This window comes from Auraticoccus cholistanensis (assembly GCF_009742705.1).
GTDB lineage: Bacteria > Actinomycetota > Actinomycetes > Propionibacteriales > Propionibacteriaceae > Auraticoccus > Auraticoccus cholistanensis.
On sequence record NZ_WPCU01000007.1, the window covers coordinates 170,765 to 226,750 of the forward strand.

Annotated in this window: 55 protein-coding genes and 1 pseudogene (2 of these 56 only partly in view); 36 read left to right on the plus strand and 20 right to left on the minus strand. The window is 74.5% G+C overall.

Translation table 11 applies throughout. The features are described from left to right. Together GC722_RS11735 and GC722_RS11740 are read left to right on the plus strand one after the other, a co-directional pair. Window positions 1-2,155, plus strand: the 3' portion of a protein-coding gene (locus GC722_RS11735) for a glycoside hydrolase family 2 protein (RefSeq protein ID WP_156610315.1). It extends 317 nt beyond the left edge of the window; 2,155 of the gene's 2,472 nt are visible here — the last part of the coding sequence; its start codon lies off the left edge, out of view; it ends in the stop codon at window positions 2,153-2,155. A gap of 83 nt (window positions 2,156-2,238) precedes the next feature. Continuing rightward, entirely contained in the window at window positions 2,239-2,718 is a 480-nt protein-coding gene (locus GC722_RS11740) for a DUF4383 domain-containing protein (RefSeq protein WP_156610317.1), read from the plus strand. Between the two features lie 7 nt (window positions 2,719-2,725). Here the strand turns inward: GC722_RS11740 and GC722_RS11745 are convergent, their stop codons facing one another. Then, on the minus strand, window positions 2,726-3,679 hold the full coding sequence (locus GC722_RS11745) for an aminoglycoside phosphotransferase family protein (RefSeq protein WP_156610319.1): 954 nt from the start codon (window positions 3,677-3,679) through the stop codon (window positions 2,726-2,728). A gap of 97 nt (window positions 3,680-3,776) precedes the next feature. Between GC722_RS11745 and GC722_RS11750 the strand changes: the two genes are divergently transcribed. Together GC722_RS11750 and GC722_RS11755 are read left to right on the plus strand one after the other, a co-directional pair. Then, a complete protein-coding gene (locus GC722_RS11750; protein ID WP_156610322.1) occupies window positions 3,777-5,534 on the plus strand; it encodes an IlvD/Edd family dehydratase in 1,758 nt (585 codons plus the stop codon). Window positions 5,535-5,605: 71 nt separating this feature from the next. Continuing rightward, window positions 5,606-6,127 carry a hypothetical protein gene (locus GC722_RS11755; protein WP_156610324.1) on the plus strand — a complete coding sequence of 174 codons (522 nt, stop codon included), beginning with the start codon at window positions 5,606-5,608 and terminating at the stop codon, window positions 6,125-6,127. 9 nt (window positions 6,128-6,136) lie between these two features. On the opposite strand, the gene GC722_RS11760 is transcribed toward GC722_RS11755, so the two are convergent. The 6 genes from GC722_RS11760 to GC722_RS11785 form a co-directional block, all read right to left on the minus strand. After that, the gene (locus GC722_RS11760; RefSeq protein ID WP_156610326.1) at window positions 6,137-6,475 is read right to left on the minus strand and encodes a YnfA family protein; all 339 of its coding nucleotides are present in this window, start codon (window positions 6,473-6,475) and stop codon (window positions 6,137-6,139) included. A gap of 109 nt (window positions 6,476-6,584) precedes the next feature. Then, window positions 6,585-7,142 carry a dihydrofolate reductase family protein gene (locus GC722_RS11765; RefSeq protein WP_156610328.1) on the minus strand — a complete coding sequence of 186 codons (558 nt, stop codon included), beginning with the start codon at window positions 7,140-7,142 and terminating at the stop codon, window positions 6,585-6,587. 115 nt (window positions 7,143-7,257) lie between these two features. After that, entirely contained in the window at window positions 7,258-7,815 is a 558-nt protein-coding gene (locus GC722_RS11770) for an NUDIX hydrolase (RefSeq protein WP_197430066.1), read from the minus strand. 131 nt (window positions 7,816-7,946) lie between these two features. Further along, window positions 7,947-8,918, minus strand: a complete 972-nt coding sequence (locus GC722_RS11775; RefSeq protein WP_156610333.1) for an LLM class flavin-dependent oxidoreductase — start codon at window positions 8,916-8,918, stop codon at window positions 7,947-7,949. Between the two features lie 31 nt (window positions 8,919-8,949). Beyond that, window positions 8,950-10,077 (minus strand): glucose-1-phosphate adenylyltransferase family protein, encoded by a 1,128-nt coding sequence (locus tag GC722_RS11780; protein ID WP_156610335.1) that lies wholly within the window; start codon window positions 10,075-10,077, stop codon window positions 8,950-8,952. Window positions 10,078-10,130: 53 nt separating this feature from the next. Further along, window positions 10,131-11,483, minus strand: coding sequence for an L-fuconate dehydratase (locus tag GC722_RS11785; RefSeq protein ID WP_156610337.1), 1,353 nt, complete (start codon window positions 11,481-11,483; stop codon window positions 10,131-10,133). Between the two features lie 253 nt (window positions 11,484-11,736). On the opposite strand from GC722_RS11785, the gene treS reads away from it, so the two are divergent. Then, entirely contained in the window at window positions 11,737-14,046 is a 2,310-nt protein-coding gene (gene treS, locus GC722_RS11790) for a maltose alpha-D-glucosyltransferase (RefSeq protein ID WP_331714734.1), read from the plus strand. Next, window positions 14,039-14,251: a hypothetical protein gene (locus GC722_RS11795; RefSeq protein ID WP_156610339.1), complete on the plus strand. Its 213-nt coding sequence runs from the start codon at window positions 14,039-14,041 to the stop codon at window positions 14,249-14,251. The genes treS and GC722_RS11795 overlap by 8 nt, the downstream gene beginning before the upstream one ends. Here GC722_RS11795 and GC722_RS11800 read toward each other — a convergent pair. Further along, complete coding sequence (locus GC722_RS11800; protein ID WP_156610341.1) at window positions 14,248-14,835, minus strand: TIGR03086 family metal-binding protein; 588 nt, start codon at window positions 14,833-14,835, stop codon at window positions 14,248-14,250. The genes GC722_RS11795 and GC722_RS11800 overlap by 4 nt on opposite strands. A 51-nt stretch (window positions 14,836-14,886) precedes the next feature. Here GC722_RS11800 and GC722_RS19295 point away from each other — a divergent pair, with 51 nt between their 5' ends. Continuing rightward, on the plus strand, window positions 14,887-15,723 hold the full coding sequence (locus tag GC722_RS19295; protein WP_331714735.1) for a helix-turn-helix domain-containing protein: 837 nt from the start codon (window positions 14,887-14,889) through the stop codon (window positions 15,721-15,723). A gap of 18 nt (window positions 15,724-15,741) precedes the next feature. On the opposite strand, the gene GC722_RS11810 is transcribed toward GC722_RS19295, so the two are convergent. Then, complete coding sequence (locus tag GC722_RS11810) at window positions 15,742-16,980, minus strand: LCP family protein (protein ID WP_231747763.1); 1,239 nt, start codon at window positions 16,978-16,980, stop codon at window positions 15,742-15,744. Window positions 16,981-17,213: 233 nt separating this feature from the next. Here GC722_RS11810 and GC722_RS11815 point away from each other — a divergent pair, with 233 nt between their 5' ends. Together GC722_RS11815 and GC722_RS11820 are read left to right on the plus strand one after the other, a co-directional pair. Further along, complete coding sequence (locus GC722_RS11815) at window positions 17,214-18,761, plus strand: LCP family glycopolymer transferase (RefSeq protein WP_156610343.1); 1,548 nt, start codon at window positions 17,214-17,216, stop codon at window positions 18,759-18,761. A 31-nt stretch (window positions 18,762-18,792) separates the two neighbouring features. After that, window positions 18,793-19,812, plus strand: coding sequence for a glycosyltransferase family 2 protein (locus tag GC722_RS11820; RefSeq protein WP_331714736.1), 1,020 nt, complete (start codon window positions 18,793-18,795; stop codon window positions 19,810-19,812). Window positions 19,813-19,977: 165 nt separating this feature from the next. On the opposite strand, the gene GC722_RS11825 is transcribed toward GC722_RS11820, so the two are convergent. Further along, window positions 19,978-21,615, minus strand: a complete 1,638-nt coding sequence (locus GC722_RS11825) for an alkaline phosphatase D family protein (RefSeq protein ID WP_156610345.1) — start codon at window positions 21,613-21,615, stop codon at window positions 19,978-19,980. A 128-nt stretch (window positions 21,616-21,743) separates the two neighbouring features. Next, entirely contained in the window at window positions 21,744-22,442 is a 699-nt protein-coding gene (locus GC722_RS11830; protein WP_156610348.1) for a TIGR03089 family protein, read from the minus strand. A 103-nt stretch (window positions 22,443-22,545) separates the two neighbouring features. Here GC722_RS11830 and GC722_RS11835 point away from each other — a divergent pair, with 103 nt between their 5' ends. The 4 genes from GC722_RS11835 to GC722_RS11850 all read left to right on the plus strand — a co-directional run bounded on the left by GC722_RS11835 (window position 22,546) and on the right by GC722_RS11850 (window position 25,434). Further along, window positions 22,546-23,619 (plus strand): mannose-1-phosphate guanylyltransferase, encoded by a 1,074-nt coding sequence (locus GC722_RS11835; protein ID WP_156610350.1) that lies wholly within the window; start codon window positions 22,546-22,548, stop codon window positions 23,617-23,619. Between the two features lie 124 nt (window positions 23,620-23,743). Then, entirely contained in the window at window positions 23,744-24,256 is a 513-nt protein-coding gene (locus GC722_RS11840) for a hypothetical protein (protein ID WP_156610352.1), read from the plus strand. Window positions 24,257-24,495: 239 nt separating this feature from the next. Continuing rightward, the gene (locus GC722_RS11845; RefSeq protein WP_156610354.1) at window positions 24,496-24,705 is read left to right on the plus strand and encodes a hypothetical protein; all 210 of its coding nucleotides are present in this window, start codon (window positions 24,496-24,498) and stop codon (window positions 24,703-24,705) included. 66 nt (window positions 24,706-24,771) lie between these two features. Beyond that, entirely contained in the window at window positions 24,772-25,434 is a 663-nt protein-coding gene (locus GC722_RS11850; protein ID WP_156610355.1) for a hypothetical protein, read from the plus strand. 21 nt (window positions 25,435-25,455) lie between these two features. On the opposite strand, the gene GC722_RS11855 is transcribed toward GC722_RS11850, so the two are convergent. Beyond that, window positions 25,456-26,619, minus strand: a complete 1,164-nt coding sequence (locus GC722_RS11855) for a spore photoproduct lyase family protein (protein WP_331714737.1) — start codon at window positions 26,617-26,619, stop codon at window positions 25,456-25,458. Between the two features lie 122 nt (window positions 26,620-26,741). Between GC722_RS11855 and GC722_RS11860 the strand changes: the two genes are divergently transcribed. The 4 genes and pseudogenes from GC722_RS11860 to GC722_RS19500 all read left to right on the plus strand — a co-directional run bounded on the left by GC722_RS11860 (window position 26,742) and on the right by GC722_RS19500 (window position 29,086). Next, window positions 26,742-27,212 carry an NfeD family protein gene (locus GC722_RS11860; protein WP_331714738.1) on the plus strand — a complete coding sequence of 157 codons (471 nt, stop codon included), beginning with the start codon at window positions 26,742-26,744 and terminating at the stop codon, window positions 27,210-27,212. Further along, window positions 27,209-28,396: an SPFH domain-containing protein gene (locus GC722_RS11865; RefSeq protein ID WP_156610600.1), complete on the plus strand. Its 1,188-nt coding sequence runs from the start codon at window positions 27,209-27,211 to the stop codon at window positions 28,394-28,396. The genes GC722_RS11860 and GC722_RS11865 overlap by 4 nt, the downstream gene beginning before the upstream one ends. A gap of 52 nt (window positions 28,397-28,448) precedes the next feature. Continuing rightward, window positions 28,449-28,823: pseudogene (locus GC722_RS19495) on the plus strand (HAD family hydrolase); the annotation flags it as partial. Between the two features lie 20 nt (window positions 28,824-28,843). Continuing rightward, window positions 28,844-29,086 (plus strand): HAD family hydrolase, encoded by a 243-nt coding sequence (locus GC722_RS19500; protein ID WP_408609312.1) that lies wholly within the window; start codon window positions 28,844-28,846, stop codon window positions 29,084-29,086. A 7-nt stretch (window positions 29,087-29,093) separates the two neighbouring features. On the opposite strand, the gene cofE is transcribed toward GC722_RS19500, so the two are convergent. Both cofE and cofD read right to left on the minus strand, forming a co-directional pair. Beyond that, on the minus strand, window positions 29,094-30,017 hold the full coding sequence (gene cofE, locus GC722_RS11875) for a coenzyme F420-0:L-glutamate ligase (RefSeq protein ID WP_197430071.1): 924 nt from the start codon (window positions 30,015-30,017) through the stop codon (window positions 29,094-29,096). Then, on the minus strand, window positions 30,014-31,012 hold the full coding sequence (gene cofD / locus GC722_RS11880; protein ID WP_331714739.1) for a 2-phospho-L-lactate transferase: 999 nt from the start codon (window positions 31,010-31,012) through the stop codon (window positions 30,014-30,016). The genes cofE and cofD overlap by 4 nt, the downstream gene beginning before the upstream one ends. 65 nt (window positions 31,013-31,077) lie before the next feature. On the opposite strand from cofD, the gene GC722_RS11885 reads away from it, so the two are divergent. From GC722_RS11885 to GC722_RS11900, 4 genes are all read left to right on the plus strand, one after another. Then, entirely contained in the window at window positions 31,078-31,623 is a 546-nt protein-coding gene (locus tag GC722_RS11885) for a hypothetical protein (RefSeq protein ID WP_156610359.1), read from the plus strand. Window positions 31,624-31,765: 142 nt separating this feature from the next. Further along, window positions 31,766-32,026 carry a WhiB family transcriptional regulator gene (locus GC722_RS11890; protein ID WP_156610360.1) on the plus strand — a complete coding sequence of 87 codons (261 nt, stop codon included), beginning with the start codon at window positions 31,766-31,768 and terminating at the stop codon, window positions 32,024-32,026. Window positions 32,027-32,119: 93 nt separating this feature from the next. After that, window positions 32,120-35,173, plus strand: a complete 3,054-nt coding sequence (locus GC722_RS11895; RefSeq protein WP_197430073.1) for a glycosyltransferase — start codon at window positions 32,120-32,122, stop codon at window positions 35,171-35,173. Then, window positions 35,170-36,525, plus strand: a complete 1,356-nt coding sequence (locus GC722_RS11900; RefSeq protein ID WP_156610364.1) for a DUF5719 family protein — start codon at window positions 35,170-35,172, stop codon at window positions 36,523-36,525. The genes GC722_RS11895 and GC722_RS11900 overlap by 4 nt, the downstream gene beginning before the upstream one ends. 18 nt (window positions 36,526-36,543) lie before the next feature. On the opposite strand, the gene GC722_RS11905 is transcribed toward GC722_RS11900, so the two are convergent. Continuing rightward, complete coding sequence (locus tag GC722_RS11905; protein ID WP_156610366.1) at window positions 36,544-36,984, minus strand: metallopeptidase family protein; 441 nt, start codon at window positions 36,982-36,984, stop codon at window positions 36,544-36,546. A 77-nt stretch (window positions 36,985-37,061) separates the two neighbouring features. On the opposite strand from GC722_RS11905, the gene GC722_RS11910 reads away from it, so the two are divergent. The 8 genes from GC722_RS11910 to GC722_RS11945 all read left to right on the plus strand — a co-directional run bounded on the left by GC722_RS11910 (window position 37,062) and on the right by GC722_RS11945 (window position 44,772). Then, window positions 37,062-37,433: a DUF3499 domain-containing protein gene (locus GC722_RS11910; RefSeq protein ID WP_156610368.1), complete on the plus strand. Its 372-nt coding sequence runs from the start codon at window positions 37,062-37,064 to the stop codon at window positions 37,431-37,433. Window positions 37,434-37,439: 6 nt separating this feature from the next. Then, entirely contained in the window at window positions 37,440-38,822 is a 1,383-nt protein-coding gene (gene manB, locus GC722_RS11915) for a phosphohexomutase domain-containing protein (RefSeq protein ID WP_331714740.1), read from the plus strand. After that, window positions 38,819-39,055 (plus strand): Trm112 family protein, encoded by a 237-nt coding sequence (locus GC722_RS11920; RefSeq protein WP_456298114.1) that lies wholly within the window; start codon window positions 38,819-38,821, stop codon window positions 39,053-39,055. Before manB ends, GC722_RS11920 begins: the two co-directional genes overlap by 4 nt. A gap of 15 nt (window positions 39,056-39,070) precedes the next feature. Beyond that, entirely contained in the window at window positions 39,071-40,093 is a 1,023-nt protein-coding gene (locus GC722_RS11925; protein WP_331714741.1) for a hypothetical protein, read from the plus strand. A 62-nt stretch (window positions 40,094-40,155) separates the two neighbouring features. Beyond that, entirely contained in the window at window positions 40,156-41,106 is a 951-nt protein-coding gene (locus GC722_RS11930) for a cation diffusion facilitator family transporter (protein WP_331714742.1), read from the plus strand. Window positions 41,107-41,466: 360 nt separating this feature from the next. Further along, window positions 41,467-42,963: an adenosylhomocysteinase gene (gene ahcY, locus GC722_RS11935; RefSeq protein ID WP_156610370.1), complete on the plus strand. Its 1,497-nt coding sequence runs from the start codon at window positions 41,467-41,469 to the stop codon at window positions 42,961-42,963. Window positions 42,964-43,066: 103 nt separating this feature from the next. Further along, window positions 43,067-43,486: a YciI family protein gene (locus GC722_RS11940; protein WP_156610371.1), complete on the plus strand. Its 420-nt coding sequence runs from the start codon at window positions 43,067-43,069 to the stop codon at window positions 43,484-43,486. Next, on the plus strand, window positions 43,483-44,772 hold the full coding sequence (locus GC722_RS11945) for an RNA polymerase sigma factor (protein WP_331714743.1): 1,290 nt from the start codon (window positions 43,483-43,485) through the stop codon (window positions 44,770-44,772). The genes GC722_RS11940 and GC722_RS11945 overlap by 4 nt, the downstream gene beginning before the upstream one ends. Window positions 44,773-44,779: 7 nt before the next feature. On the opposite strand, the gene GC722_RS11950 is transcribed toward GC722_RS11945, so the two are convergent. After that, complete coding sequence (locus tag GC722_RS11950) at window positions 44,780-45,562, minus strand: RDD family protein (RefSeq protein WP_156610374.1); 783 nt, start codon at window positions 45,560-45,562, stop codon at window positions 44,780-44,782. Window positions 45,563-45,643: 81 nt separating this feature from the next. Here GC722_RS11950 and GC722_RS11955 point away from each other — a divergent pair, with 81 nt between their 5' ends. After that, window positions 45,644-46,648 carry a stage II sporulation protein M gene (locus GC722_RS11955; RefSeq protein ID WP_156610375.1) on the plus strand — a complete coding sequence of 335 codons (1,005 nt, stop codon included), beginning with the start codon at window positions 45,644-45,646 and terminating at the stop codon, window positions 46,646-46,648. 4 nt (window positions 46,649-46,652) lie between these two features. Here the strand turns inward: GC722_RS11955 and GC722_RS11960 are convergent, their stop codons facing one another. Next, window positions 46,653-46,925, minus strand: coding sequence for a DUF3039 domain-containing protein (locus tag GC722_RS11960; RefSeq protein ID WP_156610377.1), 273 nt, complete (start codon window positions 46,923-46,925; stop codon window positions 46,653-46,655). Between the two features lie 42 nt (window positions 46,926-46,967). On the opposite strand from GC722_RS11960, the gene map reads away from it, so the two are divergent. The 3 genes from map to GC722_RS11975 all read left to right on the plus strand — a co-directional run bounded on the left by map (window position 46,968) and on the right by GC722_RS11975 (window position 50,551). Then, window positions 46,968-47,738 carry a type I methionyl aminopeptidase gene (gene map / locus GC722_RS11965; RefSeq protein ID WP_156610380.1) on the plus strand — a complete coding sequence of 257 codons (771 nt, stop codon included), beginning with the start codon at window positions 46,968-46,970 and terminating at the stop codon, window positions 47,736-47,738. 35 nt (window positions 47,739-47,773) lie between these two features. Continuing rightward, window positions 47,774-49,222, plus strand: a complete 1,449-nt coding sequence (locus GC722_RS11970; protein WP_156610382.1) for an MFS transporter — start codon at window positions 47,774-47,776, stop codon at window positions 49,220-49,222. Window positions 49,223-49,333: 111 nt separating this feature from the next. After that, complete coding sequence (locus tag GC722_RS11975; protein ID WP_197430075.1) at window positions 49,334-50,551, plus strand: DUF1593 domain-containing protein; 1,218 nt, start codon at window positions 49,334-49,336, stop codon at window positions 50,549-50,551. A 92-nt stretch (window positions 50,552-50,643) separates the two neighbouring features. On the opposite strand, the gene GC722_RS11980 is transcribed toward GC722_RS11975, so the two are convergent. Continuing rightward, window positions 50,644-51,039 carry an AMIN-like domain-containing (lipo)protein gene (locus GC722_RS11980; protein WP_197430077.1) on the minus strand — a complete coding sequence of 132 codons (396 nt, stop codon included), beginning with the start codon at window positions 51,037-51,039 and terminating at the stop codon, window positions 50,644-50,646. A 294-nt stretch (window positions 51,040-51,333) separates the two neighbouring features. On the opposite strand from GC722_RS11980, the gene GC722_RS11985 reads away from it, so the two are divergent. Beyond that, complete coding sequence (locus GC722_RS11985) at window positions 51,334-53,115, plus strand: DEAD/DEAH box helicase (protein WP_456298115.1); 1,782 nt, start codon at window positions 51,334-51,336, stop codon at window positions 53,113-53,115. Window positions 53,116-53,124: 9 nt separating this feature from the next. Here GC722_RS11985 and GC722_RS11990 read toward each other — a convergent pair whose 3' ends face one another. Then, window positions 53,125-54,285: a serine/threonine-protein kinase gene (locus GC722_RS11990; protein WP_156610384.1), complete on the minus strand. Its 1,161-nt coding sequence runs from the start codon at window positions 54,283-54,285 to the stop codon at window positions 53,125-53,127. Window positions 54,286-54,341: 56 nt separating this feature from the next. On the opposite strand from GC722_RS11990, the gene GC722_RS11995 reads away from it, so the two are divergent. Together GC722_RS11995 and GC722_RS12000 are read left to right on the plus strand one after the other, a co-directional pair. Continuing rightward, window positions 54,342-54,701, plus strand: coding sequence for an ArsR/SmtB family transcription factor (locus tag GC722_RS11995; RefSeq protein ID WP_156610386.1), 360 nt, complete (start codon window positions 54,342-54,344; stop codon window positions 54,699-54,701). Next, a complete protein-coding gene (locus tag GC722_RS12000; RefSeq protein ID WP_156610388.1) occupies window positions 54,698-55,186 on the plus strand; it encodes an SRPBCC domain-containing protein in 489 nt (162 codons plus the stop codon). Before GC722_RS11995 ends, GC722_RS12000 begins: the two co-directional genes overlap by 4 nt. 63 nt (window positions 55,187-55,249) lie before the next feature. On the opposite strand, the gene GC722_RS12005 is transcribed toward GC722_RS12000, so the two are convergent. Further along, window positions 55,250-55,986, minus strand: the 3' portion of a protein-coding gene (locus GC722_RS12005) for a maleylpyruvate isomerase family mycothiol-dependent enzyme (protein ID WP_156610390.1). It continues 58 nt past the right edge of the window; only the last 737 of its 795 coding nucleotides appear in the window; its start codon lies off the right edge, out of view; the stop codon is at window positions 55,250-55,252.

Genomic DNA, 55,986 nt, shown 5'->3' on the forward strand with positions numbered 1-55,986 from the left:
CCGGACGGCGAACCAGCACCGCAGCTACCGCATCGACGTGACCGGGCGCCTCTCGCCGGGGGAGAACGAGCTCGTCGTCACCTTCGCCTCCGCCTGGCGGCACGCGCAGGAGCTGGAGTCCGCGCTCGGCCCGCGCCCCAACGCCTACCCGACCCCCTTCAACTTCATCCGCAAGATGGCCGCCAACTTCGGCTGGGACTGGGGGCCGCAGCTGGTCACCGCCGGCATCTGGCGCGGTGTCCGGCTGGAGTCGTGGTCCGGGGCGCGGATCGCCTCGCTGCGCCCCACCGTCGGGGTGGACGGGGCCGACGGCACCGTCTCCCTGGAGCTGGCGCTGGAGGTGGGCGCGTCCTTCGCCGGCGGCACGGTGAGCGCCGAGGTGGCGGGGGTGCGGGTCGAGGTCCCCGCGTCGGCGTCCGGTGAGGTCGACACGGTCGTGCTGCGCGTCCCCGACGCCCCGCGGTGGTGGCCCCGCGGCTACGGCGACCAGCCGCTGCACGAGCTCGTCGTCGAGCTGGCCGACGCCACCGGCCAGGTGCTGCACAGCCGGGGACGCCGCATCGGGTTCCGCTCGGTCCGCCTCGACACCACCGAGGACGAGCACGGCACCGCCTTCACGGTCGTGGTCAACGACACGCCCGTGCTGGTCCGGGGTGCCAACTGGATCCCCGACGACTGCTTCCTGCCCCGGGTCACGCCGGAGCGCTACCGGCAACGGATCGAGCAGGCCGTGGCGGCCAACCTCAACCTGCTGCGGGTGTGGGGCGGCGGCATCTACGAGAGCGAGGCGTTCTACGACGTCTGCGACGAGCTGGGCGTGCTCACCTGGCAGGACTTCCTCTTCGCCTGCGCCGCCTACCCCGAGGACGAGCCGCTGGCCGGCGAGGTGGCCGCCGAGGCCCGCGAGAACGTCGAGCGGCTGATGTCGCACCCCAGCCTGGCGCTGCTCAACGGGGCGAACGAGAACATCTGGGGCTGGTACGACTGGGGCTGGCAGGAGGAGCTGGGGGACCGCAGCTGGGGGCTGGGCTACTACACCGAGCTGCTGCCGGCGGTGGTGGACGAGGTCGCGCCGCAGGTGCCGTACTGGCCGAACAGCCCCTACTCGGGCGACCCGGACCGCCACCCCAACGACCCCCGGCACGCCAACGTGCACATCTGGGACGTCTGGAACCGCCGCGACCACACCGGCTACGAGGACTGGACGCCCCGCTTCGTCTCCGAGTTCGGCTTCCAGGGCCCGCCCACCTGGGCCACGCTGACCCAGGCCGTCGAGGCCGAGCCCAGCTCGCCGGAGTCGCCGGCGATGCTGCTGCACCAGAAGGCCGTCGACGGCAACGCCAAGCTGTCGCGCTGGCTGCAGGGGCACCTGCCCGAACCCCGCGACATGGCGGAGTGGCACTACCTCACCCAGCTCAACCAGGCCCGGGCCATCACCACCGCCGTCGAGCGCTTCCGGTCGATGACCCCGCTGTGCACCGGCACCATCCTCTGGCAGCTCAACGACTGCTGGCCGGTCACCTCCTGGGCGATGGTGGACGGCTACGGACGCCTCAAGCCGCTGTGGCACGCGGTGCGTCGCGCCAGCGAGGACCGGATCCTGGTCTGGCGGGGCAGCGGCGCCGAGCGGCGCCTGGTGGCGGTGAACGACACCGCCACCTGGTGGACGGCGGAGGTGACGGTCACCCGGACGGGTCTGGGCGGCGAGGTGCTCGGCGAGCTGCGCGAGCAGCTGGAGGTGCCGCCGCGCCGCGCGGCCGAGCTGGCGCTGGCCCCGATGGTGGCGGAGGTGGCGGACCCCCGCACCGAGGTGCTGGTCGCCCGCGCCCCCGGAGCCGCGGCCGCGGTCGGCTACCACGTCCCCGACCCCGAGCTCGCCCTCGAGCCGGCCGACGTCCGGGTGCAGGCCTCCCCGTGGCGCGACGGCCAGGCCACGCTGACGTTGTCCTCGCCGCGGCTGGTCCGGTCGGTGGTGCTGCTGGTGGACCACCTGCACCCCGACGCCGCGGCCGGCGACGCCGCCTTCGACCTGCTGCCGGGTGAGGAGGTCCGGGTGGTGGTCCGGGCTCCGGAGCCCCTCGAGCTGGACGACCTGGCCGCCCGCGGGCTGGTCCGCACCGTCAACGACCTCGTGGTGGCGGCCCGCGGGGTGTGACCCCGGTCGCCGCGGTGCGGGCGGTACCGGTGGGTCAGGGGGCCGGTGGGTAAGGGGAGGGGCAGTCAACGCCAGGAGGTCACATGTCCAGCTCCGGTCCCGCCGACACCGCCAACATCGCCGGCACCCACCGCACCGTCTCCCGCGCCACCGCGGCCGTGTTCGGGTGCGTGTTCCTGCTGGTGGGCATCCTGGGCTTCGTCCCGGGCGTCACCTCGAACTACGACACGCTGTCCTTCGCCTCGCACCACTCCGAGGCCATGCTGCTCGGCGTCTTCCAGGTCTCGGTCCTGCACAACGTCGTCCACCTGCTGTTCGGGGTCGCCGGTCTGCTGATGTCGCGGAGCCACCGGTCGGCCCGCCGCTACCTGGTCTGGGGCGGTGCCGTGTACGCGGTGCTGTGGGTCTACGGCCTGCTGGTGCCGCACGACTCGGCGGCCAACTTCGTGCCGGTCAACGACGCCGACGACTGGCTGCACCTGGCGCTGGCCGTGCTGATGCTGGGGTCCGGCTTCGCGACCCGGCTGACCCGGGCCGAGGCGCGCGACTCCGACGCCGCCTGAGACCGGCTCAGAGGGTGTCGAGGATCCGGCGGAGCCCGCGGCGGGCGGCGTCCTCGTAGGTCGGGGTCAGCTCGGGACGCTGGTCACGGGCCCAGCGCACCAGGTCCAGGTGGCTCAGCACGCTGAGCCGCTCCAGCAGCGGACGAGCGGTGACCAGGTCGACGTCCACCCCCTCGGCGAAGTCGCAGAAGTCCGCCGGCGTGATGGCCCCGTCCACCGCCATCTGGTGGACGCGGTGCAGCTCGGTCCACGGTGCGGGACCCGTGGTGACGTTGCCCCAGTCGATCAGCACCGGCGCCTCGTCCGCGCCGCGGGAGACCAGGTTGCGGGGCGCCAGGTCGGCGTGGGCCAGCCCGAACCGGAACCGCTCGGCGCGCAGCGCCTTGAGCTCGGCCCGCAGCTGGGGCGCGTCCTCGGGCCGGTAGACCGTGCCCGCCAACGGGTCGTCATCGCCGAGCGCCTCGATGTTGTACTCCAGGTGCTGGCGCCAGGCGGCTGGCAGGTCGCGCCCGAAGCGGGAGAACAGGCTGTCCGGGGCGGTGGCGTCCACCGGCACCGTGGCGATGGTGGCGGCGTAGCGGCCCAGCCAGCACCAGGGCCGGCGGACGGGCTCGGCGGCGGCCTCGACGTGCTCGAGCACCAGGTAGGGCAGCTCGTCCAGCCGGCCGCAGGCGACCACGCCGGGGGAGGGGATCCCGACCGCGGCCGCGCGGGAGATCGCCCACGTCTCGGCGGGGAACTCGTCGGGACGACGACGGTCGGCGGGGAAGCGCACCACCCAGTCGGTGCCGTCCCCGACGACCCTCACCACCCGGTTGACCACCCCGGCCAGCACCGTGGTGCCGCGGACGTCCGCGCCGTGGAGCCGGGCGATGCGCATCGCCAGCGCGACCTCCCGGTCGTGGTCCGGCCCGGCGGGAGATGCACCGGCGGTGGTCGGCTGGACGATCTGCGCGTGCACGGCGACATCGCACCACACCCGGGCGCCGACGCCCAGCCGGGCCGGCGCAGACGGTAGCGTCAGGGGCGAGCGACCGACGAGAAAGAGCAGGTGGACGATGGAGCCCGACCTCCCCAGCCGCGACCCCCGTGACCGCGACCACCGCGAGCTGCGCAGCTCGGAGTGGTACACCGGTGACGTCCGCAACGCCTACATCCACCGCGCGTGGATGCGCCGCGGGGTGCCCTCCAGCGCGTTCCAGGGACGTCCGCAGATCGCGGTGGCCAACACCGCCTCCGACCTCACCCCCTGCAACGCCCACCTCGGCGAGGTGGCCCAGTCGGTCAAGAACGGCATCCTCGAGGCGGGCGGCATCCCGCTCGAGCTGCCCGTGGTGTCGCTGGGGGAGACCCAGGTCCGGCCCACCGCGATGCTGTGGCGCAACATGGCCGCGATGGCCACCGAGGAGATGCTGCGGGCCAACCCGGTCGACGGCGTCGTGCTGCTCGGCGGCTGCGACAAGACGATCCCCTCGCTGCTGATGGCCGCGGGCTCGGTCGACCTGCCCGCGGTGGTCGTCCCGGGCGGACCGATGCTGACCGGCACCTTCCGCGGCCAGCCGCTGGGCTGCGGCACCGACGTGTGGCGGCTCAGCGAGGAGGTCCGCGCCGGCACCCTCAGCGAGGACGACTTCCTGCGCTCGGAGTCGGCGATGATCCGCAGCAAGGGCCACTGCAACACGATGGGCACCGCCTCGACGATGGGGCTGGTGGCCGAGGCCCTGGGCGTGGTCGTGCCCGGGCTGGCCGGCACCCCGGCACCGGACAGCCGGCTGCTGGAGGGCGCCCACAACAGCGGGCTGCTGGCCGTGGAGCTGGTCCGCCAGGACCGCCGGCCCAGCACCTTCCTGACCAAGGCCTCCTTCCACAACGCGATCGTGGCGCTGGCGGCGATCGGCGGTTCGACGAACGCGGTGGTGCACCTGCTGGCCATCGCCGGCCGGCTCGGCATCGACCTCACCGTCGACGACTTCGAACGCATCGGCGCCGACGTGCCGCTGCTGGTCAACCTGCAGCCCGCGGGCCGCTACCTGATGGACGACCTGTACCGGGCCGGCGGGTTCCAGGCCGTGCTGCGCGAGGTCCGCGACCTGCTCGACCCCAGCGCGCTGACGGTCACCGGACGCCCGCTGGTGGAGCACCTCGAGGACGCCCGCATCTGGGACGCCGACGTCATCACCTCGCGCGAGACCCCGCTGCTGACGCACGCCGGCATCGCGGTGCTGCGCGGCAACCTCGCTCCGCGGGGCGCCATCATCAAGCCCGCCGCCGCCTCGCCGCACCTGCTGCAGCACCGCGGCCGCGCGGTGGTCTTCGACACCATCGAGGACTTCCGGGCGCGCATCGACGACCCCGACCTGGAGGTCGACGAGAACTCCGTGCTGGTGCTGCGGGGCTGCGGGCCGAAGGGCTACCCGGGCATGCCGGAGGTGTCGAACATGCCGCTGCCGCAGAAGCTGCTCGAGCGGGGCGTCCGCGACATGGTGCGCATCTGCGACGGCCGGATGAGCGGGACGGCCTACGGCACCGTGGTGCTGCACGTCACCCCCGAGGCTGCCGCCGGCGGGCCGCTCGCCCTCGTGCAGACCGGTGACTGGATCAGCCTGGACGTGACCGCCCGACGTCTCGACGTCGAGCTGAGCCCGGAGGAGCTGGCGTCGCGGACGCCGAACGAGGCCACGCTGGCCGGTTTCGCCGCGCCGACCCGCGGCTGGGAGAAGCTCTACGTCGACCACGTGATGCAGGCCGACACCGGGGTCGACCTGGACTTCCTGGTCGGCTCCTCGGGGTCGAAGGTCAGCCGCGAGTCCCACTGACCTCCGGGGCGGCTAACCTGCCACCGCCTCGGCGGGGCCGGGGTGTCGGAGCAGAGATCGGGGGCGGTGGGGTGGGTCAGCAGTCCTGGCCGGCGGTGCCACCTGGTGGTGGGCCGTGGTGGGGTGTCCTGCAGGGATGGGACGCCGAGCTGCAGCGTGCGGGACGGGTCGAGCTCCGGTCCACGACCGGCCTGCGGGCCGTCGCGGTCGTGGTGGCGGTGTTCGGCGGTCTGCTGTGCCTCTCGCCCGCCGTCGCCCTGCCGGTCGTCTTCGGTGGCTCGGCGCTGGTGTTCGCCACCGTGCCGCTGCTGCTGTGCACGGTGCTCTTCGCCGTGGTCGCCGTCCAGCAGATGCGGCTGATGCGACGCCACCTGGTGGTCACGGTCGAGGGCATCGAGGTCACCGGGCTGGCCACCGTGCCGTGGCGCGACGTGCTGGCGGCCAGGACCTACCTCGACGCGGTGCAGGTCTCCGTCGCGACGGGGACGGGAACCCGGTGGCTCAAGGTGGGCACGCTCCAGGCACCGGCCGCGCAGGTGGTCGCCTGGCTCGAGCTGGTGCGGCAGCGGATGCTGTCGGGCCAGCGCCGCTGACGGCCCGGACTAGGCCGCGGACCGCGGGGCGTACATGATCACGGCGACCCCGACGAGGCAGATGAGCGCCCCGACGACGTCCCAGCGGTCGGGTCGGAACCCGTCGACGGCCATCGCCCACAGCAGCGACCCCGCGATGAAGACGCCGCCGTAGGCGGCCAGGATCCGGCCGAACTCGGCCTCGGGCTGCCAGCTGGCCACCACGCCGTACAGACCCAGCGCGATGACGCCCGCGCCGATCCAGAGCCAGCCCCTGTGCTCGCGCAGGCCCTGCCACACCAGCCAGGCGCCACCGATCTCGAGGACCGCTGCGGCCACGAACAAGACGATCGAGCGGGCGACCGTCATCGCCGGCCCGCCTGGGCGAGGGCGGTCGTGGAGGGTCCGGAGGTCCCCGTGCTGCTCATGACCCGAACGCTAGCCCGCGCCGCCGGTGCCGTCGCGCACCGGCGGACGGTCAACGGGCTCGGTAGCGCGCGTAGAGGAGTCCGTTGCCGAAGGCGCGCTGCTCGACGAGCTCGAGGTCGAGGCGGACCCCGTCGGGGAAGAACCGCTTGCCGCCGCCGACCACGCTGGTGGTGATGAAGAGCCGGTACTCGTCCACCAGCCCGGCGGCGATGGCCTGGGCGGCCAGGTTCGGGCCGTCCACGGTGAGGTCGTGCTCGGACTCCGCCTTGAGCCTGCGCACCGCCTCGGGGTCGAACGTCGGCTCGATCCTGGTCCTCGCGCTGGACACCGACTGCAGCGTGGTGGAGTAGACGACCTTCTCCGCGGCCTGCCAGTCCCGGGCGTACTGCAGGATGTGCGGCGGCAGGTCCGGCTCGGTGTGGGCGGTCTCCCAGTAGACCATCGTCTCGTACATCCGTCGGCCGTAGAGGTAGGTGCCGACCGGGCGGAAGAGGTCGCCGATGAAGGTGTGCACCTCCTCGTCCTCTGCCCCTGCGCCGAGGTCGCCCTCGGCCGCCTCGGCGTAGCCGTCGAGCGAGGTGATCATCGAGTAGATGAGCTGTCCCATGGTGTCTCCTCCGGGCGGTGGGCGGCGGCTGCCGTTGCCGGTTGTGACTCCTGCCGAGGCGGCGACTCATCGCAGCGAGGGTGCGGCATGTGGACGTGCGCCGGTGGACGGGGCTTCAGGACCGGGGTGGCGGCACCAGCCCCATGGCGTGGGCGTGGCGGAGGACGTCGGCGTGCACCGGGTCGGTCGCCTCGAGGTAGGTCACGGCGTCCGTGACGGGGAGGGTCAGCACCTGCACCACCACCTCGCCGTGGTCGGGGTTGGTGGGGGCGCCGACGAGCCGCACCTCGGCCGTCGCGTAGGCCCACAGCGCCCGCGGGTGCGGCAGGTGCGGGCGGTAGGGCGAGCTGCGGTTGCTGTCGGCGACGTGGGCGGCGAACAGCCGCAGGTCGCCGGTCAGCTCCGCGCCGGCCTCCTCGCGGAGCTCACGGCGCGCCAGCTCCAGCAGCGACTCGTCCGGCTCGCGGGTGCCGCCGGGCAGGAACCGCCAGCCCCGCACGCTGCGGCACACGACGACCAAGCCCTCCGGGGTGGTCGCCACCAGGTGCAGCCGTGAGACCAGCTCGTCGGCGACGTCGGCCGTCGTGTAGCGGGTGCGGCAGTCCGCGTAGTCGACGTAGGCCTCCGCGTACAGGGCGGGGAAGCGCTCCCGCCAGACCTCGTCACCGACCACCGGACCCAGGCTAGTCCCGGGGTGCGCCGACGAATGTGTCACCAGATCCGGCGGTGTGCCTATGTAGGCGCAGCGTCGGATCTGGTGACAGATTCCTCGCGGCCTTCCGGCGCCGGGCCTCTGCCGAGCCGTCAGTCCAGGACGCGGGCCAGGGACGGCAGGTCGTCGGCGTCGGCGGGGATGAGGACGACGCTGTCGGCGCCGGCGTCGTGGATCTCGCCGATCCGGGCGCGGGCCTGTGCCGGGGTGCCGACCACGGCCAGCTGCGGGACCCACTCGGCCGGCAGCGAGGCGGCGAACTCCTCCTCGTCGGCGCAGCCGGCCCGGAACCGGGCCAGCTCGTCGGCGAAGGGCAGCGGGGTCAGGTGCGGCGCCCAGTCGGGCGAGCCGAACGGCGCCAGTGCCGGGCGGGCCAGCCGGACGGCCTCCTCGGGGTCGTCGTGCACCCGGGCCACGTCGTAGGCCACCACCCGGTGCGGGCCGGGTGCGGCGATCTGCTCCCGGGCCAGGCGGACGTACTCGGGCCCGGCCGGCTCGGCGAGCACCGTCCCGTCGGCGTGCCGCCCCGCCAGCGCCAGCGAGCGGGGCCCGCGGACACCCGCCAGCAGCGGTGGCACCACCGTCGGCACCGTCTCCAGCCGCACGTCCGACACCTGCACGTAGCGGCCGGTGCGGTCCACCCGCCTGCCCGCCAGCAGGTCGCGGACGGCGTCCAGCCACTCCTGCAGCAGGGTGAGCGGGCTGTCGGGCCAGATCCCCAGCTGCTGCATCCAGCTCGGTACGCCGTGGCCCACGCCGACGTCGACCCGGCCGGGGAAGAGCTCGGCCAGGCTGGCCACCTCCATGGCGGCGAAGGCGGGGTGCCGGGCGGCCGCCGGCAGGATCCCGATGCCGACCCGGATGCGCCCGGTGACGGCCAGGGCCGCGGCCGCCTGGGCCACCCCGCCCCGGAACCCGAGGTCCTCCACCACCCAGGCCTCGTCGAAGCCGAGCTGCTCGGCCTGCACCACGAACGGCAGCACCCGCTCCGCCGGCAGGTGCCGCGGCACCATCACCCCGACCGCCCGCCGGCGCGGCGCTCCCGACCCCGTCGTGCTCGTCATGGCCCGACCCTACCGACGCCCCGGCGCTCCCTCAGTCGCGGCGGTGACGCCCCTCGCGGTCGACCACCAGGATGTCGTCGGGCTCCCCGAGGCAGTCCTGCTCGACCACCGCCCCCGCGTCCACCACCGCGTGCCGCACGGTCACCCCCGGGCGCACCACCACGCCGTCCAGCAGCACGGAGTCCTCGACCAGGCAGCCCGGCTCGAGCCGGCAGCCCCGCCCGACGACGCTGTCCCGCACCCGCCCGCGGACCTCCGCCCCGCCGCCGAGCAGGCTGTGGCGGACCTCGGCGGGCTCCTCCAGCCGGACGGGCTGCGACCCGGTGGCCGAGGTGAGCACCGGCCAGCGCTCGTCGGCGAGGTCGATGCTGCGTCCGTCCAGCAGGTCCCGGTGCGCCTGGTGGTAGCCGGCGACCGTGCCCAGGTCGCGCCAGTAGCCGGGCAGCCGGTGCTCGACCACGAGGTGGTGCGCCAGCAGGTGCGGGACCAGGCTGTCGCCGTAGTCGGCCAGCTCCGCCCCGCTGGAGACCAGGGTCTCGATGGTCTCCAGCAGGACCGCGGTGTCGTAGAGGAAGACCTCCGCGGACACCACGTCGCTGGCGGGCTCCTCGGGCTTGTACGCGAACCCGGTGACGCGGCCGTCCTCGACCTCCACCACGCCGTGGCGGGAGGGGTCGTCGGCCTGGGTGGTGGTGACCATGGTCAGCGCCGCCCCGCGTCCCAGGTGGGTGTCCACCACGTCGCGGAAGTCGAGGGTGTAGAGGTGGTCGGCCGAGGCCACCAGCACCAGGTCGGGGGAGTGGTCGGCGATCAGCTCGGCCTGGCGGGCCAGCGCGTCGGCGTTGCCCTCGGCGAACCCCTCGCCGTCGGTGCCCTCGAACGGCGGCAGCACCAGCAGCCCGCCGCGGGTCCGGTCCAGGTCCCAGGGACGCCCGTTGGCCAGGTGGTCGTTGAGCGAGTGCGGCAGGTACTGCTCCACGATCCAGACGTCGCTGATGCCGGAGTGGCTGAGGTTGGACAGCACCACGTCGACCAGCCGGTGGCTGCCCGCCACCGGCAGCGCCGGCTTGGCCCGGTGCTCGGTGAGCGGGCCGAGCCGGCTGCCCCGGCCTCCGGCCAGCACCAGTGCCAGCACCCGGGGATGACGCGGCGTCGTCATGGCCCCGAGTGTAGAGCCGGGTGGTCCGGCGGCGACCCGTGCCGGGGGGAGGCTCAGCCGGCGGCGGTCCGGGCCGCCACCACCGCGTCGGCGTGGCGCTCGCGCCAGTAGGCACCCTCGGGGAAGCGGTAGTCCGCCACCGAGGAGGGGTGCATCTGGGTGGAGTAGCCGGGCGCGGTCGGCGGCACGTAGCCGGCGTCCTTGACGATGCAGGGGTCGGTGAAGTGCTCGTGCAGGTGGTCCACGTACTCGGCCACCCGGCCCTCGTGGGTGCCCGAGATGGCCACGAAGTCGAGCATGGAGACGTGCTGGACCATCTCGCACAGCCCGACGCCGCCGGCGTGCGGGCAGACCGGCACCCCGAACTTGGCCGCGAGCAGCAGCACCGCGACGATCTCGTTCAGCGAGCCCAGCCGTCCGGTGTCGACCTGGCAGTAGTCGATCGCCCCGGCCTGCAGGAACTGCTTGAACATCACCCGGTTGTGCCCGTGCTCGCCGGTGGCGACGCCGATCGGGGCGACCGCCTTGCGGATGGCGGCGTGGCCCAGCACGTCGTCGGGGCTGGTGGGCTCCTCGATCCAGGTCAGGTCGAACTCGGCCAGCGCCTGCACCCACTCGATCGCCTGGTCGACGTCCCACACCTGGTTGGCGTCGATCATCAGCTTGCGGTCGGGGCCGATGACGTCGCGGGCGATCTGGCAGCGGACCTTGTCGTGCTCGAGGTCGACGCCCACCTTGAGCTTGATGTGGGAGTACCCCTCGTCCACGGCCTCCTGGCAGAGACGGCGCAGCTTCTCGTCGCTGTAGCCCAGCCAGCCGGCCGAGGTGGTGTAGCAGGGGTACCCGGTGGCCTCGAGCTCGGCGATGCGGGCGGCCTTGCCGTCCTGCTGGCGCTCCAGCAGGGCGATCGCCTCCTCGCGGGTGAGGGCGTCGGAGAGGTAGCGCAGGTCGGCGACGTCGACCAGCTGCTCCGGGGTCATGTCGGCCAGCAGCCGCCACACGGGCTTGCCGGCGTGGCGTCCGGCGAGGTCCCAGACCGCGTTCATCACCGCGGCCAGCGACAGGTGGACGACACCCTTCTCGGGGCCGAGCCAGCGGATCTGGGAGTCCGAGACCAGGCCGCGGTAGACGCCGCCCAGGTCGCCGAGCACCTCCTCGAGGTCGCGGCCGACCAGCGTCTCGGCCTGCTGGCGGGCGGCGACGGCCACGATGTCGTTGCCGCGGCCGATGGTGAAGGTGAGGCCGTGCCCGGTCAGCGGGCTGCCGTCGGGAGCGGCGGTGTCGGTGGTCAGCGTGACGTAGACGGCGGAGTAGTCGGCGTCCTTGTTCATCGCGTCCGAGCCGTCGGCGCTCAGGGAGGTGGGGAAGCGGACGTCGTCGATGGTGACGCCGGTGATGGTGGGCATGCATCCTCCTGGAAGATTCATCGGGAGATTACGTCATGCGGGCCCCCGGTTGCGACGTCGCACGCCGGCTTCCCGCCGATTCGTCGGACGTCTTGCGTGTCGCGGCCTCCTCGGGGGCCGGCTCGCAGGGGCCCCCGGGCAGCCGTGGCCGGGATGTGGCCCGGGCCACCCGACGACGCTGCGCGGGCGCGGTCGGGAACGGGTACGGGGGGTGACAGGATGTGCCGCGTAGCGCTCGAAGCCGGGAGGTCGTGTGAGTACAGAAGCCGAGGTCGACGTCCCCGACGCCGAGGAGCAGCGGGGCGAGGTCGCCCCCATCCCCGCGCCGGGAGTCGCCGAACCGGGAGCGTCGGAGCACGAGGCCGGCGGCGGCGACATCAACTTCGACGAGCAGTTCTACCCGGCGCGACCGCGGGCGCTGCGTCCGCGCGCCCGGCGCAAGCTCACCTTCACCGGCGACCTGATGCCGCCGTTCGAGCCGGTCGGCACCAACAAGGCCTACGTCGAGTGGCTGGTCAACCAGTCCATGCTGGGCGACGCCACCATGCTGGCCCGCCAGCTGTCGGGGCAGTCGAGCATGTGGAACAACCCCTACGCCCACCCCAACCCGCGCCGGGCGCTCGACACCGCCTCGGTCTGGTTCACCGCCTACCCCCTCTCGCTCATCACCCGGCGCTCGCAGTCCTTCCTGTCCGCGCTGGGCTCGGACGACCTGTGGGAGGCCTTCGAGCAGATCGGGATCACCGCCGTGCACACCGGGCCGGTGAAGATGGCCGGCGGTCTCTCCGGGTGGGAGCCCACGCCGAGCATCGACGGCCACTTCGACCGGATCGCCATGGCCATGGACCCGCTGTTCGGCACCGAGGACGAGTTCCGCACCATGTGCGAGTCCGCGGCCCGCCACGGCGGCACGATCATCGACGACATCGTCCCCGGCCACACCGGCAAGGGCGCGGACTTCCGGCTCGCGGAGATGAACTACCGCGACTACCCCGGGATCTACCACATGATCGAGATCCCCGAGGACGACTGGCACCTGCTGCCCGACGTCCCCGAGGGGGAGGACTCGGTCAACCTGGACGCCGCCGCGGAGCGCAAGCTGCAGGAGGCCGGCTACATCATCGGCGAGCTGCAGCGGGTCATCTTCTACGAGCCCGGGGTGAAGGAGACGAACTGGAGCGCCACCCGCGCCGTCGTCGACACCAAGGGCATCCTGCGCCGCTGGGTGTACCTGCACTACTTCAAGGCCGGCCAGCCCTCGATCAACTGGCTCGACCCCACCTTCGCCGGCATCCGGCTGGTGATGGGGGACGCGCTGCACTCCCTGCTCGACCTGGGCTCCGGCGGTCTGCGGCTGGACGCCAACGGCTTCCTGGGCGTCGAGCGCTCCACCGAGGAGTCCCCGGCCTGGTCCGAGGGCCACCCGCTGTCGGAGACGGCGAACCAGCTGATCGGCTCGATGGTCCGCAAGGTGGGGGGCTTCACCTTCCAGGAGCTCAACCTGACCATGGACGACATCAAGGCGACCTCGTCCACCGGCCCCGACCTGTCCTACGACTTCGTCACCCGCCCGGCCTACCACCACGCGCTGGCCACCGGCGACACCGAGTTCCTGCGGCTGGTGCTGCGGGAGGGGCTGCGGATCGGCATCGACCAGGCCTCGCTGGTGCACGCCCTGCAGAACCACGACGAGCTCACCTACGAGCTGGTCCACTTCGCCACCACCCACCGCGACGACCGCTACACCCTGGGTGGGGTCGAGTACGCCGGCCACGAGCTCGCCGAGCACGTGCGCGAGACGCTGCGCCAGCACCTCACCGGCGATGCCGGGCCCTACAACGCGATCTTCACCCAGAACGGGATCGCCTGCACCAGCGCCTCGGTGATCACCGCCTCCCTGGGCATGACCGACCTGGACGCGCTCAGCGAGTCCGACGTGGAGCGGATCAGGTCGGCGCACCTGCTGATGGCCATGTACAACGCCTGGCAGCCCGGGGTGTTCGCCCTCTCCGGGTGGGACCTGTGCGGCACGCTGCCGCTGTCGCGGGAGCAGGTCCGTGCGCTGATCCGCACCGGCGACACCCGCTGGATCGAGCGCGGCGCGCACGACCTGATGGGCTGGAACCCCGAGGCCACCCAGTCGTCGTCGGGGATGCTGCGGGCCCCGACGCTGTACGGCTCGCTGCCGGACCAGCTGCAGGACCCGAGCTCCTTCGCCTCGCGGCTGGCCGCGCTGCTGGCGGTCCGCGAGGCCCACGGCATCGCCACCGGCGAGCTGCTGGACGTCCCCGACGTCTCCTCCGCGGCCATGCTGATCCTGGTGAACCGGCTGGCCATCGGCGCGGTGCAGGTGACGGTGCTGAACTTCAGCGAGGAGGACGTCCGGGGGACCGTGATGTCGTCCCACCTCCCGGTCGGCGGCCGGGTGGTCGACCTCTCCACCTCCGAGCAGGTGGCCGAGGTGGACGACCTGTGCAGCTTCCGGGTGGGGCTGGGCCCCTTCCAGGGGCTGGCGCTGATCATCAAGGAGGACGAGCACGAGGAGGAGGCCCACCGTGACTGACCCCGCAGCCGAGCACGACCGCGCCCGCGACGAGGAGCTGGTCGGCGAGCGCGCCGCCCTGCTGCCCGAGGAGGAGACGGCCGGCGGCAGCGTGGACGCCGAGCGTCAGGCGGAGGAGATCCTCGCCGACTCGCTGCGCCGCACCGACGACCCCGAGGGGACCCAGCAGACGTCGGTGCAGGGCCCGACCGGCGACCGCGACTAGCGGACCGGCTCGGGAGCGGTCCAGCGCGGGTCGCGACCCAGCCGGGCCAGCAGCCGGTCCTGCGGCGTGGCGTCGCCGGTGAGCTCCACCGGCGGCCGGCAGATGCCCTCGCCGTAGAGCGAGTCGCCCCAGCCGTCGGCCGTCGCCTCGAGGTCGGCGACCAGCTCGTCGGGCCACACCAGCTCCTGGCCGGTGGCGCGGGCGACGTCCCAGCCGTGCACCAGCAGGTCCCAGCCGTAGAAGTCGACCATCGTGTCGCCGATCGTGGTGGGGCCGAACCAGCCGTCGTAGCGGCGTGCCGCCACGCCCTCGCCGGCGAGCAGCGCCTCCACCGCGGCGCGGTGGGTCTGCCACGTCGCCGCCGGGTCCTGGTCCGGTGTCCGGGCCGGGAGGGGCAGGTCGTGGCGGGTCAGGAAGTCGCGCTGGGTCTCCACGACGTGGTCGACCACGTCGCGGACGGTCCAGCCGTCGCAGGGGGTCACGGCGTCCCAGCGTCCAGCCGCCCCCTGCAGCACGGCGGTGAAGCGGGCGGCCCGATCGGCGAAGCGGGCCAGCTGCGGGTTCTCGGTCGGTGCGTTCGTCATGGCGCCGAACCTAGGGCCGCGGCGGCGCCGCTTCTTGGAAGAATCCGACACGTGACCTCCTTCTCGGGGATCCACCGCGTCGACCCGGTGGACCGGGCCCACCTGACCGGCCTCAGCCGGCCCACACCGCCGATCGCCCGCTACGCCCCGACCCCGGCGCTGGCGCCGCTGGTGCAGCGGTACTGGATCCCCGTCTGGTCGCTGAGCGAGCCGTCGCGGCAGAGCACCCTGCAGCACCCCGCCTGCCTGGTGGTCATCAGCAACAGCTACGCCCGCTTCTACGGCGTCGCCCGCGGGCTCTCCACCGTGGTGCTCGAGGGTCGGGGGTGGGCGGCGGGCGTCATGCTCACCCCCGGCGCCGGGCGGCTGCTGCTCGGCCGCCCGGTGAGCGAGGTGACCGACCGCCACCTCGACCTCGACCGTCTCGACACCCTGAACGGCCCGGCGCTGACCGGGGCCGTGCGGGCGGCCATGGCGGTCGACCCCGCCGCGGAGTCCTCCCACCGGCGCGCCGTCGAGGCCTACGAGCGGACGCTGTCGGCCTTCCTCCCGCTCGACGCCGCGGGCGAGCGCATCAACGAGGTCATCGGGTGGCTCGCCGAGCACCCCGGCACCACCAGGGTGGCGGAGCTGGCCCGCGCCTTCGGGGCGAGCGAGCGGAGCCTGCAGCGGCTGGTGGAGGAGCGGGTGGGGCTGACCCCGAAGTGGCTGATCCAGCGGCGCCGGCTGCACGACGCGGTGGAGCGGCTGAAGGCCGGCACCACCTCGCTGGCCGACATCGCCGCCGAGCTGGGCTACACCGACCAGGCGCACTTCACCCGGGACTTCAGGACCGTGTCGGGCCAGACGCCGGGGCAGTTCCTCGCCGACCAGCCGACGCGGCGCTGAGGACGTCTGCCGAGCCGGCTAGCGGTCGGCGTACTGGGCCAGGGCCTCGGTGTCCCCGCGGGAGATGGCGTCGAACATGGCCGGGGCGTCGGTCTCGTGCCACAGCACGGCCGACCCGGCCGGGGTGGAGGCGTTCGGGTTGCCCACCGGCACGGTCAGGGTGACCCCGTCCCCGCCGGCGATGCGGCCCATGGCCAGCGCGAGCCGGCCGGCGTCGACCACCCCGGTGCCGGGGTCGGTGCTGAGGGCCTGCGAGGCGGCCATGTTGAGGCGCCAGTAGCGGACCGGGTTGACCACGGTCGCCGGGCTGACCGCCTTGTCGGCGATGGCGGCCATCACCTCGCGCTGACGCTCCACCCGGCCCAGGTCGCCCCGGGCGTCGGCCTTGCGCATCCGGGCGTAGCCCAGCGCCGTCGTGCCGTCCACCTGCTGGCAGCCGGCCTCGATGTCGAGGTGGGAGTCGGCGTCGCTGATGGCCTCCTCGGGGCAGATCTCCACCCCGCCGACCGCGTCGATGACCTGCACGAACCCGCCGAAGCCGACCTCGACGTAGCCGTCGACGCGCAGCCCGGTGCTCTGCTCGACCGTCTCGGTCAGCAGCGGCGCCCCGCCGAAGGCGTAGGCGGCGTTGATCTTGTTCGAGCCGTTGCCGGGGATCGGCACGTAGGAGTCGCGGGGGATCGACACCAGCGCCGGACGCCCGCTGGGCGGCAGGTACAGCAGCATCATCGTGTCGGTGCGCTGGCCCTCGACCGACCCGGTGCCCAGCTGGTCCTGCTGCTCCTCGCTCAGCCCCTCCCGCGAGTCCGAGCCCACCAGCAGGAACAGGCTGCCCGGCTGGCCGGCGGGACGCTCCCCGTCGGGGAAGGCGTCCACGTCGTCGCCCGCGCTCCAGGCGTAGACCGGGACGCCGACCAGCCACACCGCCAGCGCCAGCAGCAGCACCCCGAGCGTGGCGAAGAACCGGCGGACCGGGTGGCGGCGACGCCGGTGCGTGGCGGGCGGCCGCCCGCCCGGCGGCGGGGGCGGCGGCACCGGACGCACCGGGCCCGGGTCGCGACGGACCTGCTGCCGGGCCTCGGGGGCGGCCGCGGCCGGCTGGTGGTGGCCGCGGCCTCGGGCGGCGCCCTCGTCCTGCAGCCGCTGCAGCTCGGCCATCTCGGCCTCGGACATGGCGCGGGTCTCCTCCTGGCGCGCCGGGTCGGGGGTCGGTTCCCGCCGGTACAACCAGTCGAGGTCGTCGGAGTCACGAGGCATGCGGCCACGGTACCCAGCCACCGGCCGCGGCGGAGGAACCGTGGACCGGAGTACGGCGCGTCGTCCGACCCTGTCCGACCGCGGTGGTACAGGCTGGACCCCGATCTGGGTGGAACCCTTCCCCGCACACCGAGATTGAGAGGTTGCCCGTGTCCGCAGACGCCCCTGCCGCAGACACCCGTCCCCGGAACCGTCCTCCCCGCAGCCGAACCGGCGCGAGCCTGCTGGGGCCCGTGCTCGACCCCCAGCACCTGCGCGCCCGCGGCGCCTGGGCCTCGCTGCGGCGGGGCCTGGTGCTGCTGGGCATGACCGTGCTGCTGCCCGGGTCGGCGCAGCTGGTGGCCGGGAACCGCGGCGTCGGCATCGTGGCGCTGCGGGTGTGGGCGTCGCTGTGGGCGGGGCTGCTCGGCTTCGCCGCGCTGGCCGTGGTCAGCCGCGACGCCGCCCTGGCCGTGCTCAGCGCCGGGTTCACCTGGTCGCTGCTGCAGGCGGTGCTGCTGCTGCTCGGCCTGGCGTGGGTGCTGCTGCTGGTCGACGCCTGGCGGGTGGCCCGGCCGATCGACATGCACCGCCCCCACCGGCTCGGCTTCGCCGCCCTCAGCCTGGGGCTGTCCCTCAGCATCGGCAGCGGCGTGGTCGCCTCGGCGGGGGTGCTGGACAGCCAGGGCAGCCTGGTGGCCCACGTCTTCTCCGGCGGCGGGCGCAGCGAGCAGGTGGCGGGCCGCTACAACATCCTGCTGCTGGGCGCCGACGCCGGCGCCAGCCGGGTGGGGCTCCGCCCCGACAGCATCACCGTGGCCAGCGTCGACGCCGAGACCGGCCGCACGGTGCTGTTCAGCCTGCCCCGCAACATGGAGGACATCCCCTTCGCCGAGGGCTCGCCGATGCGCACGCTCTACCCGGACGGCTACACCTGCCCCGAGCACCAGTGCATGCTCAACAGCGTCTACACCGAGGCCAGCAGCCGTCCCGACCTGTACCCCGGCGTCAAGGACCCGGGCGCGCAGGCCACCAAGGAGGCGGTCGAGGGCATCACCGGGCTGCCGATCAACTACTACGCCATGGTCGACCTCAAGGGCTTCGAGGCGCTGGTGGACGCCGTCGGCGGCATCACGCTCGACATCGGCAAGCGGGTGCCCATCGGCGGTGGCACCACCAAGATCAAGGGCTACATCGAGCCGGGCCAGGACGTCACCCTCGACGGCTACCACGCGCTCTGGTTCGCCCGCTCGCGCGCCGAGTCCAGCGACTTCGAGCGCATGCAGCGGCAGAAGTGCGTGATGAGCGCCATGCTCAACCAGCTCGACCCGATGACGGTGTTCACCCAGTTCTCCGAGATCGCCGGGGCGGGGGAGCAGATCGTCACCACCGACGTCGGCGGCGGGCAGGTGAGCAGCCTGGTCGAGCTGGCCGACAAGGCCCGCCGGCTGCCCATCCAGAGCGTCTCCTTCACCCCGCCGCTGGTCTACCCCGGCAGCCCGGACTTCGCGCTGGTCCGCGCCACGGTCGCCCACCACGTCGAGGCCGCCGAGATGCTCGACCGCGGCGAGGAGCCGGGCCCGGCCCCGAAGCCGGCCGAGCAGCCCGGACCCACCGCGCAGGTTCCGCAGGCCCCCGCGGCGCAGACCCCCGCCGCGCCGGCGCAGGCCCCGGCCGAGCAGCCGACCCCCGCTCCCGAGCCGGCGGCCGAGCCCTCCACGGGAAGTGCCTCCAGCCCGTCGCCGGAGCCGGAGGACGACAACGCCGCCGACGACCTGACGGCCGTCTGCGGCACGGCGTGACCGACCGGGCGGCTCGTGAGAGGGTGCACCGGTGACCCAGGCTGAGCAGGACCAGCGGCAGTGGCCCGGGGTGAGCGTGGTGATGCCGGTCCGCAACGAGGAACGCCACCTCGAGGCGGCCGTCCGCCAGATCCTGGCCCAGGACTACCCGGGTGAGCTCGAGGTGGTGATGGCGGTGGGGCCGAGCCACGACCGCACCGAGCAGATCGCCGCCGAGCTGGCCGCCGCCGACGAGCGCGTGGTGGTGGTCCCCAACCCCGCCGGACGCACCCCGCACGCCCTCAACGCCGCCATCGCCCGCTCCCGCTTCGACGTCGTCGTGCGGGTGGACGGCCACGGCGAGCTGACCCCCGGCTACCTGACCACCGCGGTGGAGCTGCTGGAGCGCACCGGGGCGGCGAACGTGGGCGGCATCATGGACGCCCAGGGCGAGACCCCCTTCGAGCAGGCGGTCGCGGTGGCCTACACCAGCCGGCTCGGACTCGGCGGCTCGGCCTTCCACCTGCCGACCAGCCGCGAGCAGGAGGCCGAGACGGTCTTCCTCGGCTCCTTCCGCAAGTCGGTGCTGCTGGAGGTGGGCGGCTACGACGAGACGCTGCACCGGGCCCAGGACTGGGAGCTCAACCACCGGCTGCGCCGGGCCGGTCACACGGTGTGGTTCTCGCCGCGGATGCGGGTCACCTACCGGCCGCGCTCCACGCTGCGGGCGCTGGCCCGCCAGTTCTTCGAGACCGGGCGCTGGCGCCGTGAGGTCGTGCGCCGGCTGCCCGAGACGGCCAGCCTGCGCTACCTGGCCCCGCCGGTGGCCGTCACCGGCGTGGCCGGCGGTGCGCTGCTGGCCGCCGTCGCCGCCCTGGGCGGGCCGCGCTGGCTGCGGATCGGCCTGCTGGGACCGCTGGGCTACCTGGCGGTGGTGCTGGCCGGCGCCGCCTCGCTGCGCCGCGAGCTGCCGCCCGAGGTCAGGGTGCGGCTGCCGCTGGTGCTCGCCGTGATGCACATGGCCTGGGGAGCCGGTTTCCTGGTCGGCCTGCCCCGCGACCAGCGCCGCTGACCCACCCCCGCCCCTGCCTGCGTGTATGTCGTCGCGGTCACGTCCGGCGTGTCGCGGCGTGCCGCGGTGTCCGGACCGGACGGCGTACACGTCCTCAGGGGCGCCGACGTGCGCCGGCCCCGGCTCCGCGGAGGTGGTCCGAGGAGCCGGGGCCGGGCGGCGACGTCAGAGCTCGTCCTCCAGCGCCATCGTCTCGGCGACCTGGCGGGCGGGGGACTGGCGGACCACGTCGATGGGGTTGTCCTCGACCAGGTGCAGCGTGGGGTCGCGGTCCTCCACCACGAACCGGGCCCGGGTGAAGGCCTGGGCGCCGCGCTCGCGCACCTGCGGCAGGCAGCGGAAGCTGACGTCCATCGCGTCGGGGGTGATGACGGTCGAGACGTAGCCGCGCAGCGCGTTCTGGAACTTGATGTGGGGGTTCCAGGCCTGCCACGGGTAGCTGCCGATGGCCGAGTCGCTGCCGTCGCCACCGGAGGTGATCGAGGAGGTGACGAGCTCGGTGCCGACGCTGCGCCCGGTCGGGTCGTCGTAGTCGGCCTTGAGCTCGTTGGCCCAGTGGGTGTGCACGTCACCGGTGAGCACGACCGGGTTGCGGACGCCGGCCTCGATCCAGCCGTCGGTGATCCGCTGGCGTGAGGCGGTGTAGCCGTCCCAGCCGTCCATCGAGACCGTCTTGGACGGCCCCTGCTCGCGGTCGCGCTCGGCGAAGAACACCTGCTGGCCGAGCAGGTCCCAGCGGGCCCGGGAGCGGGAGAAGCCGTCGAGCAGCCACGCCTCCTGCGCCGTGCCGGTGATGGTGCGACGGGCGGAGCCGGCCTCGGTGCAGTCGGTGTCCCAGCCGTCGCCGCAGGCCTGGTTGGACCGGTACTGGCGGGTGTCCATCATGTGGAAGGTGGCCAGCTTCCCCCACTGCAGGCGCCGGTAGAGCTGCATGTCGTACCCCTTGGGGGCCGACGACCGGCGCAGCGGCATGTTCTCGTAGTAGGCCCGGAAGGCGGCCTCCCGGCGGGCCAGGAAGCCGGGCCGCTCGGCCTCGTTCTCGGGGATCGAGTCGGCCCAGTTGTTGTCCAGCTCGTGGTCGTCCCAGGTGACCAGCCACGGCGCCGCGGCGTGGGCGGCCTGCAGGTCGGGGTCGGTCTTGTACTGGGCGTGGCGCTGCCGGTAGCCGGCCAGCGTGGTGGTCTCGGGGCCCTCGTGGGTGCGGACGGTGCCGGAGGCGGCGCCCGCGTACTCGTACTGGTAGTCGCCCAGGTGCACGACCAGGTCGGGACGCTCGTCGGCGAGGCGCCGGTAGGCGGAGAAGTAGCCCTGCTCCCAGTGGGCGCAGGAGGCGAACGCCATGGTCAGCGAGGACGGCATGTCGTTGCGCGCCGGGGCGGTGCGGGTCCGGCCGGTGGGGGAGACGTGGCGGCCGAGGCGGAAGCGGTACCAGTACTGCCGGCCCGGACGCAGCCCCCGCGCCTCGACGTGGACCGCGTGCCCGTGCTGCGGGCGGGCGGTGGCCCGGCCGCGGGCGACGACCTTGGTGAAGCGGCGGTCCGAGGCCACCTCCCAGCGCAGCTCGTGGCTGGCCTGGGACATGCCGCCCCGGCCGTCGGCGGCCAGCGGGTCGGTGGCCAGCCGGGTCCACAGGATGACGCTCTCGGGCCACGGGTCGCCGGAGGCGACGCCGAGGGTGAACGGGTCGGTCTGGGGGACCGGCGAGGCGAGGGCGGCGGTCGGGGCGATCAGGGGCGTGGCGGCGGCAGCGGTGCCGACCAGCCCGGCGGTGAGCAGGGTCCTTCTGGAGGGGGTGAGTTCCATGGGCCCGACGTTGGTCGCCACGGGCTACGAGCCGCGCACACCCAGGTGACACCTCCGCGAACACCACACATCAGGTAGGGAGCCGTCGGGTCGAGCGGCACCGGGTAGGGCACCGGTGCCGGCGCTACTCAGCCGGGCACGACGACCCGCTCGTCGGCGACGACGCGGGCCAGCGCGGCCTCGTCCTCGCCCTCGACCACCACGGCCGAGCCGCCGCCCAGCAGCGGGGCGACCAGGGCGTCGCGCACCGTCGGCCAGGGCTCGCCGGGGCGGACCAGCCGTCGTCCGGGGTCGCCGGCCGTGGCGGCCAGCGCCGCCTGGTCCAGCTGCCGTCCCGGCTCCACCCAGGCGGGCAGGTCCGGGGTGGGCGGCACCCCCGCGTACTGGTCGGGCTGGCTGCGGACGTCCACCGCCCAGTCGACCCAGCCGGCCGGCAGCGGCTGGCTGAAGCCGAGCCCCAGCGGGTGCAGCGAGCAGGCCAGCACCGTCTGCGGCCACTCCGCCGGCTGCTCCAGCGCCTCGGGACCCACCACGACCACCCGGGCGTCCTCGGCGGGGGCCACGTGGCACCCGGTGCTCCACAGCGCCATCACCCACACCAGGCTCATCCAGTGCCCCGGGTGCTCGTCCAGCACGGGCAGCGCGACCGCGTCGCCGGCGTCGAGCTCCAGCTCCTCGACGCAGTAGCTGCTCGCCTTGGCCACCCAGTTGGCGAAGGTGGTGGCCGACAGCTCGGTCCGCGAGCCGGTGCCGAGGTCGTAGTGGGTGATGAGCGGGCTGCCCCCGTCACGGCGGACGCGCTGCCTCAGGTGCTCCTCGATCAGCATCACCCCAGCCTAGGACCGGGCGGCGTGCGGCCACCTCGTCGTGGTCGGCCCCGGTGCGCCGATGAGCCCGCGCGGCGGGCCGGGCGCTAGTACGGTGACCGCCATGCGCTCTGTGGTCATCATGGCCGGCGGGTCGGGCAAGCGGCTGTGGCCGCTGTCGCGCCGGGACACCCCGAAGCAGCTGCTGCCCCTGCTGGGGGAGCAGAGCCTGCTGCGGGTCGCCTTCGACCGGGTCCGCCAGGCCGTGCCCGACGAGCGCGTCTTCGTCTGCACCGGTGCTGAGTGGGTCGACGTGGTGGCCAAGGAGCTGCCGGAGCTGCCGGTGGCCAACATCCTCGGCGAGCCCAGCGGGCGCGACTCGCTCAACGCGGTGGCCTGGCCGGCCGCGGTGCTGGCCCACGAGGACCCCGACGCGGTGGTGGCCATGGTCACCGCCGACCACCTGATCGAGCCGGTGGACAGCTTCGTGGAGGCGCTGCTGGAGGCGTTCGCGGTGGCGGAGGCCGAGCCCGACGCGCTGGTCACCTTCGGTGTCCCGCCGACCAGCCCGCACACCGGGTACGGCTACCTGCACCGCGGCGAGCCGGTGCCCGGCCGCGAGGACGTGTTCACGGTCCGGGAGTTCAAGGAGAAGCCGGACGCCGAGACGGCGGCGGCCTACCTGGCCTCGGGGGAGTACTGGTGGAACTCGGGCATGTTCGTGTGGCGGGCCGCGACGCTGCTGCGACAGCTCGAGGTGCTGCAGCCCGACTGCCACCGCATCGTCACCACGCTGGCCCGCGAGCCCGGGCGGCTGGAGGAGCTCTACCCGCAGCTGCCCCGCACGTCGGTGGACTACGCGGTGATGGAGCCGGTGTCCCAGGGCCGAGCCAGCGGCCGCGTGCTGGTGGTGAAGCTGCCGATCAGCTGGCACGACGTCGGCGGCTACGCCTCGCTGCTCGACCGGCTCGAGCGCGACGCCTCCGGCAACGCCGTCCGCGGCCTCAGCGTGCAGGTGGACGGACGCAACAACCTGGTGATCAACGACCAGGCCGAGCACCTGGTGGCCACCATCGGCGTCAGCGACATGATCATCGTGGCCACCCGGGCCATCACGCTCGTCTGCCCGCTGGGGGAGTCGGAGCGGGTCAAGGAGCTGGTGGCGGCGGTGACCGACTCCGACGGCCGGTACGCCTGAGACGTGATCGGTGGTGGAGGCGGCTACGTCGGGCGACGTAGCGCCGGTGTCGTCGCGGGGCTGACGACCCGCGAGCCCGCGCTCGGCAGGCTGGGGTGACCGACCGCCCCCTGAGGAGCCACCGATGCCCGACCGCCGTCCACGCCGGCTCTCCCGCCCCGCCCACCGGGCCGTGCTGCTGGTGCACGTGGCCTCCGCCGGTTCCTGGCTCGGGCTCGACCTGGTCCTCGGCACCGCCGTGCTGACCCTGCTGTCGGGCCCGCCGACCGAGGCGACCGCCGCCGCGCTGGTGCTCGCCCGGCTGGTCGGCCCGCCGCTGCTGACGGTGGCGGTCACCACCCTGGCCAGCGGGCTGGTGCTCGGGCTGGGCACGCCGTGGGGTCTCGTGCGCCACGGCTGGGTGCTGGCCAAGCTGGTGATCACCGTGGTGCTGCTGGTGCTCGTCGTGGTGCTGCTGCTCCCCGCGCTGGGCGAGCTGTCCGCCGCGGCCGCCGCCAGCCTCGACAGCGGGGCCGCGCCCCCGGCGGTCGGCCAGCTGGTGTTCCCGCCGGTGGTCTCGACCACCGCCGTGCTGGGAGCGATGGCGCTGTCGGTGTTCAAGCCGTCGCGCCGCTCCCGGGCCCGCGTCCGCGGCTGAGCCGCTGGCAGGTGCCCGGCTCGGCGTGCGTCCCCAGTCGCACGGGAGCGCGCCGCACGGGAGCGTGCCGGACGGGAGCGTGTCGGAGGGGAGCTGAGGGGGTATCAGCAGGACGCTGGCACACCCTCCCGGCGACGGGTCGACGAGGTGAGCCGCCGGGCGCCCGAGGACGGGCGCGGACACCGGTGACGTCGTCGCCCTCCACCGGCGGGAACACGCACGCGAACTGGGAGGACGAGATGCAGACCACCATCGAACCGGACGACACCGAGACCGTCGGCCGTCCGAGCGCGGAGTCGGAGGCGCCCGACGGCGGCGACGACGCCCCCGCCACCGGCGAGGGCGTCGAGGGCGAGGGCAACCGCGACTGGGGCACCGGTGACGAGAGCGGGACCGATCCGGGCGCCCAGGAGCCCTCGGACGCCGACTCGGCCGGGCCCACCGACTAGACGTCTGCCGCCCGGGCCCGGCGCACCGCGCGCGGGTCCGGCGGCCCGGTCCACGAAGGAGTGCAGATGAGCAACGCCATGAACCAGCCCGCAGACCCCGACCGCGGCGCCGACCGCACGGCCGAGGAGACGGTGGTGCAGCCGCGCCACACCGACGAGGACCTGCACGGCGGCTCGATCCGCCGCAGCGTCGTGGCGCGGGAGCAGGAGGAGTTCGGCGGCATGAAGTTCGGCGCCTGCTTCTTCGGGTGGGTCACCGCCACCGGGACCGCGGTGCTGCTGACCGCCCTGCTGGCCGCCGTCGGCGCGGGTGTCGGACTCAGCCGGCAGGTCGAGACCGCCCAGGCCACCCAGGACCCGGCCACCGTCGGGCTGATCGGCGGCATCGTGCTGCTGGTCATCATCCTGGTGTCGTACTTCGCCGGCGGCTACGTCGCCGGGCGGATGGCCCGCTTCAACGGCGCCAAGCAGGGGCTCGGCGTCTGGTTGTGGGCGGTCATCATCGCCGTCGTGGTCGCCGTCCTCGGCTGGGTGGCCGGCAACCAGTTCGACGTGCTGGCCAACCTCAACGGCTTCCCGCGGATCCCCGTCAACGAGGGCGACCTGACCACCGGCGGCGTCATCACCGCGGTCCTGCTGGCGCTGGTGAGCCTGCTCGGTGCCGTGCTGGGCGGCCTCGCCGGGATGCGGTTCCACCGCAAGGTCGACCGGGCCGGTCTGGGACGCTGACCGGCCCGCGGCCCGGGCGGCCTAGAAGGCGTAGCGGATCCGCAGCCAGGGTGCGTGCTGCTCGACGATGCCCGTCAGCTCCCGGACCGCGCGGCTCTTCAGCCCCACCCGGTAGCGGACGTTGTCGGCGCCGTTCTGCGACCGCTTCGCCTCCTGGATCTCCGGACGCCACAGCACCTCCTCGGCCTTGGGGTGCCAGCCCAGGTTGACCTCGTGCAGCCCGGCGTTGTGGGTCAGGAAGATGACCTCGGCCGCGGCCTGCGCCTTCGCCGCCTCGCCCAGGCTGTCGGAGAGGTGGTCGAGCAGGTCCGTCCAGTCCTGCTGCCAGCCGTCGCGGATCACCACCGGCGAGAAGTTGAGGTGCACCTCGTAGCCGGCGGCCACGAAGTCGTCGACCGCGCTGATGCGCTCCTCGACCGGGGACGTGCGCAGGTCGAGCAGGCGGGCGTCCTGCTCGGGCATCAGCGAGAACCGGATGCGGGTGCGTCCCTGCGGGTCGAGCTCGAGCAGCTGGCGGTTGACGTGCTTGGTGGCGAAGGAGGCCTTGGCCGTGGGCCACTGGCGGAACGCGGCGACCAGGTCGGCCACGTTGTCGCTGATGGCGGCGTCGACCGAGCAGTCGCTGTTCTCGCCCAGGTCGTACACCCAGGCGTGCGGGTCGCACTGGTTGGGCGCCGGCTTCGGCCCCTGCTTGCGCACGTGGCGCCCGATGTGGGCGATGATCGCGTCGGTGTTGGTGAACACCGTGATGGGGTTGGCGTAGCCCTTGCGGCGGGGCACGTAGCAGTAGGCGCACGCCATCGCGCAGCCGTTGGACGTCGAGGGCGCGATCCAGTCCGCCGAGCGGCCGTTGGGGCGCGTCTGCAGCGACTTCTTGACCCCCAGCACGAGGTCCTCGGTCTTGACCCGGACCCAGCGGCTGATGTTGCCCTCGTTGCCGTGCAGCTGGGGGATCTGCCAGTGCGAGGCGACGTCGACCACCTCGGCGTCGGGGAAGCGGGCCAGCACCTGCTGGCCGCGCTCGGAGGCCGCGGCGGCGGGCTCGGCCCAGATGCGCCGCACCTGGAGCAGCTTCGGCACGCGCGCGCGGGCGGCCTCGTCGCTGCTGGCTGAGCTGCTGGCGGCGGAGCCGGTGGTGACGGGGGAGTCGGTGAGGAGGTCGGTGGAGAACAGGGAGGACTGCACCACTCATGTCTACCCGGTGCCTCTGACAGAACCAGGCCGGGCAGAACCAGACGTCCCCGCGACGGAGCCGGGCCGCTGCGGGCCCTGGGTACCGTGGAGGCACGACGAGGTGAGGAGGCGAGGTGGGGGACTGGCTGGCCGAGCACGCCTGGGCGATCTGGTTCAGCGCCGCGGTCCTGCTGGGGCTGGCCGAGCTGCTCTCGCTGGACCTCGTCCTGGTCATGCTCGCCGCCGGCGCGCTGGCGGGCGGGCTGGCCGCGCTCGCCCTGCCCGGTCTGTGGTGGCTGCACGTGCTGGTCGCCGCGGTGGTGGCCACCGCCACCCTCGGGCTGCTGCGTCCCACCCTGCTGGCCCGGGTCCGCAGCATGCCGGGCTACCGCTCGTCGGTGTCGGCGCTCGTCGGGCGTGCGGGCCGGGTGACCGAGCCGGTCGACGCGGTCTCGGGCGCGGTCAAGGTCGACGGGCAGATCTGGTCGGCACGGTCCTACGACGAGAGCATGCAGATCGGCGTGGGCACCGAGGTCGAGGTGTTCGAGCTGGACGGGACGGTGGTCGTGGTCTACCCGCGCCACCAGGCGATCGGAGAGAGCTGATGGGGTACGTCCTCGGGATCCTGGTGCTGGTGCTGCTGGCCGCGGTGCTGGTCATGTCGGTGCGGATCGTGCGCCAGCAACGGGTGGCGATCGTCGAGCGGCTGGGCAAGTTCCACCGTCAGCTCGACCCCGGTCCGCACCTGGTGATCCCGTTCATCGACCGGGTCACCGAGACCCTCGACATGCGCGAGCAGGTCGTGCCCTTCCCGCCGCAGGGGGTGATCACCGAGGACAACCTGATGGTCTCGATCGACTCGGTCATCTACTTCCAGGTGATCGACCCGGTGCGGGCGAACTACGAGGCCCAGGACTACACCGCGGCGATCGAGCAGCTGACCCAGACGACGCTGCGCAACATCATCGGCGGGCTCGACCTGGAGCAGACGCTGACCAGCCGCGAGGAGATCAACGGCAAGCTGCGGGTGGTCCTCGACGAGGCCACCGGCAAGTGGGGCATCAAGGTCAACCGCGTCGAGCTCCGCTCGATCGAGCCGCCGGCCACCATCCGCGACGCCATGGAGAAGGGCGCCCGGGCCGAGCGCGACAAGCGGGCCCAGATCCTGCTGGCCGAGGGCCAGCGCCAGTCCCAGATCCTGTCCGCCGGCGGTGACCGCGAGTCCGCCATCCTCCGCGCGCAGGGTGAGCGGGAGTCCCAGGTGCTGCGGGCCCAGGCCGAGCGACAGGCCCAGATGCTGCGCGCCGAGGGCGAGGCGCAGGCCATCACCACCGTCTTCAACGCCATCCACGCCGGACAGCCGGACCAGTCGCTGCTGGCCTACCAGTACCTGCAGATGCTGCCCGAGATCGCCAAGGGGGACGCCAACAAGGTGTGGGTGATCCCCAGCGAGGTGACGAAGGCGCTCGAGGGGCTGGGTGGTGCGCTCGGTGCCTCCGACGGCGACGCCGGCGAGCGGTTCCGTGCGGCCGTGGGCGACTTCCGGCCGCCGCCCAAGGTGGACGTGATGGCCGAGATCGCCCAGCAGAAGGCCCAGGACGAGGCCGAGAGCACCGCGACCGTGGAGAAGGCCGTGGCCGAGGCGAGGGCCCTGGAGCAGCAGCCGGTGCCCCGGCGCTCCTCCGCGGGCACCGGACCGGCCCAGGTCGGCACCGGCGAGGACGCGCGCGGCCCCGCGCACCCGTTCGCCGCGCCGGCCGACCGGCAGCAGCAGACGCCGCAGGACTGAGCCCGCCCCTGGCCGGTGCGCGGACCTCTACCGTGGTCGCGTGCCGCTGCTGATGGTCGACCTCGACAACACCCTCGTCGACCGGGACGGCGCCTTCCGCCGCTGGGCCGCCGCCTTCGTGACCGCCCACCGGGGGTCGCGCGACGACCTGACCTGGCTGGTGGCCGCGGACCGCGACGGCTACGAACCGCGCGAGCGGCTGGCCGCGAGGATCGGCGACCGGTTCCCGGGGGCCGACCCCGGCGAGGTCCTGCAGCAGCTCCACGCCGGGATGGTCGAGCAGATCCGGCTGGAGCCGTCCGTCCCCCGGGCGCTGGTCCTGGCACGCTCCGCCGGCTGGTCGTCGGTCGTGGTGACCAACGGCACGGTCGCCCAGCAGGAGCGGAAGCTGCGCCACACCGGCCTGGACGCCCTGGTCGACGGCTGGGTCGTCTCCGAGGGGCCGGGATCCGCAAGCCGGACCCGCGGATCTTCACCGCCGCGCTCGCGGTCGGCGGGCACGAGGCGGGCGAGGCCTGGATGGTCGGCGACTCGGCCGACCACGACGTCCGTGGAGCCCGGGCCGTCGGAGCGCGCAGCGTCTGGTTGCACCGGGGCCGGTGCTGGCCCGCCGACGCCCCGCCGCCCGACCACGTCGCCGGCAGCTTCGCGGCTGCGGTCGAGCACGTCGTGGCCGCCGGCGCCCGCTGACGCCGTGTCAGGACGCCCCGCCGGGCGGCGGCTGGTGCGCCGCGGCCCGCAGCACCCCCGCCAGCACGTCGGCCACCGCGGCCGGGACGCCGACCAGCACGGCCTCGGTGAGGGCCTCGCCCTCCAGCCCGACGAGCTCCTCGTACTCGCCCGGCCGTCCCAGGGCCGTCAGCACCGCGTGCAGCACCGACTCCCTCGTGCCCCGGGCGAACATGTCGCCGGGGCCGGTGCGGCTCAGCGAGCGGGCGCCCGCGGCAGCGTCCACGACCAGGTGGCCCAGCCCGCGCACCACCGCCACCGGGCGGCGTCCCAGCTTGGCCTTCACCAGGTCGGCGGCGGCGGCCAGCTCGTCGGCCACCGCCATCTGCGTGACCACCAGCTCGTTGCCCCAGGAGTCGGTCTGGCCGCCGTAGTCGAGGCTCACCCGCACCCCGGCCGCGCCCACCGCCAGGTCGGTCTGGCCGTGGCGCCAGGCCCGTCCGGAGGTGTCGGAGAGCACCACCCCGAGCCGCAGCCCGGTACGCCGCTGCAGCTCCGCGCGCAGCGCCGCAGCACTCGCGTCGGGGTCGGCCGGCAGCAGCAGCACCGTGCCGGGAGCGACGTTCGAGGCGTCGACGCCGGCCGCCGCCTGCACCAGCCCCTGCGCGTTCTGCACGATCCGGGTCGGGCCCCGACGGGCCACCGTCCGCACCGTCTCCTGGGCGACCGCGGCGTCGCGGTCGTCCCCGGGCAGCTGGCGGCCCTCGGCCTTGCTCACCACCTTCGACGTCAGCACCACGATGTCGCCGTCGCGCAGCGGGCCGTCGGGGTCGCCCGCGCAGGCGTCCATCACCAGCGAGGCCAGGTCGTCCCCGGGCACCACCTCACCGACGCCGCCGGGTGCGAACACCAGCAGCCGCTCGCTCCCGGCGGGTCCAGCCGGCTGGCTCACGAGGCCAGGGCCCGGTCGCCGTCGGGACCGCCGGCGACCCCGGCCCGGATGAACTCCGCGGTGAGCTCGGGGGTGGTCATCAGCAGCGGGTGGGCGAGAGCCGCCAGACCGCTGCCGCGGAGCCGGGCCAGCGAGGCGGCGTCGGCGCTGTCGACCACCCAGCGGTCCAGCACGCCGCCGGCCGAGCGGGCCCCGTAGTGCAGGCCCACCGCCGCGGCGTCCACCTCCACCCCGACCGCCGGCAGCAGCTTGTCGGCCATCCCCAGCACCGGGCGGCCGGAGAGGATCCCCGAGAAGCCGACCACCGGCGCGGGGGCCGACCGGACCGCCTCGCGGACCCCCGGGACGCCCAGGACGGGACCGATGGAGACGACGGGGTTGCTCGGCGCCAGCAGCACCAGGTCGGCGGCGGCCAGCGCGGCCAGCACCCCCTCCGCCGGGGTGGCCCGCTCGATGCCGACCTGCGCCACGCCGAGCACCGGCGGCTCGGCGTGCAGCCGCACCCAGAACTCCTGGAAGTGCACCACCCGCTCCCCGGACGGCGAGTGCGGGTCGGCGACCCGGACGTGGGTCTCCACCCGGTCGTCGGTCATCGGCAGCAGCTCCACCCGCGAGTCCGCTCCCAGCCAGCGCCTGGCCAGCACCCGCGTCACCTCCGACAGCGGGTGGCCGGCGGCCAGCATCTGGGTGCGCAGCAGGTGGGTGGCGATGTCGCGGTCGCCGAGGTTGAACCAGGTCGGCTCGGCCTGGTGCGCCCGCAGCTCCTCCATCACCCGCCAGCCCTCGTCGGCGAGCCCCCAGCCGCGGTCGGGGTCGATCGCGCCGGCGAGCGCGTAGGTCATGGTGTCCAGGTCGGGGCAGATCCGCAGCCCGTGCATGGTGATGTCGTCGGCGGTGTTGCCCACCACGGTCACCCGCGCCTGCGGGTAGGCCGCCAGCACCCCCCGCACGAACCTCGACCCGCCCACGCCACCGGCCAGCACCACGATCTGCACCCGGTCAGTCTGCCGCACTGCCGGTGGGGCGTGGTTGGCTGGACCCCGGACGAAGGAGGGGTGCCGTGAGCGGAGCGACCGGGCCGGCGGGGACGGCCCCGACGCCGCAGCCGCTGCTGCCGCGTCGGGCGCTGGCCGTGGTGGCCGTGCTCGCGTGGCTGGCGCTGGTGGTCCAGCTGGGTCTGCTCGGCTGGTCGCTGCTGGGAGGGCCGGGGGAGGGCGGGCGTCCGCCGGGCCTCGTGCCCGCCCTGGTCGCGGCCGCGGTGCCGACGCTGCTGGTGGCGCTGCTGGCCTCCGTGCTGGCCCGGGCCGCCCGTCCCACCGCCGGCGCCGTCCGCAGTGCCGCCGGGCAGGGGCCCGCGGCGGCGACGCCGGGCCGCGAGCTCGAGACGCCCGAGCCGCCGCAGACGGAGCAGCAGGCCCCGGTGTGGGCGCCGGACGAGGCCGCGGGCGCGGTCTGGACGACGGCGGAGGAGGCCGCCCGCGGTGCCGGCGCCTCCAGCTGGGGGAGCTCGCAGGACCCCGCGGGGTGGGCACCCGCGGACCGCCCGGAGCGCGGCCGGGACCCGGCCCGCGACCCCGGCCCCCGCGACGGGGGGCGGGAACAGTAGCCGAACGCCGAGCTCGTCCCGGGCGGCGACACGCCCGGGACAGCATCTGCCTGCCTCCGGCGCTTGACGGGGAGTGGATGACAAGCGTGTAATTCATTCCAAGTCCGGGTCGAGTGCGAGCCGGACGGGTCGAGGAGGAAGCATGCACGAGCTGTTGGAGGCGTTCGCCGACGACGACGAAGGGCTGCTGGGCTGGCAGGAGCGGGCACTCTGCGCCCAGACGGATCCGGAAGCCTTCTTCCCCGAGAAGGGCGGGTCCACCAGAGAGGCCAAGAAGGTCTGCCTCTCCTGCGAGGTGCGGGCCGAGTGCCTGGAGTACGCCCTGCAGCACGACGAGCGCTTCGGTATCTGGGGCGGTCTGAGCGAACGGGAACGGCGCAAGCTGAAGAAGCGAGCCGTATAGCATGAGGGCGCCCTCCGGGGCGCCTTCTGCTGTTTCTGACCCCGTTTCGCGGCGCACCGGGTCAGTCGTCCACGTGCCGCTGGGGTTGATCGCGTGGTGTCGGACCGGATCGAGCCAGGCGACCCCGCCGGAACCCTTCCCGAGCCGGAGCCGGTCGTCCCCCCGGGTCTGGAGGACACCACCGACGCCACCACCTCCGCCTTCGCCGCGGCCTGGGCCCGTCACGACGAGCCGGGCGAGGAGCCCGAGCCGGTCGACCTCTCCGGGGAGCACGTCACCGCCGTCCTGGTCGCCCACGACTCCGCCACCTGGCTGCCCAGCGCGCTGACCTCGCTGGCGACCCTGGACCCGCCCCCGGACCGGCTCGTGGTGGTCGACAACACCCCTGGCGGGCCGAGCGGGGAGCTGCTGCAGCAGGCCGTCCGCGACGGCGTGGTCGACCTGCTGGTCGACGGCGACCCCGGCCACGGGTTCGCCGACGCCGTCGCCGCCGGGCTGCAGGCCGCCGAGCGCGCCGCCCGCGCGCAGACGGCCACCGCGGCGCGCGCCGTCCCCCGGCGGGAGTGGATCTGGCTGCTGCACGACGACGTGGTCGCCACCCCCGAGGTGCTCGGCGAGCTGCTGCGACACGTGGTCGCCGCCGGCGACGTCGACATCACCGGCCCCACCCTGCTGCGCCCCTCGCGGGCCAACCAGCCCCGCCGGCTGTGGGACACCGGGATCAGCGTCTCCGGCACCGGCCGGGCGGTCGCCTCGGCCGAGACCGGGGAGGTGCTGCAGGGCCAGCTCGACCGCCCCGAGCGGGTGCTCGGGCTGTCCACCTGCGGGCTGCTGGTCCGCCGCGAGGTCTGGGACGCCCTGGGCGGGCTCGCGCCCGAGGTGCCTGTCTTCCGCGACGGCGTCGAGCTCGGCTGGCGCGCCACCCGTGCCGGCTTCACCGTCACCACCACCCCCACCGCGCTGCTGGTGCACCGCCGGGTCGGCCGGGCCGGGCTGCGTCCCGCCTCCGCCGCGACCGCCCACCCGGCGGCCGTCGACCGGTCGCTGGGGATGGCCACCGTCTGGGCCCACCGGCGCGGCGCGGCCGCAGCGCTCACCAGCGTCCGGCTGGTGTGGGGCTGCCTGCTGCGGATGGTGGGGTTCGTGCTGGGCAAGGCACCGGACCGGGCCGCCGACGAGTGGCGCGCGTTGCGCCACTTCCTGGGCTCCCGGCCCGCACGGCAGCGGCTCCGCCAGCGCGTCGAGCAGGCCCCCGTCGCCGGGGCCGGCGTGGACAGGGCCCAGCGGCTGCGGCCGCGGTGGTGGCACAGCCTCGCCGTGGGCGCGGAGTGGGCCGCCGGCGCCGTGTCGGACCGGTTCCGGGCGCTCTCGGGCCACCCCGACACCTCCCTCGACGAGCTGACCGGGGACGACTTCGCCGGCCGCGAGGACGCCGCCCCGCCGTGGTGGCGCACCCCGCTGCTGCTGCTGGTGGCGCTGGTGGCCGTGGCCGGCGTGTTCGGCCGCTGGGTGGTGCCCGGCGTCCTCACCTCCACCCAGCTGCTGCCCGGCCCCGCCGGGTTCGAGGCCAGCTGGTCGCGCTACCTCGACGGCCCCGAGGGTCTCGGCCCGCCCTGGCTGGGTCTGCTGGCCCTGCTCGCCACCCCCCTCGGCGGCCACGCCGACTGGGTCGTGGTCGTCCTGCTCGCCGGTGGCGTGGTGCTGGCCTGGGCCGCCGCCCGGGCCGCGCTGCGCAGCCTCGGCGTGGGAGGCGCGACCCTGCTCGGCTGCGCCACCGTGTGGGCGCTGCTGCCGACCGTCCTCGGCGCCGCCCAGCGCGGCTCGCTGCTCGCCGCCGGCTGGGCGGTGGCGCTGCCGCTGCTGGTGGTGGCCGGGCACCGCATGGTGCGACGGAGCGGGCTGGAGTCCACCCGTGGCGCGTTCGGCGTCGCCCTCTCGCTGCTGGTGCTGGCTGCGCTGCTGCCCGCCCTGCTGCTGCCCGCCGCGGTGCTCGCCGCCGTGCTCGCCTGGCGTCGCCTCCGGCTGCGCTGGCGGGCGCTGGTGGCGGTCGGAGCGCCGCTGCTGCTGCTCTCGCCCTGGCTGCCCGACCTGCTCGCCCGTCCGGGACGGGCGCTGACCGGTCCCGACCCGGTGCTGGCGCCGTCGGAGCCGGTGGCGGCCTGGCGGCTGCTGCTGGGTCAGACGCCCGGTGCCGCCTGGTCCGACGGCGGCCCGGTGCCGCTGCTGGTGTGCGGGTCGCTGTGCGGGCTGCTGTGGCTGCTGGCCCTGGTCGCGCTCGTCCGCCGCGGCACCGACCGGCCGGTGCTGGCCGGCTGGGCCGTCGCCCTGACGGCCCTCCTCGCCGCCGTGGTGGTGAGCCGCCTGGTGGTGGCCGTCCCGCCCTACGGCGACCCCGCCCGTCCCGAGGTGACCGGCTGGCTGCTGCTGGGGTTCGGGGGCCTGCTGGTGGCGGCGGCCCGCGGGCTGTCCGGGCTGCCGGCACCCGTGCTGCTGCGCCGGGCCGTCTCGGTGCTGTGCGTGCTGACGCTGCTGGGCGTCGGCACGCTGTGGTGGGTCTTCGACGGCCTGACCGGGCCGGTGCAGCGCCGCGACGCCGCCGTGCCCGCCTTCATCGCCACCGCGATGGAGCAGACGCCCGTCCGCACGCTGGCGGTCGAGCTGGGGCAGGGGGAGCCGCGCTGGAACCTGCTGTCCGGGGACGGCCCGCGGCTGGGGGACACCGAACGCGGCACCGGGGTCACCGCCGCCGAGCGCGACGAGCTGGCTCGCACCGTGGTGCGCCTCGTCGGCACCGGCGGCGACGAGCAGCTGAGCGCCCGGCTGGCCGAGCTGGGCGTCGGCTACCTGTGGGTCACCGGCGCCGACCCGGCGGCCGTCACCGCCATCGGCACCACCCCGGGGCTGCAGGTCGGCAGCGACGTCGAGGGGTCGCGGGTGTGGACGGTCACCGCCGCCCCGGTCCGCGCCCCGCAGCCGCCGGACGGCCCGCGGGCCGGTGTCACGGCGCTCGCGCTGCTGCAGCTGCTGGGTCTGCTGGCGGTGGTCGTGATGGCCGCCCCGGCGCTGTCGCGTGAGGACGAGGAGGAGCTGGTCGCCCGTCGCGGCCGCGACGCCGGCGCCCGTCCGGTCGAGGAGGAGAGGCGATGAGGCACGCTGCGCTGCGTCCGGCGCTGCTGGTGCTGGCGGCCCTGCTGGGGGTGCTGGTGGTCGTCGGGACCGGTGCCGTGCTGCCGGCCCGGACCGTCCCGGCCCCGGCCGCCGTCCCGGTGTCGGGCACCAGCCAGCTGGTCTGCCCGGTGCCGCAGGACCAGCGCGCCACGCTCTCCGCGGTGGCACCGGGAGCGCAGCCGTCCGAGCTGCAGGTGACCGGGCTCGACGGCGTCCCCGTGGCCGACCCGTCGACCGAGGACGGCGTGCTCCGCGCCGACCTGACCGGCACGAGCCTGCTGGTCGCCGCCGAGGAGGCGGCCGGTTCGGTCGCCGGCGTGGTGACCCGGAGCGCCGCCGACGGCAGCGACCCCGGTCTGAGCCAGCTGGGCTGCGCGCCCGCGGGCTCCGGCGCCTGGCTGGTGGGGCTGCGCAGCGGCGAGGACGAGCAGGCCGCCGTGGTGCTGACCAACCCCGACCAGCGGCAGGCCGTGGTCAACCTCACCCTGCACGACGAGGACGGCCAGCAGCCCGCGCAGGGCTCCCGGGACCTGGTGGTGCCCGCCCGCTCCACGCTGACCGTCGAGCTGGGGCCGCTGCTCACCGCCACCGGCGGCGTGGCCGTCCAGGTGCAGACCACCACCGGCCGGGTGGCCGCGGTCGGCCGGCAGCGGCTGTACCGCGACGACACCGCCCGCAGCTCGGAGTGGGTCGCCCCCGGCCGCGACCCCGCTGCCACGGTGGTGCTGCCCGGTGTCCCCGGCGGTGAGGGAGCGCGCCGGCTGGTGCTGTTCAACCCCGGCGAGCGACGCGCGCAGGTGTCGGTGGAGGCCCTGGGCTCCGGTGCCCCGTTCGTCCCCGCGGGCGTCGACGGCGAGGTGGACGTGCCCGCCCGCGGCACCGCCACCGTCGAGCTGGACGAGGGCTTCAGCACCGACGCCACCACCCTGCGGCTCCGTGGCAGCCAGCCGGTGGCCGCCTCGCTGCTGGCCGAGGACCCCGACGGCGACCTCGCCGTGGTGACGTCCACCGCCGCGCTCGAGGGCGCCGCGGTCGGCGTCGCCGAGGTCGAGGGGGCGCAGGGACGGCTGGTGCTGGCCAACCCCGGCGGTGAGCCGGCCCGGGCCCGGGTGCTGCCGCTCGCCGGTGCGGGCGGTCAGGAGGTCGAGGTCGCCGGCGGGTCCACCGTGGTGGTCACCGGCGGCGGGCTGGGACGCGTGGAGGTGCTGGCCGGGGAGCTCCACGGCGCCGTGGTGCTCGCCTCGGACGACGGGCTGTCCAGCGCGCCGCTGGTGGGCACCGGTGCGGTCCGGGCCGCGGTCGCCCCGGTGCAGGACCCGCACCTGTGGTGAGCAGCCCGGCGCGGGCGCTCAGTCGAGGTCGTCGTCCCCGTCGGGGTCGATCTCGTCGACGCTGAGCCCGGTGAGGGCCGACAGCTGCTCGACCAGCGTCCGGTGCACCAGGGCCCGCAGCAGCGTGGTGTCCTCGGCCCGCAGCTCGAGCGGACGGCGGTAGATCACCACCCGTCCCGGGGTGGTGTCGGTGGGCTCCAGGGCGGCCGCCAGCGGCACCCGGTCCCCGCTCCAGGCGCTGGCCAGCAGCGGGACGTCCTCGATCCCCACCTCGATGCCGGCCACGGCCTCGGGGCAGCGGCTGGCCACCCGGGCCAGCGCGTCGCGCACGGCGCGGTCGAACAGCTCGCTGCGCCGGGGGGTGCGCCGGAGCCGGACCGGGGCACCGGTGAACCGGTTGGGCAGCGCCATCGGACCCCGGATGCCGCGCTGGTGGCGGTCGCGACGACGGCTGGGCATGGTGTCAGCCTAGTGCGCGGGAGCAGTTCGGCGGGTTGGCCCGCGCGGTCCGCCGCTGGGCGGTACGGTCGACCACCATGAGGTCCAGGCGTTGCTCGCGCACCAGCTGCTCGGCCCCGGCGGTGGCCACCATGACCTACGTCTACGCCGACTCCACCGCGGTGCTGGGGCCGCTGGCGCTGCGGGCGGAGCCGGGCGCCTACGACCTGTGCGGCCGCCACGCGCAGGGGCTCAGCGTGCCGCTGGGCTGGGAGGTCATCCGGCTGGCCGTCGAGGAGGAGCCGCAGCACAGCGTCGACGACCTGCTCGCGCTGGCCGACGCCGTCCGCGAGGTGGGGCTGGCCGAGGCCGGCGAGGCTCCCCGGCGCGAGGAGCAGCAGCCGCCGACCGAGCTGGTGGAGCTGGCCCGCAAGCGGCACCTGACGGTGCTGACCGACCCCGACCGCTGAGGCGACGTGCTGAGCAGAGGCATCTTCAAGGCCAACGACATCCGCGGGCGGGTCGGACCCGGCGGCGACTGGGACGCCGACGGCGCCCGTGTGCTGGGCCGGGCCTGGGTGCAGGTGCTGGGGCTGCGTCCCGGTGACCGGCTCGTCCTCGGCCGCGACATGCGCACCAGCAGCCCCGAGCTGAGCCGGGCCTTCGCCGACGGCGCGCGGTCGGCCGGGGTGGGGGTGGTCGACGCCGGGCTGTGCAGCACCGACGGCCTCTGGTTCGCCTCCGGCTTCCTCGACCTGCCCGGGGTGATGTTCACCGCCAGCCACAACCCCGGCCACGACAACGGCGTGAAGTTCTGCCTGGCCGGTGCCCGCCCGGTCACCCCGGCGATGCTCACCGACCTGTCCGAGCTGGCGCTGGCCGCCGAGGAGCTGCCCGGGGAGCCGACCGGCGCCCTCGAGGAGCGCGACCTGCTGGGGGACTACACCGCCCACCTGCACTCGCTGGTCGACCTGTCGGCGCTGGCGGACGGCCCGCGGCTGACCGTGGTGGCCGACGCGGGCAACGGGATGGCCGGGCACACCCTGCCGAGCGTGCTCGGCGGGCTGCCGATCGAGCTGGTCGGGCTCTACACCGACCTCGACGGGACCTTCCCCAACCACCAGCCGAACCCGCTGGAGCCGGAGAACCTGGTCGACGCCCGGCGCGCGGTGGTGGAGCACGGCGCGGACCTGGCCCTGGTCTTCGACGGCGACGCCGACCGCTGCTTCATCATCGACGAGCGCGGCGAGGTGGTGGCCCCCTCGGCCATCACCGCGCTGATCGCGGCCCAGGAGCTCGCCCGCGAGCCCGGCGGGACGGTGGTGGTCAACACCATCACCAGCCGCAGCGTCGCCGAGGTGGTGGCCGAGGCCGGCGGCACCACCGTGGTGTCCCGGGTGGGCCACACCTACGTCAAGGCGGCGATGGCCGAGCACGAGGCGGTGTTCGGCGGCGAGCACTCCGCCCACTACTACTTCCGCGACTTCTGGCGGGCCGACACCGGCATGCTGGCCGCGCTGCACGTCCTGGCGCTGCGCGCCCGGGAGGGCCGGCCGGTCTCGGAGCTGGTGCGCCGCTTCGAGCGCTACGTCGCCTCCGGCGAGATCAACTCCACGGTGGTGGACGCCCCCGCGACGCTGGACCGGGTGGAGGAGGCCTTCACCGGGCGGGGCACCCCCGACCGGCTCGACGGGCTCACCGTCCGCGGTGACGGCTGGTGGTTCAACCTGCGGCCGAGCAACACCGAGCCGCTGCTTCGGCTGAACGTCGAGGCCGTGGTTGGATCGACCATGGCGGAGGTGCGCGACGAGGTGCTGGCCCTGGTCCGGGCCCCCGCGGAGGCGGCGTCCACCCGGTGACGGCCGCCGCCGTGTCCGCCGACGACGAGACGAAGGAGGGCGTGATGGCCGTCGACCTGGCTCCGGAGCTGCTGGAGATCCTGGCCTGTCCGAACTGCCACAGCAGCCTGGCCGTCGACCACGAGGCCGACGAGCTGGTCTGCACCAACACCGCCTGCGGGCTGGCGTACCCGGTGCGCGACCAGATCCCGGTGCTGCTGGTCGACGAGGCCCGCCGCCCGAGCGAGGGCTGAGCCGAGGAGGTCGCGGTGGAGTTCGACGACGCCCGGCTGGAGGACCGCGACGTCCTGCAGCAGGCCGACCCGCTGCTGCGCCGGCTCGCCGGTGCCGGGGCCCGGGTGCGGATCGAGGCCGAGTCCGCCCGCGAGCCCACCTCAAGGCTGCACGACCCGATCCGCCCGCGCGCCGTGGTGGCCGTGGGGAGCGAGGCCCGGCTGGTCCGCTCGCTGCTGGAGCCCGTCTGCCCGGTCCCGCTGATGGCCTGGCCCGGGCCCGCCCTGCCCGGCTGGGTGGGGGCGCTGGACCTGGTGGTGGTGCTGGCCTCCCACGGCGGCGAGCAGTCGCTGGTGCACGCCACGCACGAGGCCGTCCGCCGGGGCGCCCAGCTGCTGGTGGCCGCGCCGGCGCTGTCCCCGGTGGTCGAGTCGGCCGGGTCGCGCGCCAGCACGGTGCTGCACACGACGACCTCGGACCCGCTGGCGGCGGTGGTGGTGGTCGCGGCCGCGCTGCACGCCCTCCAGCTGGGCCCGCCCGTCGAGGCGGAGGCGGTGGCCACCGCGCTGGACCGGGTGGCCGAGGAGTGCTCGCCCTGGGTGGACCTGTCCTCGAACCCGGCCAAGGACCTGGCCCTCTCGCTGGCCGACACCCAGCCGCTGGTGTGGGGCGGCTCGGTGCTCGCCGCGCGGGCCAGCCGCCGGGTGGCCGAGGCCGTCCGGGCGGCCAGCGGACGTCCGGCGCTGGCGGCCGACGCCGAGGCGCTGATGCCTGTGGTGACCGCCGCCGAGCCCCGTGACCCCTTCGCCGACCCGTTCGACGGCCCGGCGACGGACCGTCGTCCCTGCCTGGTGGTGCTCGACGACGGGCGGACCGACGAGATCGTGGCGGTGGCCGGGCGCCAGCTCGTGGGCGCGGCCGAGATCGCCGACGTCCGCACCTGCCACCTCCGCCACGACGAGGGCGCGGACCTGCTGCGCTACGCGGTGCTGCTGCAGAAGGGGCTGTTCGCCGCGGCCTACCTGGCCATCGGGCTCGACCGCCTCGACTCGGCCTAGCCGCGGCGGGTCGGGTGGGGAGCCGGGTGCGACGGAGCCGCCGGGGCTGACAGGATGCACGGGTGAGCGCATCCGGTGGGACCAAGGCAGTCGTGGCGGCGCTGGTCGCCAACCTCTTCATCGCCGTCACCAAGTTCGCGGCCTGGGTGCTGACGGGGGCGTCGTCGATGCTGGCCGAGGCGATCCACTCCGTCGCCGACTCGGGCAACCAGGCCCTGCTGCTGGTGGGCGGGCGCCGGGCCAAGCGGGCGGCCACGCCGGAGCACCCCTTCGGTTTCGGCCGCGAGCGCTACGTCTTCGCCTTCGTCGTGGCCATCGTGCTGTTCAGCGTCGGCGGTCTGTTCGCGCTCTACGAGGCGTACCACAAGTACGAGGAGGTGCACGCCGGTCACCCCAACGAGCTGATCGAGGGCCGCTGGTGGTGGGTGCCGCTGGTGGTGCTGGTGGCCGCCATCGTCGCGGAGTCGTTCTCCTTCCGCACGGCCATCCGCGAGTCCCGGCACGCCAAGGGCAAGCAGTCGTGGGTCCGCTTCGTGCGCTCCGCCCGCTCCCCGGAGCTGCCGGTGATCCTGCTGGAGGACCTCGGCGCCCTGCTCGGTCTGGTCTTCGCGCTGATCGGGGTGGGGCTGACCCTGATCACCGGCAACGGCTACTTCGACGTGGCCGGCACCGCGATGATCGGACTGCTGCTGGTGGCCATCGCGGTGGTGCTGGCCGTCGAGACCAAGAGCCTGCTGCTGGGGGAGTCCGCCACCCCGGAGTCGATCCAGAAGATGCGCCGGGCGCTGGAGGGCACCGACGGCGTGGAGCGGGTCATCCACATGAAGACCCTGCACCTGGGACCGGAGGAGGTGCTGGTGGCGGCGAAGATCGCCGTCCCCGCCGCCGACCGCGCCGCCGAGGTGGCGCGCGTCATCAACGCCGCCGAGGCCCGCATCCGCGAGGCCGAGCCGATGGTCTCCGCCCTCTACCTCGAGCCCGACATCGACACCGCCCCCGCCTCCCGCCCCTGACCCCTCCGCCCTGACCCCGACCGCCCCGCCACCCTGCCCGGCTGTATGTCGTCGGGGTCTCGGCCGGCGTGTCGCGGCGTGTCGGGCTGTCCCGGCCCCACCGCGTACACGTTCTCAGGGCGCGGCGCCCCATCCAGCTCTCCGAGCCCCGGACCTGCCGCGGGACGTCGCGGCACCCCCGCCCGCCCGGGCTCCGGTGGTCGAACCTGGGAACGTGTACGTCGTCGCCGCCGGACAGCGCGACACGCCGCGGCACGCCGTCCGTGACCTGGACGACATACAGCGGGGCCGGGTTCGTGGGGGGCGCCTCGGGCGGTCGCGGGGACGGGGGAGGGTGCGGCGCCAAGTAGGCTCGTCCGCATGGACTTCCGCGTCGCCGACCTGAGCCTGGCCGACTTCGGCCGCACCGAGATCACCCTCGCCGAGCACGAGATGCCCGGGCTGATGGCGATGCGGGAGCGGTTCGGCGAGAGCAAGCCGCTGGCGGGCGCCCGTATCGCCGGCTCGCTGCACATGACGGTGCAGACCGCGGTGCTGATCGAGACGCTGACCGCGCTGGGGGCCGAGGTCCGCTGGGCCTCCTGCAACATCTTCTCCACCCAGGACCACGCCGCCGCCGCCGTGGTGGTCGGCGACGGCACGCCCGAGGACCCCCGGGGCGTCCCGGTGTTCGCCTGGAAGGGCGAGACGCTCCAGGAGTACTGGGAGTGCGCCGAGCAGGCTCTCACCTGGCCCGAGGGCGAGCAGCCCACGATGATCCTGGACGACGGCGGTGACGCCACCCTGCTGGTGCACAAGGCGGTCGAGGCGATCAAGACCGGCCAGGTCAGCGAGGCCGCCGAGACCGACCCCGAGGAGCTGCGGATCATCCTCGAGCTGCTCCGCAGGAACCTCGCCGAGGGCCGCACCGACTGGCTGGCGCTGGCCAGCTCGGTGGTCGGGGTCAGCGAGGAGACCACCACCGGCGTGATGCGGCTGTACGAGATGGCCCGCAACGACACGCTGCTGTTCCCGGCCATCAACGTCAACGACTCCGTCACCAAGAGCAAGTTCGACAACCGCTACGGCTGCCGGCACTCGCTGGTCGACGGCATCAACCGGGCCACCGACGTCCTCATCGGCGGGAAGGTGGCGGTCGTCTGCGGCTACGGCGACGTCGGCAAGGGCTGCGCGGAGTCGCTGCGCGGCCAGGGCGCCCGGGTGGTCGTCACCGAGATCGACCCCATCTGCGCGCTGCAGGCCGCGATGGACGGCTACCAGGTGGCCACCCTCGACGACGTGGTCGGCGAGGCCGACATCGTCATCACCGCCACCGGCAACCGCGACGTGGTCACCGCCGAGCACATGGCCCGCATGAAGCACCAGGCGATCGTCGGCAACATCGGCCACTTCGACAACGAGATCGACATGGCCGGGCTGGCGGCCGTCGAGGGCATCCAGCGCACCACCGTCAAGCCGCAGGTCGACCTGTGGCGCTTCCCCGACGGCCACGGCGTCATCGTGCTGAGCGAGGGCCGGCTGCTGAACCTGGGCAACGCCACCGGCCACCCCAGCTTCGTGATGAGCAACTCCTTCACCAACCAGGTGCTGGCCCAGATGGAGCTGTGGGCCCGCGCCCGCGGCGAGGAGCTGCCGTGGCCGGCGCCCGCCGGGGTGGGGGTCGCGGGCTCCGGGGAGCAGACGGGCGCCGGCTACCCGATCGGCGTCCACACCCTGCCCAAGCACCTGGACGAGGAGGTGGCCCGGCTCCACCTGCCCGCGCTCGGCGCCAGGCTCACCACCCTGACCGACGCCCAGGCGGAGTACCTCGGGGTCGCCCCGACCGGGCCGTTCAAGTCCGAGCACTACCGGTACTGACACCGGCGCACATTTTTCTGCGCGGTTGTCGATCTCGGCCTCCCGCCGTTCGACCTCACTGTGAGAGGGTCCGAAGGGGACCCGGACTCCACAGGAGGACGAGATGAAGTACATGCTCATCATGCGGGCGAGCGACGAGGCGGAGCAGGCCTTCGCCGAGGTCGACTTCGAGCAGGTGATGGACGCCATGGGCCGCTACAACGCCGAGCTCATCTCCGCCGGCGTGCTGGTGGCCGCCGAGGGTCTGGACGACGCGGCCAAGGGCGTGGTGGTGGACTACTCCAGCCAGCCCCCGGTGGTCACCGACGGCCCCTACGGCGAGACCAAGGAGCTGTTCGGCGGCTTCTGGATCCTCGACGTCGCCTCCCAGGAGGAGGCGGTGGAGTGGGCCAGGCGCGCCCCGCTCGCCGGCCCCGGCATGAAGGCGGAGATCCGCCGCGTCACCAGCATCGACGAGTTCCCGCAGGACAACGAGTGGATCCGCAAGGAGCGCGCCTGGCGGGAGGCGACCGGCCAGCTGTGAGCGAGCCGGGCACCGGCCGCGAGGCCGTCGCCGCCGTCTGGCGGATCGAGTCGGCGCGGGTCGTCGGTGCGCTGGCCCGCAGCACCGGCGACCTCGAGCTGGCCGAGGACCTCGCCCAGGAGGCGCTGGCCGAGGCCCTGGTGAGCTGGCCCCGCGACGGCGTGCCGCGCAACCCCGGCGGGTGGCTGCTCACCGTCGGGAGGCGTCGGGCGATCGACGCCTTCCGGCGGCGGGCGGCCCTCGACCAGCGCTACGCCGCGCTGGCCCGCGACGCCGGCACCGGCGTCGGCGCGGCCGGGTCGCTGGTGGCCGGCAGCGCCGAGGACGAGCTGTGGGACCCCGACCGGATCCACGACGACGTGCTGGCGCTGATGTTCCTGGCCTGCCACCCGATGCTGTCGCGGGAGGCGCAGGTCGCGCTGACGCTGAAGGTGGTGGCCGGGCTGAGCAGCGACCAGATCGCCCGGGCCTTCCTGGTGCCGACCGCCACCGTGCAGGCGCGCATCACCCGGGCCAAGAAGACGCTGGCGGCGGCCGGCGTCCGCTTCGAGGTGCCCGACGCCGCAGGGGTGCGCGAGCGTCTCGGGTCGGTCCTCACCGTCGTGTACCTGGTCTTCACCGAGGGCTCGACCACCACCTCGGGGGAGGGCTGGATCCGGGTCGACCTGGCCGCCGAGGCGGTCCGGCTGGCCCGCGTGGTGGCCCAGCTCGTCCCCGACGAGCCGGAGGCGCAGGGGCTGCTGGCGCTGCTGGAGCTCACCGCCGCCCGCTTCCCGGCCCGGGTCGGCGAGGACGGCCGGCCGGTGCTGCTGGAGGACCAGGACCGCCGGCGCTGGGACCGGGCCGCGATCCGCCGTGGCCGGGCCGCGCTGCGGCGGGCGGGGTCGGTGGGGCGGGGCCTGGGTCCGCTGGGGCTGCAGGCCGCGATCGCGGAGTGCCACGCGGTGGCGCCCTCCGTGGCCCAGACCGACTGGGAGCGCGTCGTCGTCCTCTACGACGCGCTGGCGCAGGTGGCCCCGTCGCCGGTGGTGGACCTGAACCGGGCGGTGGCCGTCTCGATGGCCGACGGCCCGGCCGCCGGGCTGGCGCTGGTGGACGCCCTGGTCGCGGCGGGGAGCCTGCGCGGGTCGCACCTGCTGCCGGGTGTGCGCGGCGAGCTGCTGCGCCGGCTGGGACGCCTGGCGGAGGCGGGGGAGGAGCTGCGGACCGCGCTCGAGCTGTGCCCGAGCGCGGCCGAGCGGGTCGTGCTGCAGGAGAAGCTGGCCGCCATCGGCCGGGCCGGCTGAGAGCCGGTCAGCGCCAGCCGGCGGGCAGCTGCTCCGCGGTCGGCACCGAGCTGGCGCGTGCGCTGCGGTCCCGGGCACGACGCCGCCGCTCGGCCACCACGGCCACCAGCAGCTCCTCGCTGGTGAGCTGGCGCGGGGGCGGCGGGGTGATCCGCTGCCACACCCGGCTGGCCAGGTCCTCCATCAGCTGCTGGCGGGGGACGGCGCGCAGGCTCCGGCGGCGGCGGACCACCGTCCGGGCCGCCGCCAGCAGGTCGTCGGGGACGCCGCTGAGCTGCAGCCGGGCCATCCAGTCGGCCAGCTCGGGGTCGGGGTCGGGCAGCGGCGGCGGTCGCCGCGGTGCCCGCACCCGCACCACCACCGTCCCGGCCAGCAGGTCCCCGATCCGTCTGCCCTGCGGGTGGACGCCGGCCACCACCAGCCCCAGCACGCCCAGGGTCAGCACCGAGAAGTCGACCAGCCAGAAGGCCAGCCAGCGGGTCAGCGCGTGCCGGAGCCGGATCGCCCCGCCGTCGTCGCGGACGACCCGCAGCCCCATCGCCCAGCGCCCGGGGGTGCGTCCCCGGCTCAGCGTCTCCACGGCGATGGGGGCGGCGAAGGTGATCACCAGCGAGCCGGCCAGCGCCAGCGCGTTGCTGCCCGAGCCCGAGGTCGCCAGCCCTTCGGTGGCCCGCGTCCACAGGTGGACCAGCGCACCCATCCAGGTCAGGTCGACCACGGCCGACAGCGCCCGGGTGGGCAGCCGGGCGGGACGCAGGTCCAGCCGGACGGCGTCCCCGGTGATGATCACCAGGCGAGCCTAGGGCCCGTCCGGCTCCCCGGGGAGGCTGACCGGCCGGCCGCAGACCGTCCGCGCACTAGGGTGCGGCCCATGGACATCGACTCCTACGTCGCCGAGCGTGAGGAGCAGTGGAACCGGCTGGACGCGCTGACCTCCGGCCGGCGTCCGCTGACCGGTGCCCAGGCCGACGAGCTGGTGGACCTCTGCGCCCGGGTCGGCACCCACCTGTCGGTGGTGAGGGCGAGCGGCTACGACCCCCTGCTCGAGGCCCGGCTCACCGACCTGCTGGCGCGCGCCCGCGGCGTGCTGACCGGGACCAGCCCGGTGCTGCTGCCGGTCCTGGTGCGCTTCCTCACCGTCGCCTTCCCGGCCGCGGTGTACCGCTCGCGGTGGCTGGCCCTGGGCACGGCCGTGGTGACGGTCCTGCTCGGCGTCCTCGTCGCCTCGCGGGTGGCCGCCGACCCCGCCCTGGCCGACTCGCTGCTGCCGCCCGAGCTGCAGCGGGCCTACGTGGAGCACGACTTCGCCGCCTACTACAGCGACAACCCCGCCCACGCCTTCGGCCTGGAGGTGTGGTTGAACAACGCCCGGGTGGCCGCGCTCTGCCTGCTGCTCGGGGTGGCCCTGGTGCCGCTGCTGCTGGTGCTGTGGACCAACACCGAGAACCTGGGCGTCGCCGCCGGGTTCATGGTCGGCCACGACCGCGCCGACGTCTTCTTCGGCCTGATCCTGCCGCACGGGCTGCTGGAGCTCACCGCCATCTGGATCGCCGCCGCCGGGGGGCTCCGGCTGGCGTGGGCCTGGATCTCACCGGGAGCGCGCAGCCGGGGCGCCGCGCTGGCGCAGGAGGGACGCGCCGCCGCCAGCACCGCGCTGGGGCTGGTGCCGGTGCTGCTCGTCAGCGGTGCCCTGGAGAGCCTGCTGACCCCGAGCACCCTGCCCGCCTGGGCCCGGGTGGGGATCGGCGCCACGGTGTGGGCGGCCGTGCTGGCGTACCTGCACGTGCTCGGTCGCCGTGCCGTGCTGGCGGGCGAGACCGGGGACCTGCTGCCCGGCGACCGCTCGGCCGAGCAGCCCTACGAGGCCGCGGTCTGAGCGGTCAGCCCTCGCCGCCCTCGTCGTCGCGCAGGCTCTCCCAGATCTCCTTGCACTCCGGGCACACCGGGAACTTGTCGGGGTTGCGGCTGGGCACCCACACCTTGCCGCACAGGGCCACCACGGGGGTGCCCATCACCATGGCCTCGGTCAGCGGGGCCTTCGGCACGTAGTGGGAGAAGCGCTCGTGGTCGCCCTCGTCCAGCCGGTGCTCGGTGCGCTCGTCGATCACCGTCTGCGCGCCGGGGCTCAGCTGCGGCTGCGTCTGCTGGCTCATCCCGCCACTGTAGTCCAGGCCGGAGGGCCTAGGTTGGATCCCATGGTCGAGCTCCACAGCCCCCGCACGGTCGAACGCATGCGCCCCGCGGGGGAGTTCGTGGCGCAGACCCTGGCCGAGCTGCGCGAGAGCGTCGGCGTGGGCACCAACCTGCTGGAGATCGACGCCCGGGTGGAGGAGCTGGTGCGCCGCCGCGGCGCGGTCAGCTGCTACGTCGACTACCACCCCTCCTTCGGCGCCTCGCCCTTCGGCCACTACATCTGCACGTCGGTCAACGACGCGGCGCTGCACGGCCTGCCGCACGACTACGCGCTCGCCGCCGGCGACCTGCTCACCCTCGACCTGGCCGTCGCCGTCGACGGCTGGGTCGCCGACGCGGCGGTCACCTTCAGCGTCGGCGGACGGTCCACGCCCGAGGACGAGCGGCTGGTCCGGGCCACCGAGCAGGCGCTCGAGGCGGCCATCGACGCCGCCCGCTCCGGACGCCGGATCGGTGACGTCTCGGCGGCGATCGCCGAGGTGGCGGCCACCTACGGCTACCCGGTCAACGACCAGTTCGGCGGGCACGGGGTGGGCCGCACCATGCACCAGGAACCTCACGTGCCCAACACCGGGCAGCGGGGCCGCGGCATGGTGCTGAAGCCGGGGCTGGTGATCGCGGTCGAGCCCTGGTTCATGGCCGGCACCGACGAGCTGGTGGTCGACCCCGACGGCTGGACGCTGCGCAGCGCCGACGGCAGCCGGGCGGCGCACTCCGAGCACACCATCGCGGTGACCCGGGGCGAGGCGCTGGTGCTGACCCGCCCGGTCTGAACCCGCTTGACCTCCAGCGTGCTGGAGGTGCTGCCATGGTCTGCGACCAGCACGACCACACCCGGACGGAAGAGCAGATGACCGACCAGCAGGCCCCCGCCGAACCGCCCGCCGCGGCCACCCAGGACGTCGACCGGCGGGCCCTCGGCGTGGGCCTGTGCATCGGGGTGGTGGCGATCGCCTTCGAGTCCATCTCGGTGGCCACCGCGATGCCGCGGGCGGCCGAGGACCTCGGCGGGGTGGCCTACTACGCCTGGGCCTTCACCCTGTTCGTGATCGGCATGCTGACCGCGACCGTGGTGGCGGGCCGGGTCGCGGACCGGGTGGGGCCGCTGCGGCCGCTGGTGCTGGGCATGCTCACCTTCGCCGCCGGTCTGGTCGTGGCCGGCGCGGCGACGGCCATGCCGCAGCTGCTGCTGGGCCGGCTGGTGCAGGGGGTCGGGGCCGGTGCGCTCAACCTCGGCCTGTTCGTGGTGATCGCCCGCGCCTTCGACGAGCGCCACCGCGCCACGATGATGACCTGGATCTCCACCGCCTGGGTGGTGCCCGCCTTCGTCGGCCCGCCCGTCTCGGCGTGGATCACCGAGACCTTCAGCTGGCACTGGGTCTTCTTCGGCGTGCTGCCGCTGGTGGTCGTGGCCGCCGCGCTGGGACTGCCGACGATGCTGCGGCTGCACCGCAGCGGCGCCCTGGACGTCACCGAGCCATCGACGCCCGTGCCGCTGTGGGCGGGAGCGGTGGTGGCGGTGGCCGCGGCCGGCATCCAGCTCGCCGGCCAGCGGGCCGCGGAGGGGATCGACGCGGTGACCGTCGCGGTGGCCGTGGCCGCCCTGGCCGCGCTGCTGCTCGCCGCCCCACGGCTGATGCCGCCGGGGTTCCTGCGGCTGCGGCCCGGGTTGTCGTCGGTGGTGTGGGTGCGAGCCGCCGCCGCGGGCTCCTTCTTCGGCGCCGAGGCGTTCGTGCCGCTGATGCTGGTGCAGACCCGGGGTCTGCCGCTGGTGCTCGCGGGGGCCTCGCTGACGGTCGGCGCGGTGGGCTGGACCACCGGCTCCTGGCTGCAGTCGCGCTCCTGGGTGCGGCTGCCCCGGGAGCGGCTGATCGCGCTGGGCTGCGGCTCGGTGCTGCTCGGCCTGCTCGTCACCGCGGTCACCGCCGCCGTCCCCTCGGTCTGGTTCGGCATGGTCGGCGTCGGCTGGATCTGCACCGGGCTGGGCATGGGCCTGCTGATGTCGAGCACCTCGGTGGCCATGATGACCCTCAGCCGGCCGAGCGAGCAGGGCCGCAACTCCTCCTCGCTGCAGGTCGGCGAGGCGCTCGGCAACGCCGTGCTGGCCGGTGCGGCCGGCACGATCTTCGCCCTGCTGCACGACAGCAGCGGTCTGCAGGCCACGTTCGGCACCGTGTTCGCGGCGATGTCGGCCAGCGCGCTGGTCGCGGTGCTGCTCGCCACCCGGATCGGGCGGATCACCGCGCCCGGGCGCTAGACCCGACGCCCACCGGTGGAGCCGCTGACGGCGGGCGCCGGTGGCGTGCATGTCGATGCAGCGTCGACAATCGAGCCAGGTCCGACGTCGCACCCGAAGGAGCATCCACCCGTGCCCGACAAGAAGCCGCGAGTGCTGGTCTCGACCGACATCGGCGGCACCGATCCCGACGACTTCCAGTCCATGGTCCACCTGCTGCTCTACGCCGACAGGGTCGACATCGAGGGTCTCGTCGCCTCGCCGTACGGTCGCGGCCGCGTCGAGGACATCCTCGAGGTCATCGACCGCTACGAGGTGGACCACCCCAACCTGAGGCGGCACGACCCCTCCTACCCCGAACCGGACCGGTTGCGGGAGGTCGCCAAGCAGGGCTCCTTCGAGGTCGCCGCCGACGACGGCTCGACCGGGGCGACCGAGGGCTCGGACTGGATCGTCCGCTGTGCCCGACGTCCGGACCCCCGCCCGCTCGACGTCCTGGTCTGGGGTGGCCTCGACGACGTGGCGCAGGCGCTGCGCGACGCCCCCGACATCGCCGGCAGCCTCCGGGTGCACTACATCGGCGGGCCCAACACGATGTGGGGGGTCGACGCCTACAACTACGTCGAGGAGAACGTCCCGCAGCTGCGGATGATCGAGTCGAACACGACCTACCGGGGGTTCTTCGAACGCGGGGACCGGACCGACGACCCCGACAACGTCAGGTTCGTCGACGAGCACGTGGCGGGGCACGGGGCGCTCGGGGACTTCTTCGCCGCGCAGCTGCCCCACCTCAAGATGGGCGACTCGCCGACGCTGACGTGGCTGCTCCACGGCCGCCAGGACCCGGCCGCACCGAGCTGGGGCGGTCGGTTCGTCAGGCTCTGGGCACCTCGCAAGCGTTCGTTCCACCGCCTGACGACGGCTGCCGACGTGGTCGAGACGAACGCGCCCGTGGAGATCACCCTCCCGAGGCCGGCGGGCTACGCCGCGACGGACGTCAGCCGGCTGGTGGTCGACAACCGCGACCACGGCCCCTTCCCGGCGGGCGTGGACGTCGGCGACGGCATCCGGTTCCGGCTGAGCACCTATCAGGTGCGCGAGGTCCCCTACCGGGTCGAGAGCTCCCACCCCGAGCTCGACGGCCTCCAGGGCGCGTTCACCGCCGCACCGGCGACGCAGGAGGCGACCACGCACGTCTCGCAGCGCCATCCCCACTGGTGGTGCGACGACCACGACCCGGAGAAGGCGATCGGTCAGATCCCGGGCGCGCGCTGGGTCAGCGACTACCGCGCGGAGTTCCTCCGGGACTTCGCCGAGCGGCTGGACCGCTGCCTGCCCCCGGGTGGCTGAGCCGACGGGTGCCGGTGGACCGGACCCTCGCGCACGCACGACGCTGGGCGTCCGCGAGGGCCCGGTCGGTCACCCGGGGTGACCGGCCCCGCTCACCAGTGGTGGGCGACGTCGATCACCAGCCGCGAGCCCGAGCCGGGACCGTCCAGCTCGAAGACCCGCATCGGCAGCCGGGCCCGCACCCCGAGCCCGAGGGTGGTCTGACCCTCGAACGTGCCGGCGAAGGCCACCTGGCGGAAGGTGTCGTAGCCGCGGACGTCCACCAGCTCGCGGGAGTTCCTGAGCTCGCGGCCCCAGGCCCGCACGGTGATCCGGATGTCGGTGCCGCGCAGCGACACCCGCTCCCCGGCGCCCTCGGTGTAGACCGCGCCGTAGCGGACGTCGTAGCCGACGCCGCGGCGGTCGAGGTCGATCACCAGACGGTCGTAGCAGGCGTGCCGCCCGCTGCGGACCGACTCGATGTCGTTGGCCGTGAAGGTGGCGTCCACCTCCGGCAACGACCCCCAGCTCACCGACGGGCACGTGGCCGCCTCGGCTCCTGGTACCACGGCCGGCGTCATCGCCAGCGCCACCCCGCACGCCCCGACCGCGAGGCCCCTCAACCACCTGTTCGACGTCATCGTCATCGCCCCCTGCGCCGACGCTAGACCCGCCTCCGCGGCAGCGGCTGTGAGCGGCAGAAAGGAGCACGAAAAGTTGGCTGAGCCCGCGCGGCGGGGACCGCCGGCCGGCTGCGCGTCGCGGTTCTGCCGGTGTCGCCGGTCAGCACTACAGTGGGGCCAGTGACACCCCCCGCCGCCGAGAACGAGCCCGACCAGCTCGAGCTCGCCCACCCCGAGCGCCTGCCTCCCGCGTTCCCGGACCGGGCGGCCTGGGGCACCGTGCCGAAGCTGCGGGCCTGGCAGCAGGCGGCGCTGGACGCCTACCGCGAGCGGCAGCCCCGTGACTTCCTGGTGGTGGCCACCCCCGGCGCCGGCAAGACCTCCTTCGCCCTCACGCTGGCCGCGGAGCTGGTCAACCGGCGGGTCGTCTCGCAGGTGGTCGTGGTGGCGCCGACCGAGCACCTCAAGACCCAGTGGGCCGAGGCAGCCGGGCGGATCGGGCTGGCCATCGACCCCGACTACGGCACCCGCCAGGGCGCGACCAGCAGCGAGTTCCAGGGCTTCGCCCTCACCTACGCCGGCGTGGCGGTCAACCCGAACGCGCTGCGGATCCGGGTCGAGCGGACGAAGACGCTGGTGGTCCTCGACGAGATCCACCACGCCGGCGACGCCCGCAGCTGGGGCGAGGCGGTCCGCGAGGCCTTCGACCCGGCCACCCGGCGGCTGGCGCTGACGGGCACGCCGTTCCGCTCCGACTCCAACCCCATCCCGTTCGTGCGCTACGAGCACGACGGCACCGGCCACCTGCGCTCGCAGGCCGACTACTCCTACGGCTACGCCGAGGCGCTCGCCGACCGGATCGTGCGGCCGGTGCTGTTCATGGCCTACAGCGGCGACATGAGCTGGCGCACCAAGGCCGGCGACGAGGTGGCGGCCCGGCTCGGGTCGCCGCTGACCAAGGACCTCGCCGCGCAGGCGCTGCGCACCGCCCTCGACCCCAAGGGTGCGTGGGTGCCGGCGGTGCTGCAGGCCGCCGACACCCGGCTCACCGAGGTGCGCAACCACGTGCCCGACGCCGGCGGGCTGGTGATCGCGACCGACCAGACCAGCGCCCGCGCCTACGCCTCGATCCTGGCGCGGATCAGCGGCGAGAAGCCCACCGTGGTGCTCAGCGACGAGCCGGGCAGCAGCAGGAAGATCAGCGACTTCTCCGCCGGCGACCAGCGCTGGATGGTGGCGGTGCGGATGGTCTCCGAGGGCGTGGACGTGCCCCGGCTGGCGGTCGGTGTCTACGCCACCACCACGATGACGCCGCTGTTCTTCGCCCAGGCGGTGGGTCGGTTCGTCCGCGCCCGCAGCCGGGGCGAGACGGCCTCGGTGTTCGTGCCCAGCGTGGCCACCCTGCTCTCGCACGCGGCGGAGATGGAGCTGCAGCGCGACCACGCGCTCAAGGTGGCCACCCGCACCGAGGAGATCGAGCTCGACCCGCTGGACGAGGAGCGGGTGGAGGACGAACCCGGCGGCATGGAGGAGGAGGGCGAGTTCGCCGCCCTGGCCAGCGCCGCCGACTTCGACCGGGTGCTCTTCGAGGGCGGGGAGTACGGGCTCGGCGGTGCCTCGGGCTCGGTCGACGAGGCCGACTACCTGGGCCTGCCGGGGCTGCTCGAGCCCGAGCAGGTCCGCGACCTGCTGAAGCGGCGCCAGGCCGAGCAGGTGGCCCGCGGGAACCGCGGCGGCGAGGAGCAGGCCGCCCGCGCGACCCACGCCCAGCTCCGCGACCTGCGCCGGGAGCTCAACGGGCTGGTGGCGGCCTGGCACCACCGCACCGGCGAACCCCACGGGGTGATCCACAACACACTGCGGGAGGCCTGCGGCGGGCCGGTGCTCGCCGCGGCCGACGCCGCGCAGATCCAGGCCCGCATCGACCGGATCCGGCAGTGGGCGGTCACCCGGGCCAGCTGAGCCGCCGGCTCAGCCGAGGCTCACCGTGACCGAGAGGGCGAGCACGAAGGCGAGCACCGAGACCACCGCCACGAAGGTCGGGAACCCCCAGGAGCGGCGCGGCGCGGCCGGGACGGGGGCGAAGCCGACCGGGTGGGGCTGCGGCCGCGGCGGCAGGGTGGCCGGGGTGCCCGGGTGGTGCGGCGGGACGGACCCGGGGCTGCCGGCCGGCAGCGGGGTCGGCGGGTAGAACGGCGCGGTGGCGGCCGGCTGGGGCCGGGTCGTCGTCGGCGGCAGCGACCATCCCGGGCCGCTCGGCCGCAGCACGGTGGCGTCGTCGCGGGCCACCGGGGGCCGGGTCGTCCGCTGCACCCCGCCCATCCGGGCCACCAGCGCGTCCAGCTCGTCGGCCAGCACCTGCGCGGTGGGCGGCCGGCGTCCGGGCACGGGGGAGAGCGCGGCGGCCAGCAGGTGGTCCAGCTCCGGCGGCGCGCCGACCGAGGCGGCCACCGGCGGCGGAGCGGCGTGCGGGTCGCGTGCCATCAGGTCGGCCAGCGTCCGGACCGGGAAGGGCGGCTCCCCGGTCAGCAGGGTGAAGCACACCGAGGCCAGCGAGTAGACGTCGGCCCGGCGGTCCAGCGCCCCGTTGCCGGTGGCCTGCTCCAGCGCCATGTGGGCCGGGGTGCCGGCGGTCATCGTGGAGGCCATCTCGGCCACCATCTCCTTGGCCACCCCCAGGTCGGCCAGGAGCACGTGCCCGCCGGTGAGCGGGTCGCCGTCCAGCAGCAGGTTGCCGGGGGTGACGTCGCGGTGGATCACGTCGTGCTCGTGCAGGACGTGCAGGCAGCGGGCGGCCTCGGCGGCCAGGTGCAGCGCCAGCGTCGGGGCGACGCGGCGGCGTCGGACGTCCTCCAGCGAGCCGCCGGCGGCGTAGTCCATGACGAAGTAGGGACGCCCGTCCGGCAGCGTGCCGATGTCGTAGACCCGCACGATCCGCGGGTCGCGGATCCGGCGCATCAGCCGCGCCTCGGACAGGAAGCGGGCCCGGACGTCCTCGTTGGCCGCCCAGTTGTCGGCCAGCACCTTGACCGCGACGTCGACGTCGAGCTCCTCGTCGCGGCCCTGCCAGACGGTGGCGAAGGAGCCGGCCCCGAGCCGGCGGCTCAGCACGTAGCGCCCGATCCTGTCCATGGCGGCATCCTGTCAGATCGTTGACACGTGACTAAATGGTCACCTATCGTCGGGGCATGGACACCGACGACCTCGTGTTCAGGGCGCTGGCGGATCCGGTCCGCCGGCTCCTCCTGGACGCGCTCTTCCAGCGGGACGGCCGCTCGCTGGGTGAGCTGGAGGCCGTGGTCAACCAGCACGTCGAGATGACCCGGTTCGGGGTGGCCAAGCACCTGCGCCTGCTCGAGCAGGCCGACCTCGTCGTCTCGCGCAAGCAGGGCCGGGAGAAGCTGCACCACCTCAACCCCGTCCCCATCCAGCAGATCCACGAGCGCTGGATCGGCAAGTACACCGAGCGGGCCGGCGTCGCCGCCCTCCTGCTCGACCTCAAGCACCACCTCGAGACACCCGAACCGAACAAGGACGACACACCATGAGCGAGAACCTGGTCCAGACCTACAGCGTCTACATCAAGGCCCCGGCCCAGAAGGTCTGGGACGCCATCACGCAGTCGGAGTACACCAGCCGTTGGGGCTACGGCGGCGACGTCGAGTTCGAGCCCCGTCCCGGCGGGGTGTTCAACAACCTCACCACCGAGCAGATGAGGCAGATGGGCATGGGCGACGTCGCCGTCGAGGGCAGGGTCCTCGAGATCGACCCGCCGAACCGGCTGGTGCTCAGCTGGAAGCCGGGCTGGTACCCCGACTCCGAGCCCACCCAGGTGACCTGGGAGCTGACCGAGTTCCCCAGCGGGCTGACCCGGGTGGTGCTGACCCACGACGTCACCGCCGCCCCGCAGCTGGCGCCCGAGGTCGCCGGTGGCGGCGACCCGCAGCAGGGCGGTGGCGGCTGGCTGTGGTCGCTGTCGGGGCTCAAGACCCTGCTGGAGACCGGTGCGTCGATGGACGAGCCGGCCGCCTGAGCACACCCCCGTCAGCGGCAGGAGGTGCGTCCGCCCGGACGCACCTCCTGCGCCGCGTCCGGGTCAGGCGCCGACCCAGTCCATGTGGTCGACGAGGTGGTCGAGCTCGGCGCGGTCGCCGACGACCGTGCACGACCGGGCGGCGTCCACGGGCAGGCGGCGGCTGACCACCTGCAGCAGCTCGCAGGCCGGTCCGGAGATGGTGACGGTGGCCGTCTCCGCCTCGCGGGCGAGGTGGCGGCCCGAGGTGAGGACGAGCGGGGCGTCGGTGCGCCGCAGCAGCCAGGCCGTACCGGTGTCCACCGCCACCCAGGCGAGCGTCTGGCCGTCGCCGCGCACGGCCTCGGTGAAGCCCGGCACGTGCTGCGCCCAGCCGCTGGAGGCGATCGTGCCGAGCCAGTCCTCGATCGCGGCCACCGCCAGGTCCGGGTCGAGGTGGTAGTCCAGGCCGAGCGTGGCGGCGGCGTCGATGCGGTGGACGGCGGCCTCGCCGAAGAGCCGGCGCGACCAGAACGCCAGTCCGTCCCCGCCGCCGGAGGGGTCGAAGACGTCGGCCCCGCCGGTGGCCGCCGCGAAGGACGCCCTCGTGCGGTCGGCGCCCTCAACCAGCCACGCCGGCCACTGCGACGCATCCGCCGGCGCCTCCTCCCAGCCCAGGCTGAAGGCGGCGGCCGGGTCGGCGACCTTCTCCACCACGAGCCGGTCCACCCACCGCTGGGTGGAGCCGATGTGCCCCACCAGGTCGGCCAGCGTCCACTCCGGGCAGGTCGGCACCGGGGCGCCGGGGTCGGCGCCCTCGA

Bases quoted from the DNA above. Each gene is read 5' to 3' on its own strand.
- GC722_RS11740 (WP_156610317.1), top strand. From the start codon at position 2,239: ATGTCCAGCTCCGGTCCCGCCGACACCGCCAACATCGCCGGCACCCAC.
- GC722_RS11750 (WP_156610322.1), top strand. From the start codon at position 3,777: ATGGAGCCCGACCTCCCCAGCCGCGACCCCCGTGACCGCGACCACCGC.
- GC722_RS11760 (WP_156610326.1), bottom strand. From the start codon at position 6,475: ATGACGGTCGCCCGCTCGATCGTCTTGTTCGTGGCCGCAGCGGTCCTC.
- GC722_RS11765 (WP_156610328.1), bottom strand. From the start codon at position 7,142: ATGGGACAGCTCATCTACTCGATGATCACCTCGCTCGACGGCTACGCC.
- GC722_RS11775 (WP_156610333.1), bottom strand. From the start codon at position 8,918: ATGACGAGCACGACGGGGTCGGGAGCGCCGCGCCGGCGGGCGGTCGGG.
- GC722_RS11780 (WP_156610335.1), bottom strand. From the start codon at position 10,077: ATGACGACGCCGCGTCATCCCCGGGTGCTGGCACTGGTGCTGGCCGGA.
- GC722_RS11785 (WP_156610337.1), bottom strand. From the start codon at position 11,483: ATGCCCACCATCACCGGCGTCACCATCGACGACGTCCGCTTCCCCACC.
- GC722_RS11800 (WP_156610341.1), bottom strand. From the start codon at position 14,835: ATGACGAACGCACCGACCGAGAACCCGCAGCTGGCCCGCTTCGCCGAT.
- GC722_RS11810 (WP_231747763.1), bottom strand. From the start codon at position 16,980: ATGCCTCGTGACTCCGACGACCTCGACTGGTTGTACCGGCGGGAACCG.
- GC722_RS11825 (WP_156610345.1), bottom strand. From the start codon at position 21,615: ATGGAACTCACCCCCTCCAGAAGGACCCTGCTCACCGCCGGGCTGGTC.
- GC722_RS11830 (WP_156610348.1), bottom strand. From the start codon at position 22,442: ATGCTGATCGAGGAGCACCTGAGGCAGCGCGTCCGCCGTGACGGGGGC.
- GC722_RS11835 (WP_156610350.1), top strand. From the start codon at position 22,546: ATGCGCTCTGTGGTCATCATGGCCGGCGGGTCGGGCAAGCGGCTGTGG.
- GC722_RS11840 (WP_156610352.1), top strand. From the start codon at position 23,744: ATGCCCGACCGCCGTCCACGCCGGCTCTCCCGCCCCGCCCACCGGGCC.
- GC722_RS11845 (WP_156610354.1), top strand. From the start codon at position 24,496: ATGCAGACCACCATCGAACCGGACGACACCGAGACCGTCGGCCGTCCG.
- GC722_RS11850 (WP_156610355.1), top strand. From the start codon at position 24,772: ATGAGCAACGCCATGAACCAGCCCGCAGACCCCGACCGCGGCGCCGAC.
- GC722_RS11890 (WP_156610360.1), top strand. From the start codon at position 31,766: ATGCACGAGCTGTTGGAGGCGTTCGCCGACGACGACGAAGGGCTGCTG.
- GC722_RS11900 (WP_156610364.1), top strand. From the start codon at position 35,170: ATGAGGCACGCTGCGCTGCGTCCGGCGCTGCTGGTGCTGGCGGCCCTG.
- GC722_RS11905 (WP_156610366.1), bottom strand. From the start codon at position 36,984: ATGCCCAGCCGTCGTCGCGACCGCCACCAGCGCGGCATCCGGGGTCCG.
- GC722_RS11910 (WP_156610368.1), top strand. From the start codon at position 37,062: ATGAGGTCCAGGCGTTGCTCGCGCACCAGCTGCTCGGCCCCGGCGGTG.
- ahcY (WP_156610370.1), top strand. From the start codon at position 41,467: ATGGACTTCCGCGTCGCCGACCTGAGCCTGGCCGACTTCGGCCGCACC.
- GC722_RS11940 (WP_156610371.1), top strand. From the start codon at position 43,067: ATGAAGTACATGCTCATCATGCGGGCGAGCGACGAGGCGGAGCAGGCC.
- GC722_RS11955 (WP_156610375.1), top strand. From the start codon at position 45,644: ATGGACATCGACTCCTACGTCGCCGAGCGTGAGGAGCAGTGGAACCGG.
- GC722_RS11960 (WP_156610377.1), bottom strand. From the start codon at position 46,925: ATGAGCCAGCAGACGCAGCCGCAGCTGAGCCCCGGCGCGCAGACGGTG.
- map (WP_156610380.1), top strand. From the start codon at position 46,968: ATGGTCGAGCTCCACAGCCCCCGCACGGTCGAACGCATGCGCCCCGCG.
- GC722_RS11970 (WP_156610382.1), top strand. From the start codon at position 47,774: ATGGTCTGCGACCAGCACGACCACACCCGGACGGAAGAGCAGATGACC.
- GC722_RS11990 (WP_156610384.1), bottom strand. From the start codon at position 54,285: ATGGACAGGATCGGGCGCTACGTGCTGAGCCGCCGGCTCGGGGCCGGC.
- GC722_RS11995 (WP_156610386.1), top strand. From the start codon at position 54,342: ATGGACACCGACGACCTCGTGTTCAGGGCGCTGGCGGATCCGGTCCGC.
- GC722_RS12000 (WP_156610388.1), top strand. From the start codon at position 54,698: ATGAGCGAGAACCTGGTCCAGACCTACAGCGTCTACATCAAGGCCCCG.